General features: G+C 58.1%; 48 protein-coding genes (1 of these 48 running past the window's edge). 22 read left to right on the top strand and 26 right to left on the bottom strand.

Annotated features, from left to right (window positions below; genetic code table 11):
* Nucleotides 1–24 carry the 3' portion of a TetR/AcrR family transcriptional regulator gene (locus DWA01_RS02590; protein WP_114284088.1) on the top strand. Its footprint begins 570 nt before the window's first position, so the window shows 24 of its 594 coding nt (coding positions 571–594); the start codon falls outside the window, past its left edge; its stop codon occupies nucleotides 22–24.
* A 112-nt stretch (nucleotides 25–136) separates the two neighbouring features.
* Here the strand turns inward: DWA01_RS02590 and DWA01_RS02585 are convergent, their stop codons facing one another.
* From DWA01_RS02585 to DWA01_RS02550, 8 genes are all read right to left on the bottom strand, one after another.
* Nucleotides 137–1,213 carry a 2Fe-2S iron-sulfur cluster-binding protein gene (locus DWA01_RS02585; protein ID WP_114284087.1) on the bottom strand — a complete coding sequence of 359 codons (1,077 nt, stop codon included), beginning with the start codon at nucleotides 1,211–1,213 and terminating at the stop codon, nucleotides 137–139.
* Between the two features lie 11 nt (nucleotides 1,214–1,224).
* A complete protein-coding gene (gene paaD, locus DWA01_RS02580) occupies nucleotides 1,225–1,725 on the bottom strand; it encodes a 1,2-phenylacetyl-CoA epoxidase subunit PaaD (RefSeq protein ID WP_114284119.1) in 501 nt (166 codons plus the stop codon).
* A 311-nt stretch (nucleotides 1,726–2,036) separates the two neighbouring features.
* Nucleotides 2,037–2,795 (bottom strand): 1,2-phenylacetyl-CoA epoxidase subunit PaaC, encoded by a 759-nt coding sequence (gene paaC, locus DWA01_RS02575; protein ID WP_114284086.1) that lies wholly within the window; start codon nucleotides 2,793–2,795, stop codon nucleotides 2,037–2,039.
* Nucleotides 2,795–3,079 (bottom strand): 1,2-phenylacetyl-CoA epoxidase subunit PaaB, encoded by a 285-nt coding sequence (gene paaB / locus DWA01_RS02570; protein WP_114284085.1) that lies wholly within the window; start codon nucleotides 3,077–3,079, stop codon nucleotides 2,795–2,797. The genes paaC and paaB overlap by 1 nt, the downstream gene beginning before the upstream one ends.
* Complete coding sequence (gene paaA / locus DWA01_RS02565; RefSeq protein WP_114284084.1) at nucleotides 3,069–4,085, bottom strand: 1,2-phenylacetyl-CoA epoxidase subunit PaaA; 1,017 nt, start codon at nucleotides 4,083–4,085, stop codon at nucleotides 3,069–3,071. Before paaA ends, paaB begins: the two co-directional genes overlap by 11 nt.
* Nucleotides 4,086–4,098: 13 nt before the next feature.
* Nucleotides 4,099–5,301 (bottom strand): 3-oxoadipyl-CoA thiolase, encoded by a 1,203-nt coding sequence (gene pcaF / locus DWA01_RS02560; RefSeq protein ID WP_114284118.1) that lies wholly within the window; start codon nucleotides 5,299–5,301, stop codon nucleotides 4,099–4,101.
* A gap of 591 nt (nucleotides 5,302–5,892) precedes the next feature.
* Complete coding sequence (locus DWA01_RS02555) at nucleotides 5,893–7,947, bottom strand: oxidoreductase (RefSeq protein ID WP_114284083.1); 2,055 nt, start codon at nucleotides 7,945–7,947, stop codon at nucleotides 5,893–5,895.
* A complete protein-coding gene (locus DWA01_RS02550) occupies nucleotides 7,944–8,588 on the bottom strand; it encodes a TetR/AcrR family transcriptional regulator (RefSeq protein WP_114284082.1) in 645 nt (214 codons plus the stop codon). The genes DWA01_RS02555 and DWA01_RS02550 overlap by 4 nt, the downstream gene beginning before the upstream one ends.
* 100 nt (nucleotides 8,589–8,688) lie before the next feature.
* Between DWA01_RS02550 and DWA01_RS02545 the strand changes: the two genes are divergently transcribed.
* On the top strand, nucleotides 8,689–11,148 hold the full coding sequence (locus tag DWA01_RS02545; RefSeq protein ID WP_114284081.1) for a GcvT family protein: 2,460 nt from the start codon (nucleotides 8,689–8,691) through the stop codon (nucleotides 11,146–11,148).
* 110 nt (nucleotides 11,149–11,258) lie between these two features.
* Here the strand turns inward: DWA01_RS02545 and DWA01_RS02540 are convergent, their stop codons facing one another.
* The 5 genes from DWA01_RS02540 to DWA01_RS02520 form a co-directional block, all read right to left on the bottom strand.
* The gene (locus tag DWA01_RS02540; protein WP_114284080.1) at nucleotides 11,259–12,689 is read right to left on the bottom strand and encodes an aldehyde dehydrogenase family protein; all 1,431 of its coding nucleotides are present in this window, start codon (nucleotides 12,687–12,689) and stop codon (nucleotides 11,259–11,261) included.
* Nucleotides 12,690–12,729: 40 nt separating this feature from the next.
* Entirely contained in the window at nucleotides 12,730–14,031 is a 1,302-nt protein-coding gene (locus tag DWA01_RS02535) for an NAD(P)/FAD-dependent oxidoreductase (RefSeq protein ID WP_114284079.1), read from the bottom strand.
* 16 nt (nucleotides 14,032–14,047) lie between these two features.
* On the bottom strand, nucleotides 14,048–15,445 hold the full coding sequence (locus DWA01_RS02530; protein WP_114284078.1) for an aspartate aminotransferase family protein: 1,398 nt from the start codon (nucleotides 15,443–15,445) through the stop codon (nucleotides 14,048–14,050).
* 28 nt (nucleotides 15,446–15,473) lie between these two features.
* A complete protein-coding gene (locus tag DWA01_RS02525) occupies nucleotides 15,474–16,850 on the bottom strand; it encodes a glutamine synthetase family protein (RefSeq protein ID WP_114284077.1) in 1,377 nt (458 codons plus the stop codon).
* A 109-nt stretch (nucleotides 16,851–16,959) separates the two neighbouring features.
* A complete protein-coding gene (locus DWA01_RS02520) occupies nucleotides 16,960–17,553 on the bottom strand; it encodes a GntR family transcriptional regulator (RefSeq protein WP_235008401.1) in 594 nt (197 codons plus the stop codon).
* 237 nt (nucleotides 17,554–17,790) lie between these two features.
* Between DWA01_RS02520 and DWA01_RS02515 the strand changes: the two genes are divergently transcribed.
* From DWA01_RS02515 to speB, 8 genes are all read left to right on the top strand, one after another.
* Entirely contained in the window at nucleotides 17,791–18,876 is a 1,086-nt protein-coding gene (locus tag DWA01_RS02515) for a polyamine ABC transporter substrate-binding protein (RefSeq protein ID WP_114284075.1), read from the top strand.
* 78 nt (nucleotides 18,877–18,954) lie between these two features.
* A complete protein-coding gene (locus DWA01_RS02510) occupies nucleotides 18,955–20,094 on the top strand; it encodes an ABC transporter ATP-binding protein (protein ID WP_114284074.1) in 1,140 nt (379 codons plus the stop codon).
* A 14-nt stretch (nucleotides 20,095–20,108) separates the two neighbouring features.
* Complete coding sequence (locus DWA01_RS02505) at nucleotides 20,109–21,005, top strand: ABC transporter permease subunit (protein WP_114284073.1); 897 nt, start codon at nucleotides 20,109–20,111, stop codon at nucleotides 21,003–21,005.
* Nucleotides 21,002–21,820 (top strand): ABC transporter permease, encoded by an 819-nt coding sequence (locus DWA01_RS02500; protein ID WP_114284072.1) that lies wholly within the window; start codon nucleotides 21,002–21,004, stop codon nucleotides 21,818–21,820. The genes DWA01_RS02505 and DWA01_RS02500 overlap by 4 nt, the downstream gene beginning before the upstream one ends.
* Nucleotides 21,817–23,157 (top strand): glutamine synthetase family protein, encoded by a 1,341-nt coding sequence (locus tag DWA01_RS02495; protein WP_114284071.1) that lies wholly within the window; start codon nucleotides 21,817–21,819, stop codon nucleotides 23,155–23,157. The genes DWA01_RS02500 and DWA01_RS02495 overlap by 4 nt, the downstream gene beginning before the upstream one ends.
* Nucleotides 23,158–23,165: 8 nt before the next feature.
* Nucleotides 23,166–24,506, top strand: coding sequence for an NAD(P)/FAD-dependent oxidoreductase (locus DWA01_RS02490; protein WP_114284070.1), 1,341 nt, complete (start codon nucleotides 23,166–23,168; stop codon nucleotides 24,504–24,506).
* A gap of 4 nt (nucleotides 24,507–24,510) precedes the next feature.
* Nucleotides 24,511–25,227, top strand: a complete 717-nt coding sequence (locus DWA01_RS02485; RefSeq protein ID WP_114284069.1) for a type 1 glutamine amidotransferase — start codon at nucleotides 24,511–24,513, stop codon at nucleotides 25,225–25,227.
* A gap of 15 nt (nucleotides 25,228–25,242) precedes the next feature.
* Nucleotides 25,243–26,214, top strand: a complete 972-nt coding sequence (gene speB / locus DWA01_RS02480; protein WP_114284068.1) for an agmatinase — start codon at nucleotides 25,243–25,245, stop codon at nucleotides 26,212–26,214.
* Nucleotides 26,215–26,625: 411 nt separating this feature from the next.
* On the opposite strand, the gene DWA01_RS02475 is transcribed toward speB, so the two are convergent.
* The 6 genes from DWA01_RS02475 to DWA01_RS02450 form a co-directional block, all read right to left on the bottom strand.
* Entirely contained in the window at nucleotides 26,626–28,266 is a 1,641-nt protein-coding gene (locus tag DWA01_RS02475) for an ABC transporter substrate-binding protein (protein WP_114284067.1), read from the bottom strand.
* A 49-nt stretch (nucleotides 28,267–28,315) separates the two neighbouring features.
* Nucleotides 28,316–29,857, bottom strand: a complete 1,542-nt coding sequence (locus DWA01_RS02470) for a trimethylamine methyltransferase family protein (RefSeq protein ID WP_114284066.1) — start codon at nucleotides 29,855–29,857, stop codon at nucleotides 28,316–28,318.
* A gap of 552 nt (nucleotides 29,858–30,409) precedes the next feature.
* On the bottom strand, nucleotides 30,410–30,973 hold the full coding sequence (locus tag DWA01_RS02465) for a HutD/Ves family protein (protein WP_160115945.1): 564 nt from the start codon (nucleotides 30,971–30,973) through the stop codon (nucleotides 30,410–30,412).
* Nucleotides 30,974–31,157: 184 nt separating this feature from the next.
* Entirely contained in the window at nucleotides 31,158–33,575 is a 2,418-nt protein-coding gene (locus DWA01_RS02460) for a GcvT family protein (protein ID WP_114284117.1), read from the bottom strand.
* A 213-nt stretch (nucleotides 33,576–33,788) separates the two neighbouring features.
* On the bottom strand, nucleotides 33,789–34,181 hold the full coding sequence (locus DWA01_RS02455; RefSeq protein ID WP_136057648.1) for a hypothetical protein: 393 nt from the start codon (nucleotides 34,179–34,181) through the stop codon (nucleotides 33,789–33,791).
* Between the two features lie 288 nt (nucleotides 34,182–34,469).
* On the bottom strand, nucleotides 34,470–35,300 hold the full coding sequence (locus DWA01_RS02450; protein ID WP_114284063.1) for a DeoR/GlpR family DNA-binding transcription regulator: 831 nt from the start codon (nucleotides 35,298–35,300) through the stop codon (nucleotides 34,470–34,472).
* A 168-nt stretch (nucleotides 35,301–35,468) separates the two neighbouring features.
* On the opposite strand from DWA01_RS02450, the gene DWA01_RS02445 reads away from it, so the two are divergent.
* The 6 genes from DWA01_RS02445 to DWA01_RS02420 all read left to right on the top strand — a co-directional run bounded on the left by DWA01_RS02445 (nucleotide 35,469) and on the right by DWA01_RS02420 (nucleotide 43,804).
* Nucleotides 35,469–36,419 (top strand): ABC transporter substrate-binding protein, encoded by a 951-nt coding sequence (locus DWA01_RS02445; protein WP_114284062.1) that lies wholly within the window; start codon nucleotides 35,469–35,471, stop codon nucleotides 36,417–36,419.
* 170 nt (nucleotides 36,420–36,589) lie between these two features.
* Nucleotides 36,590–37,657 carry a quaternary amine ABC transporter ATP-binding protein gene (locus DWA01_RS02440; protein ID WP_114284061.1) on the top strand — a complete coding sequence of 356 codons (1,068 nt, stop codon included), beginning with the start codon at nucleotides 36,590–36,592 and terminating at the stop codon, nucleotides 37,655–37,657.
* Entirely contained in the window at nucleotides 37,654–39,669 is a 2,016-nt protein-coding gene (locus tag DWA01_RS02435) for an ABC transporter permease (protein WP_114284060.1), read from the top strand. The genes DWA01_RS02440 and DWA01_RS02435 overlap by 4 nt, the downstream gene beginning before the upstream one ends.
* A complete protein-coding gene (locus DWA01_RS02430) occupies nucleotides 39,662–40,543 on the top strand; it encodes a choline/ethanolamine kinase family protein (protein WP_114284059.1) in 882 nt (293 codons plus the stop codon). Before DWA01_RS02435 ends, DWA01_RS02430 begins: the two co-directional genes overlap by 8 nt.
* Nucleotides 40,544–40,550: 7 nt before the next feature.
* Nucleotides 40,551–42,998 carry a GcvT family protein gene (locus DWA01_RS02425; protein WP_114284058.1) on the top strand — a complete coding sequence of 816 codons (2,448 nt, stop codon included), beginning with the start codon at nucleotides 40,551–40,553 and terminating at the stop codon, nucleotides 42,996–42,998.
* Nucleotides 42,998–43,804 (top strand): inositol monophosphatase family protein, encoded by an 807-nt coding sequence (locus DWA01_RS02420; RefSeq protein WP_114284057.1) that lies wholly within the window; start codon nucleotides 42,998–43,000, stop codon nucleotides 43,802–43,804. Before DWA01_RS02425 ends, DWA01_RS02420 begins: the two co-directional genes overlap by 1 nt.
* Nucleotides 43,805–43,934: 130 nt before the next feature.
* Here DWA01_RS02420 and aroB read toward each other — a convergent pair whose 3' ends face one another.
* On the bottom strand, nucleotides 43,935–45,047 hold the full coding sequence (aroB, locus tag DWA01_RS02415; RefSeq protein WP_114284056.1) for a 3-dehydroquinate synthase: 1,113 nt from the start codon (nucleotides 45,045–45,047) through the stop codon (nucleotides 43,935–43,937).
* Entirely contained in the window at nucleotides 45,044–45,592 is a 549-nt protein-coding gene (locus tag DWA01_RS02410) for a shikimate kinase (RefSeq protein WP_114284055.1), read from the bottom strand. The genes aroB and DWA01_RS02410 overlap by 4 nt, the downstream gene beginning before the upstream one ends.
* A gap of 282 nt (nucleotides 45,593–45,874) precedes the next feature.
* Here DWA01_RS02410 and DWA01_RS02405 point away from each other — a divergent pair, with 282 nt between their 5' ends.
* From DWA01_RS02405 to DWA01_RS02385, 5 genes are all read left to right on the top strand, one after another.
* Nucleotides 45,875–47,443 (top strand): hypothetical protein, encoded by a 1,569-nt coding sequence (locus DWA01_RS02405; RefSeq protein WP_114284054.1) that lies wholly within the window; start codon nucleotides 45,875–45,877, stop codon nucleotides 47,441–47,443.
* Nucleotides 47,440–48,375, top strand: coding sequence for a tyrosine recombinase (locus DWA01_RS02400; protein ID WP_114284053.1), 936 nt, complete (start codon nucleotides 47,440–47,442; stop codon nucleotides 48,373–48,375). Before DWA01_RS02405 ends, DWA01_RS02400 begins: the two co-directional genes overlap by 4 nt.
* A 51-nt stretch (nucleotides 48,376–48,426) precedes the next feature.
* The gene (locus DWA01_RS02395; RefSeq protein WP_114284052.1) at nucleotides 48,427–49,725 is read left to right on the top strand and encodes an HlyC/CorC family transporter; all 1,299 of its coding nucleotides are present in this window, start codon (nucleotides 48,427–48,429) and stop codon (nucleotides 49,723–49,725) included.
* 220 nt (nucleotides 49,726–49,945) lie between these two features.
* The gene (locus DWA01_RS23045) at nucleotides 49,946–50,134 is read left to right on the top strand and encodes a hypothetical protein (protein WP_114284051.1); all 189 of its coding nucleotides are present in this window, start codon (nucleotides 49,946–49,948) and stop codon (nucleotides 50,132–50,134) included.
* Between the two features lie 478 nt (nucleotides 50,135–50,612).
* On the top strand, nucleotides 50,613–51,230 hold the full coding sequence (locus DWA01_RS02385) for an invasion associated locus B family protein (protein ID WP_114284050.1): 618 nt from the start codon (nucleotides 50,613–50,615) through the stop codon (nucleotides 51,228–51,230).
* Between the two features lie 63 nt (nucleotides 51,231–51,293).
* Here DWA01_RS02385 and DWA01_RS02380 read toward each other — a convergent pair whose 3' ends face one another.
* The 4 genes from DWA01_RS02380 to DWA01_RS02365 form a co-directional block, all read right to left on the bottom strand.
* Nucleotides 51,294–52,502, bottom strand: coding sequence for a beta-ketoacyl-[acyl-carrier-protein] synthase family protein (locus DWA01_RS02380; RefSeq protein ID WP_114284049.1), 1,209 nt, complete (start codon nucleotides 52,500–52,502; stop codon nucleotides 51,294–51,296).
* Complete coding sequence (locus DWA01_RS02375) at nucleotides 52,499–52,765, bottom strand: acyl carrier protein (RefSeq protein WP_114284048.1); 267 nt, start codon at nucleotides 52,763–52,765, stop codon at nucleotides 52,499–52,501. Before DWA01_RS02375 ends, DWA01_RS02380 begins: the two co-directional genes overlap by 4 nt.
* Before the next feature lie 31 nt (nucleotides 52,766–52,796).
* The gene (lpxD, locus tag DWA01_RS02370) at nucleotides 52,797–53,891 is read right to left on the bottom strand and encodes a UDP-3-O-(3-hydroxymyristoyl)glucosamine N-acyltransferase (RefSeq protein WP_114284047.1); all 1,095 of its coding nucleotides are present in this window, start codon (nucleotides 53,889–53,891) and stop codon (nucleotides 52,797–52,799) included.
* Between the two features lie 152 nt (nucleotides 53,892–54,043).
* A complete protein-coding gene (locus tag DWA01_RS02365; protein WP_235008400.1) occupies nucleotides 54,044–55,681 on the bottom strand; it encodes a L,D-transpeptidase family protein in 1,638 nt (545 codons plus the stop codon).
* Nucleotides 55,682–56,003: 322 nt separating this feature from the next.
* Here DWA01_RS02365 and mepK point away from each other — a divergent pair, with 322 nt between their 5' ends.
* On the top strand, nucleotides 56,004–56,570 hold the full coding sequence (gene mepK / locus DWA01_RS02360; protein WP_419186977.1) for a peptidoglycan L,D-endopeptidase MepK: 567 nt from the start codon (nucleotides 56,004–56,006) through the stop codon (nucleotides 56,568–56,570).
* A 244-nt stretch (nucleotides 56,571–56,814) separates the two neighbouring features.
* On the opposite strand, the gene DWA01_RS22885 is transcribed toward mepK, so the two are convergent.
* Nucleotides 56,815–57,366 (bottom strand): hypothetical protein, encoded by a 552-nt coding sequence (locus DWA01_RS22885; RefSeq protein WP_136057647.1) that lies wholly within the window; start codon nucleotides 57,364–57,366, stop codon nucleotides 56,815–56,817.
* Nucleotides 57,367–57,671: the final 305 nt, after the last annotated feature.

The following is a 57,671-nucleotide window of genomic DNA, read 5'->3' as shown; positions in this document are numbered from 1 at the left end:
GTGCTGCACGGCATCACCGCCTGAGCGCCCGACCAGACCTTCAAAAATGCAAAAAAAACCGGCCCTGACGGTCGGGATTTTTTTGTGTCAGACGGCGCTGGCGACACTTGCGCCGCGCGCCGCAAATGACCCGGTGCTACCGATCGTAATCCAGCACCAGCGTATCGGACAGCGGGTAACACTGACAGGTCAGTACATAGCCCTGCGCCACCTCATAATCCTCCAGCGCGTGGTTGCTGACCATTTCCACCTCGCCCTCCAGCACTTTGGCGCGACAGGTCGCACAAACGCCGGCCTTGCAGGCGTGCGGCGCATCCATGTTGTTCTCAATCGCCGCCTCCAGCAGGGTCACCCCGTCTTTGGGCATGGTGAACGCGCGCCGCGCCCCGTCCATGGTGACACTGACCTGCGCTGTGCCCGCACGATCTGCCGCACCGACGGCAACTGCCTTGCGTTTGACCCGGCCCGGCTGACCGGTGCCAAACAGCTCATATTTGATCTGATCTTCGCCCAGGCCGTGCTCCTTCAACGCCTGCGCAATGCCCAGCATCATCGGCTCCGGCCCACAGATAAACGCGGTATCCACCGACTTGATATCGATCCAGTATTTGAACAGCTGCGCGCATTTTTCCGCGTCCACCAGACCGGTGAACAGCTCAATATCCTGGGCATCAGTTTCCAGCACGTGCACAATGCTGAGACGACCGAGATAGAGGTTCTTCAGATCCTCCAACTCCTCGCGGAACATCACCGTATTCAGCCCCCTATTGGCATAGACCAGGGTGAATTGTGACTTCGGTTCACGTGTCAGAACCGTTTTCAGGATCGACAGCACCGGGGTGACACCCGAACCACCGGCAAAGCCCAGATAGTGTTTGCCGTCGCGCTCCCCAACCGGAATGTGGAAGGTGCCCATCGGCGGCATCGCCTCGACCCGGTCCCCAACCTGCAGCTCTTCATTGACCCAGGTCGAAAATGTACCGCCCTCAAGACGTTTGATGCCAACCTGCAAAATACCCTCATCCGCCCCGGCACAGATCGAATATGAGCGGCGCAGCTCCTCGCCGTCAAAGGTGCGGCGAAAGGTCAGATACTGGCCCTGGATAAATTCAAAATCACCGGTTGCACCGGCATCAGGGGCAAGCGTCAACACCACCGCGTCGCGGATGGTTTTGTGGATATTGGTCACAGTAAGCGCGTGAAAACGGGGCATAGATCTCTTCCCTAGATACACTTGAAATAATCGAACGGTTCCAGACAGCTGTCGCAGCGCCACAGCGCCTTGCACGGGGTGGAACCAAACTGGCTGACCCGGCTCAGCGCCGTTGCCTGGCAATTGGGACAACGCTCGGGGCCACCTGCGGGTTGCGGTGGGGCGATGCCGTAATCTTCCAATTTTGCGCGCCCGGCGTCTGACAGCCAGTCGGTGGTCCAGGCCGGTGACAACTGCCGCTTTATCTGCAGCGTCTCGATGCCATGACCGCGCAGCGCAGTCTCGATGTCCAGGTTGATAATGCTGGTCGCCGGGCATCCGCTATAGGTCGGGGTGACGGTGACAACCAGGGTGTCGCCCTGCCAGGCCACGTCGCGGATAATGCCCAGATCCACCAGCGAGATCACCGGGATCTCCGGATCGGGCACGGTGTCAAGCCAACTCCAGACCTGCTCCAGTGACGGGACGCTGTCCGCAACGGTAGCTTCAACCTGCCCCTTGCCCAGCCCCATGGCACCCGCGCTCATAGCTGCGCCCGGGTCGGTGGCTCCGGTTGGGGCTTTTGCTGTGCCCGCTCCCCTGGCACCAGCGCCCGTGGTTGCGTCCGCGATCATGGAGGCATCAGCAACGGTAGCTTCCTCCGCGACCGTATCAGCACTCGCGACCTTGGATGCGGTTGGGGCTTTTGCTGTGCCCGCTCCCCTGGCACCAGCGCCCGTGGTTGCGTCCGCGATCATGGAGGCATCAGCAACGGTAGCGTCGTCCGCGACCGTATCAGCACTCGCGACCATGGCTGTGGCTGGGAGTTTGGTTGCGCTGCTGGCTACCATGACGCCCCCGGATAGGCGCGCTGCAGGAACTGCATCTCCGCCAGCACAAATCCCAGGTGTTCGGTATGCACGCCGGATTTGCCGCCCTTCTGTACATATGCGGCCCCCGGCACACTCAAGGTCGCCTCTGCCAGCACGTTCCCGACCATCTGCTCCCATTCTTCTTTCAGGGAGCCCGCATCAGGCGCAATGCCCGCCTGCGCCAGCACCTCGTCGACCTCATCGCCGACAAACATCTCGCCGCTATAGGGCCAGAGATCCTCCAGCGCCGCCTGCATCCGCCGGTGGCTTTCCTCAGTGCCATCGCCAAGACCAATGACGGTGCCCGACGAACGCTCCAGGTGATAGGCCGCCTCTTTGCTGGCCTTCTCGGCAATCGCCGCGACGCGCGCATCACCGGACCCCATCAGACGTTCCAGCATCAACACCTGCCAGGCGTCAAACAGGAATTGCCGCATCATGGTCTGACCGAAATCCCCGTTGGGCCGCTCGACCAGCAACAGATTGCGGAAATCCCAGGCATCGCGCAGATAGGCCAGATCATCGGCGCTGCGCCCATTGCCCTCAATCTCTCCCGCCAGCCCCAGCCACAGCTGGGTCTGCCCGATCAGATCCAGCGCGGTATTGGCCAGCGCGATATCCTCTTCCAGCACCGGCCCATGGCCGCACCACTGAGACACCCGGTGGCTGAGGATCAGCGTATTGTCCCCCAGCCGCAACAAAAACTGAAACAGCGCGTCATTCCGGCCCACTACATCGACCCCACTTCATCAGGAATGTCGAAAAACGTCGGGTGGCGGTAGATCTTGCTGTCGGACGGGTCGTAATACGGTCCCTTGTCCCCGGGCGCAGAGGCGGCAATATGCGCCGATTCCACCGCCCAGATACTGACACCCTCATTGCGCCTTGTATAAACATCGCGCCCGTTCCTGATCGCTGTCTCCGCGTCCGGTGCGTGCAGGCTGCCCACATGCCGGTGCGACATGCCATGCTGCCCGCGGATAAAAATCTCCCAAAGCGGCCATTCATTCGACATTTCCGGATCCTTCCTGTGCGGCTGCATGTTTTGCAGCGGCTTTTTTCTGCGCATGGGCCATCAGCCCGTCCCGCACCCATTCCCCGTCGTCCCAGGCTTTCACCCGCGCACCAAGGCGTTCTTTGTTGCAAGGCCCGTTGCCCTTGATCACCTCATAAAACTCCGCCCAGTCCGGCTCAGAAAAGTCATACCCACCTTTCTCACCGTTCCAGCGAATATCCGCATCCGGGCATTTCAGCCCGAGATATTCGATCTGCGGAATGGTCTGATCGACATATTTCTGCCGCAGCTCATCGTTAGATTTGACCTTGATCTTCCAGGCCATCGACTGCTCCGAATGCACTGAATCCTTATCAGACGGGCCAAACATCATCAGCGACGGGTACCACAGCCGGTCCAGCGCATCCTGCGCCATCGCCCTTTGTGCAGGCGTGCCTGAGGCCATCTTCATCATGATGACAAAACCCTGACGCGCGTGGAAACTCTCTTCTTTACAGATCCGCACCATGGCGCGGGAATAAGGACCGTATGAGGTGCGTTGCAACGCCACCTGATTGACGATCGCCGCCCCGTCCACCAGCCAGCCCACCGCACCGATATCGGCCCAGTTCAGCGTCGGATAGTTGAAGATCGAGGAATATTTCATCCGCCCGGCGTGCAGTTCCGTCAGCAGCTCATCCCGGCTCACCCCCAGCGTTTCAGCAGCGCAATATAGATACAGCCCGTGACCGGCTTCATCCTGCACCTTGGCCAGCAGGATCGCCTTGCGCTCCAAAGTCGGCGCCCGGGTGATCCAGTTGCCCTCGGGCAATTGCCCCACAATCTCGGAATGGGCGTGCTGACCGATCTGGCGTATCAGGGTTTTGCGGTACTCGTCGGGCATCCAGTCGCGGGGTTCGATCTTGTCCCCCGCATCAATGCGCGCCTGAAACGCCTGCTCCTGGGCACCCATCTCGCTGCGGGATTTCACCCCGCTGCCGGAGGTTTTCACCATCTGTGCATACATCCGCGCTCTCCTCTCAAACCCGTTCCAGGATCAGGGCAACACCCTGTCCGACACCCACGCACATGGTGCAAAGCGCATAACGCCCGCCACTGCGCTGCAATTGATACGCCGCCGTCAACACCAGCCGCGCACCCGACATGCCCAGCGGATGCCCCATCGCGATGGCACCGCCATTGGCGTTCACATGCTCTGCGTCATCGGCCAACCCCAGTTCACGCAGCACCGCCAGCCCCTGGCTGGCAAAGGCCTCATTCAGCTCGATCACATCCATCTGGCCAATCGTCAGCCCGGTTTTTGCCAGCACTTTACGCACCGCCGGCACCGGTCCGATGCCCATGACACGCGGCGCCACACCGGCAGCCGACATCGCCACCACCCGCGCCATCGGCGTCAGGGAATCTTGCGCGGCGGCGGCATCACTGGCCAGCAACATGGCCGCAGCACCGTCATTCACCCCCGATGAATTGCCCGCCGTCACCGTCAGATCTGCTCCATTGATTGCGCGCAGCCCGGACAGGCTTTCGACCGTGGTGCCTGGCCGCGGATGCTCATCGGTGTCCACCACCACAGCATCGCCCCGGCGTTGCGGCACCGATACCGGCACGATCTCGTCCCGGAAAAAACCGTCTGCCTGCGCCCGGGCCCAACGGGCCTGGCTGCGGGCGGCAAAAGCGTCCTGATCGGCGCGGCTGATACCATAATCAGCGGCCACATTGTCCGCAGTCTGCGGCATCGAGTCCGCCCCGACCGCCTCTTTCATCTTCGGATTGGTAAAGCGCCAGCCGATGGTGGTGTCATAAACTGCGTTGGCGCGGGAAAACCCGGCCTCCGCCTTGGGCATCACAAAGGGCGCCCGGCTCATGCTTTCCACACCGCCGGCAATCGCCAGATCATAATCGCCAGCGCGGATCCCGCGCGCCGCCATGCCCACCGCATCCATGCCCGACGCACAAAGCCGGTTGATGGTGGTGCCTGGCACTTCCAGCGGCAAGCCTGCTAGTAATGCTGCCATACGCGCCACATTGCGGTTGTCCTCGCCGGCCTGATTGGCGGCACCAAGGATAACATCGTCCAGGCTGGCCCAGTCAACATCCGGGTTGCGCGCCTTCAGCGCTGCGATTGGCACTGCCGCCAGATCATCCGGCCGCACGGATGACAAAGCCCCACCATAACGTCCGATGGCGGTGCGCACCGCATCACAAATAAAAGCATCCATACCGATATCGCTCCCTGCACCGCCGAAATAACTGACCGTACGGTCGGTGATATACCGGCGGGTGAGAAGATGCAACAATTACGTTACTCAATCCTCACGTCATTCAAAATATCGTAACATATCAGAGCGCAGATCACAACTTACCGACGGGTCTGAACAGAGCTGCTGCAACAGATCGGCCCATGTGGCGGCCGAGCGATCTGGCCCACGCCGTCGCCTTCAGGATTTAACGATATTTTCGCGCGCTCCAACGCAGGTCCCGGGTCTAAGCCGTTCAGGACAAACTCCCGGTGCTCAGCGCAGCTCAGCGCTCCCAGGCCGCGCCGTCGTCTCATTCGTGGTCCCTGGCCTGACCCGCTTTCGCCCTCCCGGAACTGCCAAAAGGACTCACCGCCGCAGCGGCAGACAAAACATGTTCTCGGTTTGGCTCCGGTTTTGCATAACCCGCGCGCTGAAATGTGCAATTTTCACATAAGTTCGCAGCCCCTGACAAAGCTTGAAGCTACCGCGCTTTGGGTCCGGGCCTCCCAGCCACAAAACTGCCAAAAAATTGGGAATACGCCACCCCGATGTGCTCAGTTGACACCGCCTCTAGCGGCGCTCTGACAGGTCCCGTTTTGCCACCTGATCCGGCTCCGCAGGCGCATCAAGTTCTCGCGCATACCGGTGCCCGGCATAGGTCGCAGCCGCTATAATCGCTGGCGCCTGGCAATCGCCAATCCGCTTAAGGGTGAAGGGTAGGTCTTTGAAATCACCACCAACTTTGCGGGCGAGGCTTTGATACAACCCGTCTTCCGGCCGGCGCTGACAGACCATTACAACGGAGGTAACCGCCAGCTCCTTCACAGCACCCGAATATTCACAGACAAGACGCGCGGCGCTGCCGTCAAAGCTCTCAAGACTCTGCGACAGCTCCAACGCCACACCCAGTTTCATCAGATGTTTGCGCACCCGCCAGCGCTCCGACGTCATCCCAGCCCAGGCCGACACACTGTCAGACGGAGTTGCCAGTGTTACAGGCACATTTCCCCGCAAAACACGTTCCGCAATTACCCCACCCATATAGTAGTTGTCTTCGTCATAAATCAGTGTTGGACCCGCAGGCATTTTGCCCGCCATGATATCGTCTGGCGTCAGGATTTCGACACCGGTTTGTGTAATGGAAACATAGGCTTCACCGTCAAACCGATCCCGTCGCCAGCTGGAACCCGTGGCAATCGCAACGTGGTCCACTCCGAGCTCAAAAATGTCTTCTGCCGTCATGAGGCTCTCGCGGAAAACGGCGACATTTGGCATATTCAGCAGTTGTTGTTCACGATAATCCCGCACCCGGGCATATTCACTCATGCCCGGAAGTGTGCTTTCCAGACTGACACGCCCCCCCAAATTCCGACGGGCCTCAGCCAGCATAACCTCATACCCCCGCGCCCCCAATGCCCGCGCCGCTTCCAGCCCGGCAGGCCCGGCCCCAACGATCAACACCCTTGTGTCTGAGCCCTTTGCAGCGATCTTTTCCGGGTGCCAACCTTTGCGCCATTCTTCGCCCATAGTCGGGTTCTGAGTGCAGCGGATCGGCACCCCAAGACTGTCACCCGAGTAACAGACATTGCAGCCAATACACTCGCGAATTTCCTCGAGTTTTCCGGCCTTTATCTTGGCGGGCAGAAACGGATCAGCAATGGACGGACGCGCCGCACCGATCAGGTCGGTGATCCCCCGTTTTACCTGGCTGACCATCGTGTCAGGCGAGGTAAACCGGCCCACAGTCACCACCGGTTTTGAGGTCACCGATTTCACAAAATCCATATAGGGTTCCAGCGGCGCTTCTTTCACAAAACGCGAGACACCCATCTCCAGAGAATAGTCGGCAATATTGATATCCCAGAGATCCGGAAGCTCTGCCAGCATCTCAAACATCTCGCGCCGCTCGCCATGAACCGGCACCCCGTCTTCACCAATCGTTTCATCTGCCGCAAACCGCACCGCGACGGCACAAGTGTCACCGACGGCATCTTTTGTTTCCTCAATCAACTCCCGCACCAGTCGTGTGCGGTTTTCCAGCGATCCACCATATTCATCGCCACGGGTATTCATGTGCGGATTCAAAAAGTTAGAGATAAGATACCCGTGGGTGGCATAGACATAGACGATATCAAAACCGGCCTCTTTCGCGCGTAATGCGGCGTTGCGATGCCAGTGGCGAAAGTTGCGGATGTCGGATTTGTCCATGGCCTGGGTCTGATACGGGTGACCTGCCAGGTTCGGAAAACTGGCCAGATCCAGCGGCACCTCGCGGGTCATCAGGTTCGCCGTGCGCGCGCCACCGTACCACAGCTCCGCCCCCGCCAACGCGCTGTGCTCATGAACTTTGTCCGTCATCAACCGATGGGTGCGGATGTCATTGTCCGTCCACAGAGCGGCAGATGGATGGGGCAAATCGTCCGAACTGGCATGGATCGAATTATACTCGGTACAGACGACGCCCCAGCCACCCTCGGCTTTCACGCCGCGCATTTCCGCAAGCATTTGCGGACGCAACGCCCCCATGCCGGTGCAATGGGGCACCTGATAGAAACGGTTCTTTGCCACCACCGGCCCGATCCGGACCGGCTCAAACAGGATATCGTAACGCGGGTCCCGGCTCATACCGCCCTAACCCGTTGAAAATGGGACGGGAAAGTCGTGGCCAGGTAAGTGCGGATCTGTTTCACCGCATCTGCGCGCGTAAACTTGACCGGATACATCAGCATATTCAGCCAGAACCCGTCGAAAAGACCTTCTAAGGTGCTGGCGACGCCCCTGGCATCAATCCCCTTACTATCGCCATCCGATATGATCTGCTGAAACAGATCTTCAAGAACCCCCAACCGTTCGGCGTCTATCCGCGTGGTGATGCTGCGGTAGGACTTGCGATACGCCGCCTCGCCAAAAAATGCGAACCACACCGTTAACTTTTTACGACTGCAAATATGCGGGTGGAACTGCGCATCGATGATGGCATTTACCTTCTGTGCCGCGCTCAGGCCGGGCCTGGAGATCTTATTCGCCCACCGGTCCCGATGTTCTTCGGCCAGAAACCTCAGAGTTTCCTCGAGCAGGTTGTCTTTGTTCTTAAAGTGGAAATTCACCAGTCCAAGGGAGAGCCCCGCCTGGCGAGTAACCGTCGTCATGGTGGTTCCCGGGATACCGTTCTGGCTAATTGAGGTGATTGTTGCTTCGATCAACTGCTTGCGTCGTATTTCCGGCGGCGCGGTGCGTTGTGGTTTTTTGGTTTTTGCGTCAACCATCTGGCAACTCCACTGAATGTTCATTCAATCAGTGGGTTGATTTTCGTGGCAAGTCAAACCCATAATTTATCAGATGCCGAATCCCTGCAGGAGCCGCACGATGAATAATCCACTTCCAACACACGCCCAGACCGTGATTATCGGTGGCGGCTCCATAGGTTGTAATACGGCTTACCATCTGACCAAACTGGGCATGACGGATGTGGTGGTGTTGGAGCGTGACCGGCTGACAAGCGGCACAACGTGGCACGCGGCAGGGCTGATTGTAGCAGGTCTTCTGAAGACGGAGGCCGAATGTGAGATCTACACCCATGGCCGTGATCTTTATGCCAGTCTTGAGGCGGAGACCGGGCTCCCCACCGGATTTCGCGACGTCGGCTATTTGCAGATCGCCAATAACGAAGAACGCGTGCATGAAATGCGCCGGCTAGCCCCCTTCATGCGGCGTCACGGCATCAACATTCACGAAGTCTCGCCCGGGGAAGCGCAGCAGCTGTTTCCCATTGGTGATCTCAGTGATGTGTTGGCGGGGTTCTACATACCAGAAGACGGCCGGGCGAACCCGGTTGACCTGACCATGTCACTTGCCAAAGGCGCACGCATGGGTGGGGCGCGGATCTTTGAAGGTGTCAACGTCGCTGAAATCATTGCTAAAAATGGCACCGCAACCGGCGTGCGCACGGCAGACGGTCAGACCATCACTGCGGAAAATGTCGTTATTTGCGGCGGGATGTGGTCGCGGCAACTGGGTGCCAAAGCTGGCATCAATCTGCCCCTGCAGGCCGCCGAGCACTATTACCTGATCACCGAGAACATCGAAGGGCTTCCACGTGACCTGCCGGTTCTCGAAGACCCTTCAACCTACACCTATTACCGCGAAGAGGTGGGCGGGCTAATGCTGGGGCTGTTTGAACCTGGCGCGGCCCCGTGGAAGCTTGACGGTATTCCTGAGGACTTTTCGTTTGGTGAAATCGAACCCGACTGGGACCGGGTCGGCCCCCATCTCGAACGCGCCTATTCCCGGGTGCCGTCAACACTCAACACCGGTGTGCGCAAACTGTTCTGCGGGCCGGAAAGCTTTACTCCGGATCTTGCCCCACTGGTGGGTGAAACGCCCGAATTGCGCAATTGTTTTGTGGCCTGCGGCATGAATTCGCTGGGCATTCTGAACGGGGCTGGGACCGGCAAAGTTCTGGCGCACTGGATCGTCGACGGCATTCCCAAGATTGACGTCACCGGCATGAATGTGAACCGGTTTTCCAGAAACGAAGCCACCCGCGCCTTCCGCCGCGACCGGGGTCCTGAACTGTTGGGGAAAATGTTCGGCCAACATTACCACAACGAGGCCTTTGAAACCGCGCGCGACTTGAAACGCTCCGTCATCCATGACCGGCTGGCCGCTGCCGGCGCCTGTTTTACCGAAGGCCTTGGCTGGGAAATGCCGGACTGGTTCGCACCAATACCCGCGCAGGCCAGCGTTGAACGCTACAGTTGGTTCCGCCAGAACTGGTTCGAGTGGCACGCCGAAGAACACCGTGCTGCACGTGAAGATGTGATCCTGATGGACATGTCCAGCATGTCAAAATTCATCGTCCAGGGCCGCGATTCCTGTGCACTTCTCAACCGTCTCAGTTGCAACGACGTGGATGTGGCGCCCGGCCGTATTGTCTATACCGCATGGGTGAATGAGGCTGGCGGTTTTGAGGCGGATCTGACAGTGACCCGGCTGGAAGTCGAGAAATTTATGATTGTGGTCGGTGAAAATTCACACGGTCACACAGAAATGCGCATGCGTCGCCATATCGGCGAGGGCGAATTCGTGGCAATCTTTGACGCCACGCCTGGCGTCACTCAGATCAACATCCATGGCCCAAAGGCGCGCGAGTTGATGCAGAAAGTCAGCTCAACCGACCTGAGCAATGACGCGTTCCCCTTCATGAGCGCGCAGAATATCGATGTGGGCTATTTCAACATCCTCGCACTGCGGGTGACATTTGTCGGAGAGCTTGGCTGGGAATTACATGTGCCCGCGATCCACGCGGTGCAGGTTTTTGACCTGCTGGTCGAGGCGGGTGGCGAATTTGGTCTGCGGCAGGCCGGCATGCAAACACTGAACTCTCTGCGGCTGGAAAAAGCCTACCGCGATTTTGGGCTAGATGTGGACAACACCGACAACCCGATCGAGGCGGGTCTTGGTTTTGCAGTAAAACTGGACAAACCAGGCGGCTTCATTGGCCGCGACGCGCTGGCTGCGATCAAATCGAAGGGCGTGCCGAACAACCGGATGCTGCAATTCCTGCTGCAAGATCCCGAGCCGCTGCTCTATGGCAATGAGCTGATCTTGCTGAACGGCGTTGAGGTGGGTTATTTGCAAGTTGGCGGCTATGGCCACACTTTGGGCGGCGCTGTCGGTATTGGGTTTGCCACTCTGGATGAACCGTTGACCGCCGATATCGTCAATCAGGGCGCCTGGGAGATTGACGTGGCGGGAGAGCGGATCAAGGCCACGGCCTCTTTAAAACCACTGCTGGATCCCTCAATGCAGCGCATCAGGTGCTGAACTTGACCGCACCACCTGCCCCTGCAACGTCAACTTAAGAAATCAGGCGGAACCCACAGAATAAGTGGATTCCGGAATTCATTTGCATACCGGACCGGGTACCGGCAGCTTTACGGTCGCGAAATGGCTTTCACCTCAAGAAAATCTTCCAGACCAAACGCCCCGCCTTCACGGCCAATCCCGGACATTTTGTAGCCCCCAAACGGGCTGCCCCAACTGATATCCGAGCCGTTGATATGCACCATGCCTGCCCGCAGCTGCCTTGAGACGCGGGTGGCGCGCGCCTCATCGCCGGTTTGCAGATAGGCCGCAAGCCCGTAAGGCGTTGCATTGGCGATCGCAATCGCATCGGCCTCATCCTCAAAGGGAATGATGGTCAAAACCGGACCGAACACCTCATCCTGAGCAATGCGCATGTAATTGGAAACATCGGCGAATACAGTCGGGCGAACGTAGTATCCTGTTTCAAACCCTTCAGGTTTTCCGGGGCCTCCGACAAGCAATCGCGCGCCCTCGTCAACGCCGGCCGCGATCAGTTCCTGAACACGGTCATATTGCATCTGGCTGACCAGAGGGCCGATATGGTCGCCTGGGTCCTGTGGATCACCAATCTCCTGCGCCGCGGCTGTCTTCTGCGCCACCTCCAGTGCTTTGTCATAGACGCTGCGCTCCACCAGCATCCTGGTCGGGGCATTGCAGGACTGGCCTGTGTTCTGAAAGCAGTGCTGCACGCCGCGTACGACGGCTTGTTCCACATCCGCATCCGCAAATATAATGTTTGGGGATTTTCCGCCCAGCTCAAGCGTGACACGTTTCACCGTCGCCGCCGCATCCCGTGTCACCGCCACACCACCGCGGGTGGATCCGGTAAAGGACATCAGATCAATTCCGGGATGAGCAGACATCGCCGCCCCCACAACGGGCCCATCACCGTTGACCAGGTTAAATACGCCCGCAGGCACGCCGGCCTCATGCAATACTTCGGCATAAAGCAGCGCATCAAGCGGTGTCAGCTCAGAAGGTTTCAGCACCATCGTGCAGCCGGCGGCAAGGGCGGGCAGCACCTTCAGCACGATCTGGTTGATCGGCCAGTTCCATGGGGTAACCAACCCACACACACCGATTGCCTCGCGCCGGATCAGGTCCCCATTGGCACTGGTCTCCTCAAACTTCTGCGCTTTAAGCGCGGCGAGTACCCCATCAAGATGTCCGAGTCCCACCGCCGCCTGAGCGTTTTTGGACAGGCTTGCCGGCGCACCTAGTTCGGCAATGATCACCGCAACAAAGTCGTCATACCGGGCCTCGTAGACCGCCCGGATCCGTTCGAGCAAGGCAATCCTTTCATCCCGCGTGGTCTGAGAATAACTTTCAAACGCCCGGCGCGCCGCGACAACCGCCCGGTCGACATCCGCTTTGGAGCCGAGCGAGATCTGTGTGATCTCTTCCTCAGTCGCCGGGTTCAGCACCGGAAAAGCAAACGGTTCCGCCGGATCAACCCATTGGCCATCAATATAGAATTGCTTCACATGTGATACGATCATCGTGTCATCCTCTCTTACAAACAGTATCCCCGCGCCGGTGTCAGATCTTGTCGCGTAGCGAAAACCAGGTCATTGCCAGAACCAGCAGTGGCCAGCGCAGCGCCACTCCGCCCGGGAAACGTGGTGTCGGAACAGAGGCCATCAGGTCAAACCGTTCAGCCTGGCCCGCGATGGCTTCTGCCGCCAGCCGCCCGCCCAGGGTGGCCATTGCCACTCCGTGTCCGGAATAACCGCTGGCGCTGAGGATATTGCCGGTGATTCTGGCGAAATGTGGCATCCGGTTCAGCGTGATCCCAAGCGTTCCGCCCCAGGCATAGTCGATGTGCGTTTCCGCCAGTTGCGGATAGATTTTCAACATCGGTTTGCGCACCAGCGCGGCGATATCTGCCGGGAATCGATAGCCATAGGACTCGCTGCCGCCAAACAACAATCTACGGTCCTGAGACAGGCGGAAATAATTGATGACAAATTTGGAATCCGCCACAGCGTGATTGTTGCGGATCAACGCGTCTGCGGCTTTTTCAGAAAGGGGTTCGGTGGCAACAATAAAATTGTTGATCGGCATCACCCGGGCGGCGACTTGTTTTTGCAGCCGCCCCAGATAGCCATTGCAGGCCATAACCACATGCGCTGCGGTGATTTCTGCCTCAGACGTGCGCAGTATTGCTGGGCTAGTCTCCTCCACACTCAGCACTTTTGAGCGCTCAAAGATTCGCACCCCGGCCGCCCGGGCGAGCCGGGCCAGGCCGAATGCGTAACGCAGCGGATGCAGGTGGCCGCCGCCCATATCAAGTGAACCACCATGATAGGCGGGGGAGCCGACCAGATGGCGGATTTCCTCACGGTCCAGAGGACGGATCAGATCGTAATTGTAGTCCCGGCGCATCTTTTCCGCATGTGCGTGGCTGTCCCGCACAAACCGGGCCCGGTGGTCAGCATGGATGATGCCATCAGCAAACCCGCAATCCATATCATTGTCGCGGACCAGATCGCGGACCTTCTGTACAGATTCACAGGCCAGATCCCACAGCGCCCGGGCATGATCCATACCCAGCATCTGCTCCAGTTCTTCCTGTTCCAGACGCTGGCCCATCCCGACCTGACCGCCATTGCGACCCGAGGCACCAAAGCCAACGCGATGGGCATCCAACAGCACCACATCATACCCGCGCTGTGCCAGATGAAGCGCGGCAGACAGACCGGTAAATCCGGCGCCGACCACACAGACGTCGCACTTCAGCGCGCCTTTGGCGGAGGGAAATTCCGCAAGTGGCTGCGCTGAGTCCGCGTAATAGGAGGGCGGGTAGACGCCCACCTGGTCATTTGAGGTCAGAATATCCACGCTGCGTCCTTTGGCTTCAGGCCGCGTTGAGCAAGCCGTCGGCCTTAACGGACGCATAGGTCTGATCCAGCGATTTCACCACCAACCGCATCATTGTATCGATGTCAGACTTTGTCACGATCAGCGGCGGCGAGATGATCATCCGGTCCCCGACATGACGCATGATCAGACCATTGGCGAAACAATTTTCCCGGCAGATCGTCCCAACGACACCGGGATCGGACGAAAACGGCGCCCGGGCGGATTTATCCGGGGTCATCGCGACCGACCCCATCATCCCGACGATCTTTGCCTCGCCGATCAGCGGGTGATCCGCTAGTTGCGCCCATTTTTCCGCCAGATAGGGGCCGGTCACGTCACGCACATTAGTGACGATATTTTCTTCGTCCAGGATGCGCAGATTTTCCAACGCGACGGCTGCTGCAACCGGATGGCCGGAATAGGTATAGCCATGGTTGAAATCGCCGGCGTTGTTGACGACATCGGCGACCTCGTCACAGATCAGCGAGCCTCCAATCGGCTGGTATCCGGAAGACAGCCCTTTGGCGATGGTCATGATATCGGGGCGAATACCATAGGTTTCTGAGCCGAACCAGTTGCCGGTGCGGCCAAAACCACAGATGACCTCGTCAACGATCAGCAGAATTTCATGCGCGTCACAAATACGTTGCAGCTCTGGCCAGTAGGTTGAGGGCGGAATAATCACCCCGCCCGCCCCCTGCACCGGCTCGGCGATAAAGGCTGCGACATTATCTTCACCCAGCTCGGCGATTTTGGCCTCCAGCTGGCGTGCCCGCTCCAGGCCGAAGTCTTCAGGGCTGGAATCGCCACCTTCGGCATACCAGTTGGGCTGATCAATATAGGCGATATCGGGGATCGGCAGCCCGCCCTGCGCATGCATCGCCTGCATGCCGCCGAGACTGGCGCCGCCCAGGGTCGAGCCGTGATAGGCGTTTCTACGGCTGATGATCACTTTCTTGTCGGGCTTGCCTTTGGCCGCCCAATAGTGGCGCACCAGACGGATATTGGTGTCGTTGGCCTCAGAGCCAGACCCGGCGTAAAATACATGGTTCAGATCGCCGGGCGCAAGATCTGCAAGGCGTTTTGACAGCGCGATCACCGGCACATGTGTGGTCTGAAAAAACGTGTTGTAATAGGGCAGCTGGTTCATCTGCCGCGCCGCCACCTGTGCCAGCTCTTCGCGGCCATAGCCGATGTTCACGCACCACAGCCCGGCCATGGCGTCGAAAATCTCTTTTCCATCCGAGTCGGTCAAAGTCACGCCTTTGGCCTGGGTAATCACCCGGACCCCCCTGGCATTCAGCTCGGCGCCCGCCGTAAACGGGTGCATGTGATGCGCCGCGTCAAGACGTTGCAGTTCTTCAGTCGGCATGTGGTTGCTGATCAAGGTCATCAGATGGCTCCTCGTAGGGTCTTCGTTGTCAGACGTTCAACAAAAGATGTTCGCGCTCCCAGGGGGAGACTTCGGCGTGAAATTCTTCCAGTTCTGCTTTCTTGATCGCCTCAAAAAGCGTGCAGAATTCTTCACCCAGAACGGCGCGGATTTCAGTGGCTTCTGCAAAAAGATCCAGCGCATCATCCAGGTGGAATGGCAGGCTGTTACCGTCGTGGTAGATCTCACCCTGGACCGGATCCCGCGGGCTGAGCTTGTTTTTCAGGCCCAGATAACCGCAGGCAAGACTGGTTGCGATCGCCAGGTATGGATTGCTGTCGATGCCGGTCACCCGGTTTTCGACCCGACGCGCTTCGGGCGAAGAATGAGGGATGCGCAATCCGGTGGTGCGGTTGTCATGGGCCCACTCAATATTGGTCGGCGCCGCCTCCCGGTGCCGGTAGCGCCGGTAGGAATTCACATAGGGCGCCAGGATCGGCATCACATGGCGCAGATGGGCCTGCGAGCCCCCCAGGAAATGATAGAATTCCTCGGTCGCATTGCCCTCGTCATCAGTGAATATATTCTTGCCGGTTTCGGCGTTCAGGACGCTTTGATGGATGTGCATTGCCGAGCCGGGTTCATCGCGCATCGGTTTGGCCATAAAGGTGGCGAAAATCCCGTTTTTCAAGGCCGCTTCACGGATCGCACGTTTGAAATAGAACACCTGATCCGCCAGTTTCAGCGGATCACCATGCATCATATTGATTTCAATCTGACCGGCACCGCCCTCCTGAATAACCGTGTCAATCGGCAGCCCCTGGGCTTCGGCAAAATCATAGATCGTATCGATCACCGGACCATACTCATCCACTGCGACCATGGAATAAGACTGCCGCGACGCTCCGCGGCGACCGGTACGCCCGACCGGCGGTTCAATCGGCTCATTCGGATCGATATTGGGCTTGGTCAGGTAGAATTCCAGCTCAGGCGCCACCACCGGCGCCCAGCCCGCGGCGGCATAAAGATCGAGAACACGGCGCAAAACATTGCGCGGCGCGATATCAACCCGGTCACCGTCGCGCGTTTCCAGATCACAGATCACCTGCAGCGTCACATCATCATCAGCCCAGGGTGCCGCCGAAGCAGAGGCCATATCCGGACGCAGAACCAGATCGATTTCCATCCACTGGTTTTCAATTTCCATATCGACATATTCACCGGTGACCGTCTGATAAAACAGTGAAACCGGCAGGAAAAACGTGCTGTCCGGCGTGAACTTGTACGCTGGCATTGCTTTGCCGCGCGACATGCCCACGAGATCCGGGATGATACATTCGACTTCGTCGATGCGCCGTCCTGCCTGGTACTGCCTGAAGGCGTCAGGCAATGCGTCGGGCCATTTGCTTTGTGTCTCGGATCTCACGGTATCACCACATTTGATTATTGACCTGAGCCGCCCGGCTCATCTCCGGACGCCATTATCGATTTTAGAATATGATCATATTATTTACTGTCAATCTTTTTTGATCATATTATTCGTCAGAGAGTGACAGCCGGACCTGTTTCACCCCTTGCTGAATGTCAGCTTTTATCGCGCGCGCAACAGCTTCCGCATCACCTGAGCGCATGGCAAGAAGCGCTTCTTCATGCATGTCCGGCAGGTTGGACGTGCCGAACCGCCCGCAAACAACACGCAGAGAGGGCCCGATCCGCAACCAGAGCATATTGGCAATCGACAGCAGGATTTTCGCCTCTGAGATCTCATAAAGGGCTGCGTGAAAACGATAATTATGCTCAAGATAGCCGCGCACATCACCCTTGGAGATCGCTGTGTTCAAGGCGTTGTCGATCTCAGTCAGCTTTACGATCTCGGCGGACGACATGCGTTTTGCAGCGAGATACGCCAGATGCGGCTCGACAGACAGGCGGGCGAATGCCAACTCCTCCAGCTGCGATAAAGTCAGCTCCGGCACGCAGACCCGCCGGTTGCCCTGAAACTCCAACGCCCCTTCTGCAGTCAGCCTGCGGATCGCCTCGCGCACCGGTGTCATGCCGGCCCCCAACAGTTCAATCAAACCCTGAATCGTCACCGCCTGCCCGGGAGTAAGCTCTCCGAACAGGATCATTTCCCTGATTTGGCGGTATATAACTTCGTGAGTGGGTAGCTTTTTTCGGATCACGTCCACGTCTGTCTTTTCCTTCATTGTACCATTCACAACCAGAACACCACTGCTACCATGGTGTCGCCCCACAGACAAATATTCACGCTCAAAAATTGTTTTGTTGCTTTTTGGAACTACATTTGATCAAATAATTTCAGAAGAAAGCAGAAACCTTTCCAACACCCAACGGGAGTAAGCAATATGAAGAAGACCTGGTTACCGCTCGCTGCGGCCCTGACCGTCTGTGTCAGCGCCGCTTCCGCCCAGGAAGTCCGTGTTTACAATTGGTCAGATTACATTGACGATGAACTTCTGGAAAAATTTGAGTCTGAGACCGGGATCAAACTGATCTACGATGTCTTTGATTCCAATGAACTTCTTGAAACCAAACTGTTGGCTGGCGGCTCCGGATACGACGTTGTTGTACCGTCCGGAACCTTTCTTCAGCGCCAGATAACGGCCGGCGTATTTCAGCCGCTGGATCTGGCACAATTGCCCAATGCCGGCAACCTCTGGGACGTGATCAAAGATCGCACAGAGACTTATGACCCGGGCAACGCCTATTCCATTAACTACATGTGGGGCACCACTGGCCTGGGCGTCAATGTTGGCAAAGTGCGCGAAGTACTGGGCGAAGACGCACCGATTGGCTCCCTTGATCTTATCTTCAATCCGGAAAACATGAAAAAGCTGCAGGCCTGTGGCGTACATTTTCTGGATGCACCCGGTGAGATTTTCCCGGCCGCGCTTCAATACCTGGGAGAAGATCCCGACAGCAAAGACAAGGATGTGCTGGCGAAAGCGGGCGAACTGTTAAGCGCGGTCGCGCCTTATGTTCAGAAATACCACAGCTCGGAATATATCAATGCGCTTGCCAATGGCGAGATCTGTGTGGCTTTAGGCTGGTCGGGTGATGTGTTGCAGGCGCGCGACCGCGCCGCTGAAGCCGATAATAATGTCGAGATCGTGTACAACGCCCCCAGTGAGGGCGCGTTGATGTGGTTTGACCAGATGGCCATTCCTGTCGATGCACCGAACCCGGAGGCCGCACATGCGTTCCTCAATTTCATCCTCGACGCCCAAAACATTGCTGCCGCGTCGAACTATGTTTATTACGCCAACGGCAACCTGGCATCGCAGGAGTTCCTGGTGGCAGATGTGATTGAGGATACGGCAATTTACCCGGACGAAACAACGCTTCAGAATCTGTATATCACCACACCTTACGCGCCAAAAATCCAGCGTGTCGTAACCCGGATGTGGACAAAAGTTAAATCGGGCATCTGAACCTGAGCCCTCTCCCGCAGGTATGCCGGCAACCGGCGCATCCTGCGGGAGAGATCTGTGATTACATACGAGGATGACATGGCATTTGATTCCGGCTCGGCTGCATTCGCTCCCTGGGAAGATCCCGGGCAAAAACCCCTGATCAGTTTTAAATCCGTTACAAAGCGTTTCGGGAATTTCACAGCCATCGACAATCTGACGCTGGATATCTTTGAGAAAGAATTTTTTGCCCTGCTCGGCCCGTCAGGTTGTGGCAAAACCACTCTGATGCGCATGCTTGCCGGTTTTGAAGCGCCATCGGAGGGCACAATCATGCTGGACGGCCAGGATATCGGCCCCATCCCGCCCAACAAGCGCGCTGTGAACATGATGTTTCAGTCATATGCGCTGTTCCCGCATCTCAGTGTTGCCGACAATATCGCCTTCGGGCTGAAACGCTCAGATATGCCCAAATCTGAAATTGCCGGCCGGGTGGAAGAGATGCTCAGCCTGGTGCAGCTCTCGCAGTTCGCCTCACGCAGGCCACATCAGATATCGGGAGGCCAGCGCCAGCGCGTGGCACTCGCGCGTTCGCTTGCCAAGGCCCCGAAACTGCTGCTGCTGGATGAACCGCTTGGCGCACTTGACAAAAAACTGCGGCAGGAAACGCAGTTTGAACTGATGGATATTCAGGAAAAAACCGGCACCACCTTTGTCATTGTCACCCATGATCAGGAAGAGGCGATGACGGTCGCAAGCCGGATTGCAGTGGTGAACCATGGGAAACTGGTGCAAGTGGCGCCACCCGACCGGATCTACGAGGCCCCGAATTCCATATACGTCGCTGATTTCATTGGCGATGTGAATATCATTAAAGGGCTGGCAAAACCGGAGAGCGACAACCGCTATGCCATTCAGTGGTGTGAAAATCACGCACCTATCATTGGCACCAGCCAGCACGCCTTTGCCAGTGATGACATCTGTCATTTTGCGATCCGGCCGGAGAAAGTGTCGATCACCCGGGACAGGCCGACGGACCGGACCAATACAATGCAGGGCAAAGTGCTGGAAATAGCCTATCTCGGAAATATCTCAACCTATCATGTTGAATTGCCGACAGGCCAGGTGATCAAAGCCCAACAGGCCAACAACCGCCGGATTTCACGGCGCAGTTTCACCTGGCATGACTCTGTGTGGCTGTCCTTTACCGACACCGCCGGTGTCCTTCTGAGCCAGTAGCAGGTGCGCATGTGATGGATTTACGCAAACTGTTCCTGATACTTGTGCCCTACTCATGGTTGCTGGCGCTGTTTCTGATCCCGTTCGCCATTGTACTGAAAATCGCGCTGTCCGATTACGCTATCGCCATCCCGCCCTACGTGCCGACCCTTGATGGCATCGGCAACTGGAGCGATTTCAAGACCTTCCTGTCAGAGCTCGATTTCGAAAACTTCATCTTCCTCACCGAGGATGAGCTGTACTGGCGGGCCTATCTGTCCAGTGCAAAGATCGCATTTCTGTCAACACTTATGACGCTTCTTGTCGGCTTCCCGCTGGCCTATGCGATGGCGCGCGCCGCTTCTGAGTGGCGGCCGACACTGATGATGCTGGCGATCCTGCCATTCTGGACCAGCTTTCTGATCCGGGTCTACGCGTGGAAAAGCATTCTCAGCCAGGAGGGGTATCTGAACCAGGTTCTGCTCTGGGTCGGGGTAATCGACAGCCCTTTGATGATCCTCAACACCAACACTGCGGTCTACATCGGCATCGTCTACACCTACCTGCCCTTTATGGTTCTGCCAGTTTATGCGGCACTGGAAAAACTCGACGATACGCTGCTGGAAGCGGCTGAAGATCTTGGCTGTTCGCGGTTTCAGGCCTTTTGGCTGGTGACGGTGCCGCTGTCAAAACCGGGCATTATTGCGGGGTGTTTTCTGGTCTTCATTCCCGCCTTGGGTGAATTTGTCATCCCCTCGGTTCTCGGTGGATCGGATACGCTGATGATCGGCAAAGTTCTGTGGGAGGAGTTCTTCTCCAACCGCGACTGGCCGGTCGCCTCAGCCGTCGCGGTGATCCTGCTGCTGTTGCTGATCCTTCCCATCGTCCTGTTCCAGCGCAACGAGCAAAAACAGCGGGAGGCTGAAAAATGAACCGCCGATACTCCTGGTTTAACATCACCTCTCTGACCCTTGGTTTCGCCTTCCTTTACATTCCGATGATCATTCTGGTGATCTACAGTTTCAACGCTTCAAAGCTGGTCACGGTCTGGGCCGGATTTTCCACCAGGTGGTACGGCGAATTGTTTCAGAACGAAGCGTTTCTCGACGCCGCCTGGGTCACGTTAAAGGTCGGTTTGGCCTCTTCGACCCTGGCCACCGTTCTGGGCACGATGGCGGCCTATGTAATGGTACGAAGCGGGCGTTTCATGGGACGGACGCTGTTTTCGGGGATGATATACGCGCCACTGGTTATGCCCGAAGTCATCACCGGTCTGTCGCTGCTGCTGCTGTTCATTTCAATCGGGCTGGACCGAGGCGTGCTGACGATCATTCTGGCCCATACTACTTTCTCCATGTGTTATGTATCCGTCGTGGTGTCGTCACGGCTGGCCTCCTTTGACCAGTCTTTAGAAGAAGCGGCGCTGGATCTGGGTTGCACGCCGTTTGACGCGTTTCGCAGCGTTACCCTGCCGATCATCACCCCGGCGGTGTTGTCGGGCTGGCTGCTGGCGTTTACCCTGTCGCTCGACGACCTGGTGATCGCGTCTTTCACCTCCGGCCCGTCCGCGACTACTTTGCCGATCAAAATTTTTAGCGCGGTCCGGCTCGGTGTCAGCCCGGAGATCAACGCATTGTCTACGATCCTGATCAGCATCGTCACCTTCGGTGTCATCTCGGCATCGCTGATTTCAAAACGTGCGATTGCACGGCAAAGACGTGAAGAACAGGAGGCCCTGCAGGTATGAGCCGGTTTATCGAAGAATTTGAGGCCTATTGCGCGACATACGGGCCCCCTGAGCGGCTTGAACTGATGCTGTGCGACCTGAACGCTGTGCTGCGCGGAAAATGGCTGCCCGGCAATGAGGCGGAAAAACTCGCCAAAGGCGCGGTGCGTCTGCCGCTGTCCACCTATGCGCCCAACATCCTTGGCGAAGAGGTCGAAGCCACCGGGCTTGGCATCGTGGTCGGGGACCCGGACGGCAAGATCGTGCCGGTGCCCGGCAGTCTGCGCAATGTGCCCTGGGCCAGGGGGCACGTGGCTCAGGTGCAGGTCGAGATGCAGGATGAAAGTGGCGGCATTTCGCCCCTGTCGCCGCGACAAAAGCTGCAGGATGTCGTCGACCGGTTTAAGGCAAATGGGCTGCGGCCCGTGGTCGCGACGGAGCTGGAATTCTATATCCTGAGGCCACGCAAGACGGCGGAGGAAGCACCACAACCGCCTGAGGGTGTTCCCAATGCGCAGAATTATGATCTGAAAGTGCTGGAAAACAGCGAAGAAATCCTGACCGAAATTCTGGCCGCGTCCAAAACCCAGGGGTTGGCAACAGACACGTTGATCGCCGAATACGGCCCGGGTCAGTTTGAGGTCAATTTCCTGCATACTGACGACCCGGTGCTGGCCGCCGACACCGCGCTTTTGTTTCGCCGGCTGGTGAAGGGCGTGGTGCGCAAACACGGGATGGAAGCCACCTTTATGGCCAAACCCTATGCCGCCTGCCCGGGAAATGGCATGCATGTTCACGCCAGTGTTCTGGACCAGGATGGTCTGAATATCTTTTCTGCTGAACACGGTGTATCGGAGACCTTGAGGGCCGCAGTCGGCGGTGTTTTGGCCACCATGCGCGAGATGCAGGCGATATTTGCCCCGCATATGAATTCCTACCGCCGGTTTCAGCCGAACAGTTTTGCGCCGACAGCGCCGGATTGGGGGCTTGATAACCGCAGCGCTTCGGTCCGTCTGCCAGAAACGCGCGGGCCAGGAGCGCGGCTGGAACACCGGATCGCCGGCGCCGATGTGAACCCATACCTGGCGCTGACCGCTGTGCTTGGTGGTATGCTTCACGGCATCGAAACCAGGCCTGACGTCCCGTTACCGCTTGAAGACCCCGCGATGATCGCCGCCGCGCCACTGGGGCATGACTGGCGACAGGCCGTCGATCTGTTCGCCGCTTCTGAGTTTGCTGCAGAGCTGTTTGGCGAAGACTACCGCCGGATATATTCCACGGTGCGCTACGATGAAATAGACCAGCTGACGCGGATCATCTCGCCGACAGAATACCGCTATTACCTCGGACGGCTTTGAGAGAAACCATGCAACGCATTTACGAGACAGAGGCCTACAGCCCGGCTTCCGACCAGGGTAATTACTGGCTGAGCACCGTCACTGACAGCCGGGCCCCCTACCCGCAATTGTCGGGCAGCCGCCGGGTTGAAGTGGCCATTGTCGGTGGCGGGTACACCGGCCTGTCGGCGGCGTTGCATCTGACTGAGGCCGGGACAGAGGCGCTGGTGCTTGAGGCGCAGACCATCGGGTACGGCGCCTCCGGCCGCAACGGTGGGTTTGCTATGATCGGCGGCGCCAAGGCTTCCGACAGCAGCCTGATACGCAGTTACGGGCTTGAGGGGTTGCGCGATTTCCACCGGGGTCAGCGCGCCTCAGTTGATCTGGTCGCCGACCTGCTCGCGCGCCTGAACATCGACGCCGACACCCACTCAAAAGGGGAGCTGTGTCTGGCCCACCGGCCCAAAGACATGGCCACGTTGCGGGCGGAATCCCAGCATCAGGAAGCATTGTTCGGCCTTGATGCAGAGATCATTGAACCTGGCGATCTGGCGGCGCGCGGCATGGCAAGTCCCGGGTTTCACGGCGGTATGATCTATCCGCTGGGATTTGCCCTGAACCCTCGCAAATATGTCCTGGGCCTGGCCCATGCCGCTCTGGATGCCGGCGCTGAGATCTGCGCCAATTCGGCGGTGCAGTCGATCTCCCGAAATCCGGACGGCAGCTATCTGCTGCGCTGCGAAACCGGTGAGGTTGTGGCCAGAAAGCTGATCCTGGCCACCAATGGCTACAGCAGCGATGATCTGCCCGGCTGGATGAAAGCCCGCTATCTGCCGGTGCAGTCCAACGTGCTGGTCAGTCGCGAGCTGACCGATGGCGAAATATCGGCGCAGGGCTGGTCTACCGATCTTATGGCCTTTGATACCCGCAACCTGCTGCATTATTTCCGGCTGATGCCCAACCGGCGTTTTCTGTTTGGCATGCGCGGTGGCATCAAGGCCACGCCCGGTGCCAAGGCTGAAATGCACCGGCGCATCCGCCGGGATTTTGAGACAATGTTTCCGGCTTGGTCCGAAGTTGAGACACCATACTTCTGGTCCGGCCTGGCTTGCCTTTCGCGCAATCTGACCCCCTATGTCGGTCCGCTCAAAAGCTGGCCCGGCGCTTATACCGGCATAGCCTATCACGGCAACGGCGTCGCTATGGCCAGCTATGCCGGCGCGCTGCTTGCCGATCTCGTTTTAAACCGCAACGCCCGCCCTTATCCGGAGATCATGAAAGCGCCGCTGAAGCGCTTTCCATTCGGAGCCTGGCGGCGCAACCTGCTGAGACCAGCCTATCGCTGGTACGGTCTCGTGGACGGAGCATAACAACATGAGCAAGCCCCCCCTGCGCATAGGCGTATTGGAAACCGGCCGGCCGCCGGAAGATCTCGCGGCTGAATTTGGCGACTATCCTTCGATGGTCGGCGACTGGCTGTCGCCGCTGGAAGCAGAATTCACCAGCTACGCCGCCCTTGACGGTAAGCTGCCCACAGATCCGGCAGAATGCGATCTCTGGGTTATCACCGGATCGAAATTTGGCGTCTATGAGGCACATGACTGGATCGCGCCACTTGAACAATTCATCCGCGATATCCGGAGCGCAGGCCGCAAGATGGTGGGCATTTGTTTTGGCCATCAGCTGATCGCACAGGCGCTTGGCGGTGTGGTCAGCAAGTCCGCCAGGGGCTGGGCGCTTGGGGTGCACCAATACGATACGGTGAACTGGCCTGCCCCGCTTGGAACTGACCCGGGAACGATCGCCATTCAGGCCTACCATCAGGATCAGGTTGACGTGATCCCGGACGGGGCCATCCGGATCGCCCAATCAGATTTCTGCCCCAATGCCGCGCTCTGGTACCCGGGGTTTGCGGTGACGGTCCAGGGCCATCCTGAATTTGCCAAACCCTATACCAGCGCCCTGCTTGAAAGCCGGCGTGGCACCATTCTGAGCGATGACGATGTTGATCAGGGCCAGCGCAATATGGCGCTCACGACCAACCGGGACCACCTCGCGGTTCTGATCGGTGACGGGCTGAAGAGCTTCTGAAGCAGGAGAGAGAACATGAGCGACAGATCCGGTGACTACGCCTTTCGCGGTACTGAAAATTGCGACCGCTGGCCTGAAATGACCTATGGCGGGGCGCTGAGTTTTCTGCGCCGGCGCTATTCCCGCGATCTGGAAGGCGTCGATGTGGTCGTCAGCGGCGTGCCCTATGACTGTGCCGTAACCAACCGTTCAGGCTGCCGTCTTGGTCCCAGGGCAATCCGCGCCGGGTCAACGCTTTTGGCCGAGCTTGATGCATTTCCGTTTGGCTTCAACCCGTTTGAGACATTGTCCGTGGTGGATTATGGCGATTGCATGCTGAACCCGCATCACCCGGATACGATTGAGGCGGCGATCGAGGCCCATGCACACAAAATCCTTAACGCGGGTGCCAGGATGCTTACGCTGGGCGGCGACCACTTCATTTCCTACCCGATCCTCAAGGCCCATGCGAAAAAACATGGCCCCATCGCTCTGATCCAGTTCGATGCCCATTGCGACACCTGGGATGACGATGGCGCGAAGCTTGACCACGGCACGATGTTTGCGCGTGCGGCGGCTGAAGGGGTGGTGGATGTTAGCAAATCCACTCAGATCGGATTGCGCACTTTTAATAAAACTGACGCAGGGTTTGAAGTGCTCACGGCGCCCTGGCTTCACCGCAACGGCGTTGATGCGGCGCTGGAGATCATCAGAGCGCGCGCCGGCGATGCCCCGGTCTATGTGTCCTTTGATGTGGATGGGATGGATCCGGCCTATGCTCCGGGAACCGGCACCCCGGTCGCCGGCGGGCTGGCCTCCTGGCAGGCGCTTGAGCTAATCCGCGGGCTGGGCGCTCTCAACCTGGTGGGCATGGATGTGGTCGAAGTTGCCCCGGCCTATGATCACTCAGAGATCACTGCGATTGCCGCCGCAACTGTGGCGCATGACTGGCTGTGTTTGCTGGCGGAAAAGAAAGGTGCAAAACGCAGATCCACCGGCCGGCTCTGAAACCGGGCCAGGCAACGCACCATCCGGAGAATGTGACGCTGGCTGGAGCGATATGTTCTGATGGACACACAAATGGCTGGCTTTGGCTCGCGTTTGGTTAAACCACTTCATGCGCGTCAGAACGTGCCGGAGATACGCACGTTTGGCGCCGATAGCGGAGTTGCCAGCGATCTGGTGACACAGGGCGCTGCTCTGCGTGTCGCAACAGGACAGCCGGCGCCAGGATCTTTGCGGTGAGCGTCATATTCCTCACTTTAGGCGGACAACTGGCCTTGCCAACAAGTCGGCGTGCTGCAGGCGGTTTGCGGCGCTGCAGACAGCGAAGCCCTGGCTGAGTTAGCAGAGACTGCGCCCCGCCCGGCATCGGGACGGGCCCGGTGGTGAGCACCACCAGGCCCGAAGTCTTTGTAATCAGGCGCTCAGCCAGACCCGTTCCAGGTGCATCTCGCGGAACTGGTGGCGCTCATAATTGTTCACCTTATCCGTATGATGCAGGGCCTGGGTCATCCAGAAAGGCTGAATAATTGCGCCACTGTCCTGCAGGATAGTTTGCAGCTTCACCATCAGCGCCCGGCGTTTGTCAGGATCAAACACACCCACCGCTTCTTCCAGAAGCGTGTCAAACTCAGGGTTGGAATGGCCGGATTCGTTCCATGACCCACCCGTTTTATAGGCCAGAACCAGCACCTGAACCCCCAGAGGTCGCGGCCCCCAGTTGGTTGTGCTGAACGGGTATTTGGTCCAGTCGTTCCAGAAGGTCGCCCCGGGAATGACTGTGCGTTTGACCTTAAAGCCCGCATCCCGGATCTGCGCCCCGATTGCATCGGTGGTATCTTTGCGCCAGTCGCCATCGATCGAGATAAGTTCGAGTTCAGTATCACCATGTCCCGAAGTTGCGGCCAGTGCCCGCGCTTTGTCCACATCCCGCCCGATTTTTGGCAGTTCGGCATATTCTTCATGGAATGGAGCAACATGATGGTTCTCGGCCGGAATGCCGGCGCCGTCGACGCCCAGTTCCAGTGCCACGGAGTTGTCCACCGCCAGCTGAATCGCGTTGCGCAATTCTTTGCTGTCATAAGGCGGAGTGTCCGCCCGCATACGCGCCACAATGGTCGTCGCGGTAGCTTTGTCTTTTTTCACGAGGCCAAGACTGTCGAGCGCGGCAACAAAACTCGCCTGGGTTAAATCATTCACATCGATCTCTTCGGCCTCAAAAGCCGCCACAACAGCCGAGTCATCGGTGCCGTAATCGATGAATTTAACGCCATCAAGCAGCGCTTCACCGCCCCACCAATCGCCATTTTCACGGCGTTTGACTTCAGCTTCGGTACCAACCCCAAAGGAGACCAGTTCAAACGGACCGGTGCCGATTGGCGCGTTTTGCAACCCGACAGAACTCTCAAAGCTGGGATGCACGATCAGCGCCGGGTAATCAGCCATGCCAGCGATCAGCGTAATATCGGCAATTGGCAGGTTCAGGCGGACCGTATAGTCGTCAAGCCGCTCGATAACACCTTCGCCGGCGCCGCCGGTCTCCGCGTCAATCAGCGAACTCATCCGCGAGGCCATAGAGTTGCCTTCGGCTCCCTTGTCACACCAGCGATTGAGATTAAAGATCACATCGTCAGCATTGAAGTCATCGCCATTGTTCCAGGTCACGCCTTTGCGCACGTTCAGCGTATAGGTTTTTGCGTCATCACTGACGTCCCAGCTTTCCAGCAGCATTGGTGTAAAGCTAAAATCCATATCCCAACGCACAAGAGGTTCACAGAATTGACGGGCAATATTACCCATGTCAGTCCAGTCATAGATCCGCGGATCACTGATATCGAGAACCCGCATGGCAACACGCAGGACTCCGCCTTTCATGCCCTGAGCCTGCGCCGCTGTTGGCACCGCCAGGCCCAGCAGCCCATAGGCAGTGGCCGCGCTGGCACCAAAAGTGCTGGCAGTGGAGATAAACTCGCGGCGCGTCATGCCGCCTTTGCCGACCTCTTTGGCCATTCTCCGCACAATCTTACGTACGGGCTTTTCTCTGTGATCCTGTCTCATACTCTTCTCCCTGGTCGTTTAAAATCTCTTGGTCTGCTTCTTATTCAAATTACTCCAGTGGCGAAGCGCCACCAGCTGCCTTCCGGCTCTCGATAAAACTGGCCACCCGCTCTGCGATCAAAGCGCTGTCGTCAGGTGGTTCGTAATCTCTCAGCACCTGTTTCCAGACGCCCGTTGCCCGTTCAGCAGAGGTCTGTGACCCAGCGTCAACCCATGCCCCATAGTTTCTGAGGTCCGCAACAAGCGGCCTGTAAAACGCATCCTGATAGCGTTCCATCGTATGCTGAGTGGAGAAAAAATGTCCACCGGGTTCAACGTCACGCAGCGCGTCAAGGCCGATTTCAGCGGCTGAGGCCTGTGTCGGTTGGCAAAGTTCCGCAAGGATTTGAAGGGCTTCGACGTCATTAATGAACTTCTCATACCCAAAGCTCAGCCCGCCTTCCAGCCAGCCGGCAGAATGGATAACAAGCGTGGCGTTCGCCATCATTGCCCCCCAAAGCGCCATATCGGTCTCGGTGGCAGCCTGCATATCCGGGATATTTGAGGCCGATCCGGTGGCCGAACGCCAGGGAAGCCCTGTCAGACGCGCAAGCTGCCCCGAGCCGAGCTGCAGTTTCACATGTTCCGGGGTGCCAAAGGCAGGCGACCCCGATTTCATATCCACGTTTGAGCTGAAGCCGCCGTAGCTGACCGGCGCTCCGGCCCGCGTCATCTGGGCCAGGGTGATCCCCGCCAGCGATTCAGCATGTTGCAACGTCAATGCGCCCGCAACCGTAACCGGGGCCATCGCGCCGGCCAGACAAAAGGGCGTGATTATGGTCATCTGTCCGGCACGGGCGAAATCAATAATCCCCTGAGCCATCGGCAGGTCAAGCATTCTCGGCGAATTGGTATTGATGACGGTGCTGACCCAGACACCGTTTTCAAACTCCTGATCGCTCAGGTTTAATCCCAGGCGGATGATTTCAAAACTGTCTTGCACCTGGCCCCGGCCGCGCGCAAAAACATAGGTGGGCTTGTCCCCCAAAACCAGCTGAGCGCGTGTTGTTGCATAGTGGCGCAGATTGACCGGGATGTCCTGAGGCTCGACGCTGGGGCCAAATTGATGAATAACATCAAAGCTCTGGCAGAGCTTCAGTGTTTCTTCAAACGCTTCCATATTTCCGGGGCGGCGGCCGCGCTCCAAATCGGTCACATTCGGACAGCCTGACCCGGCCACAAAAATCAATGCGCCGTTTTCATAGATCTGTTCGCGCGCCGGATTGGCGGCACGGAGCCGGATGGAGACCGGCGCCGTAGCCAGGGCACTTTCAACCATATCCCGGCCGATATAAACCATGTCCTCTTTGACGATGGCGCCGGCGGCTGCAAGAATTTCACGCGCTTCCGGCAACAGGACCTTCAAACCCAGTTCTTCCAGAACCTGCAGCGCGGTCTGGTGTATCGCGACAATTTCGTCGTCGGAAAACACCTTTTGGGGCTGAAACGGGTGTTTTAACTGACGATAGTGAGCGGTCCTGGCCGCTGCCGTTTTAATTGCCGCGCCCTGTCGGCGCCGGCGGGATCTGCGTCTGGATTTTTCAATATTCATGTTCTCATTCCTTCACCAGGTTAATTGCAGGTGACATCGGGAGGACCCAGGCCTTTTACGGTTATACCACATTGATGAAAGTCATCCAGGGTCTGGGTTTGCTGAATTTCCCCATTCGTACCGGCTGTACAAAATTATAGTGCAAGCTGTGATCACAGTGCGCCGGAAATATCCTCCGCGCGGCGGATGGTGCCGGATTCCCCGAGCCGGCTGGGATTTGTAAATCCAAGGTTCATGTCAAAATCCGGCTCTGCTATTCCAGCACGCGCGACAGATTTTCACCAGATCGGATTTGCGCGTCTCACCCGTTTTTTGCGCGCTCTTATCGCTCAATGCAAATGCTGGCCAGCCAGGTTTTCATCGAATGGCACGTCAGATCCGAGCGGACCAGCGCCCCACTGCAATCCCGCAATACGCCGCAATACGCCGCAAGAGTAAGATCCGGACAGTCCGCCTTTTCTGCAGAGGTCAGATCGGGCAGCGCGGAACAAGGCCTGGCGCGGTACACAGCGTCAGTTCGCTCGCGAAAGGCGGCCTGGCTTTCGCCAGGACCTAAACATCGTTTGTCAGAACCACCAATACCGCACAGCCGCCCTGCGGTATTTCGATCAGGCCGGCATCTGCGCTGAACAGGGCAGCAGCCCCGGGCGCAACCGGCACGCCGCCAATCTGCGCCGCGTCGAAGATACTGTAGATCACATGGCGGCTGGTAATATCTGCACCTGCGGTCCACGTGTCGCCGCCTCGCAGAACACTCACGTCAGCCTTGATCCGTTGCCCATCAAAGATCAGGTTGAAATTGCGCACATTTCCCGAAATCAGCCGCCCTTCAACTTGCAGACCTCCGGAAAATCTCAGCGGTTTCAACGCTCCGGCGTGCAATTCACCGGCCGGGAGAAGCAGGTCAAGCCCCGCACCTTCGATCACAGTCAGGATGCGCGTGAAGCCGTCAAATAGCGAGAACGTCGCGTCCCGGTCCATTTCTGCAATGCTTATGCGCCATAAAAGCTGGTCTGCTGCCTGTTCCTTCACGATTTCATGGGTAATCCCGCCGCCATTCTTCCACCGCGAGGTCTGAAACGTGCTGGCGGGGATGATACGCAGATGCTCTGCCATTGTCGCGGGCCTCTCCTGATGTGCATGATTTCGTTGAATATGACAGTCCGTGTGGCCCAGCGCCATGCCGGATGTACCATGCAGCAGGTTCAGCATGCCAGTCACGTCTCTGTCCCCAGAAATCGGTCCGGAGAGGGGGCAAATCAGCCCAGTGGCGGGTCAAACCCGTTCAGATCGGGTCAGTTCAGCTGCGCATCCGTGTGCCTCGGGGATCATACAATGCGGTCAGGCGCACGCGTGCCGGGCGCTCGTCCCCCAGGATACAGACGGTAACGGGCTGATCCTCATTGCAATACGCCGTTTCAACATAGCCAAGCGCCACGCTTTTCCGCGTGTAGTGACCGTAACCGCCCGAAGTCACATGGCCGATGCAGCGCCCCTGATACAGGATCGGCTCATTGCCCAGCGCGTCCGCATCAAGCGCGTCGATTTCCAACAGCACCAACTTGCGTTTCGCCCCGTCTTCACATTGCTGCAAACAGGCAGAACGTCCGATATAGGAGGTTTTATTGGCACTGACAAAACGCGACATGCCGGATTCCACGGCGGTGTAATCGGGTGAGAAATCCAGACTGGTCCAGGCCCCAAAGCCTTTTTCCAGCCGCAGACTGTCAAATGCCCGGCCGCCAAAATGTGTAAGCCCAAACGGCGCGCCCGCCTTTTCCAGCAGCAACATCAGCGCCCGGTGGTCTTCAGACCTGCCATAAATCTCGTACCCCAGTTCGCCGGTGAAAGAGATGCGACAGACCCGCGCCCGAATTGGCCCCAGATCGAGTTCTCTGACGCTCATAAAAGGAAACGCGTCATTGCTGACATCAGTTTTAGTGATTGTCTCCAGCAGAGCGCGCGCTTTGGGTCCGGCTATTGAGAAGCCAGGCCTCTCATCGGTGATCACACGCAGGCTCACCCCCTCGTGTGGCATGTGACTGAGGAACCAGCGCGTATGAAATTGCTGCGCCACACCGGAGCCAATGATCATGAACCGGTCCTCTGCCAGACGCGAGACGGTGAAATCTCCGGCCAGACGGCCTTTGGGCGACAGCATCGGCAGCAGCTTCATCCTGCCTTGCCCAGGCAACGTGCCTGCCAACAAACCGTCCAGCCAGCGTTCGGCCCCTGTCCCCTCAACCTCATATTTCGCAAAAGTCGCAATTTCAGAAATACCCACGTCTTCACGCACGGCGCGGCATTCTTCCGCCACATGGGCAAACGCGTCAGAGCGGCGGAATGTCGGTGCCTCATACGGCTCCACCCCATCAGGTGCGAACCACAGCGCGTATTCCTTGCCATAAGAGGCGCCAAACACCGCGTTGCGCTCTTTCATCAGATCATAGACCGGGCTGGTCAGCAGCGGACGTGCCGCCGGCAGCTCTTCATTGGGGAAAGTGATTTTAAAACGACGCCCGTAGTTCTCATGGGTTTTATCAAGCACATAGGCTTTGCCCGCCCAATCCCCGAACCGCGCGACATCCATGGCGAACACGTCGCGGCCAGGTTCGCCCTCTATGATCCATTCCGCAATCGCCAGACCTATGCCTCCACCCTGAGAACAGCCCGCCATCACGCCGCAGGCAACAAAATAATCCGGCAGCCCCGGCATCGGACCAATCACCGGATTGCCGTCAGGGGCAAATACGATCGGGCCGTTGACGACTTGTTTGATACCTGCGAAGCGCAGCGCCGGGACCCGCTTAAACGCCACCGAGAGGCGGTCCATCAGCCGGTCCAGATCAGCTTCCAGCAATTCATGGCCAAAGTCCGCGCTGGTGCCCCCCACCGCCCAGTGTTTGCATTGCTGCTCATAGGTGCCGATAAGAAAGCCCTGCCCCTCCTGGCGCATATAGCTCTCCGCATCAAAATCGATGGTATAGGGCAGTTCGCGGGTCAGGGCCTGGATTTCCGGAACGCTGTCGGTGACCAGATACATATGTTCCATCGGCACAATCGGCAGCGTCACCCCTGCCATCGCAGCCACTTCCCTGCCCCAGAGCCCACCGGCATTGATCACCACTTCACAGCGGATCTCGCCCCGGGGTGTTTTCACCAGCCAACCGCCATCCGGCAGGCGCTGTGTTTCGGTGACCGGCGTGTGGCGATGCACCTCAGCCCCCGCCAGACGCGCCGCTTTAGCATAGGCGTTGGTGACACCTGTCGGATCCATATGCCCGTCGCTGGCATCATACATCGCGCCAAGTATGCCATCCGGGTTTAACAGCGGGTTCAGCTCCAACACCTCATCCACCGTCAGCATGCGCGAGTCGATGTTCAGGTATACTGACTTGGCCTGTTCAGCCTTCAGAAAGTCCATCCGGTCCTGGTTGGTTGCCAGATAAAGTTCGCCCACCTGATGCAGACCACAGGACTGACCGGATATCTTTTCAATCTCTTTGTACTGGTCGATGGTGTATTTCTGCAGCGCCGCCATGATCGGGTCGCCGTTCAGCGTGTGCATGCCCCCCGCCGCGTGCCAGGTCGAACCGGAGGTCAGCTCAGAGCGTTCAAGCAACATGGCATCGCGCCAGCCCAGTTTGGTGAGGTGATAGAGGATTGAGCAGCCGACAATGCCGCCGCCGATCACAACGGCTCTGGTTTCCGTCTTCACTCTCTGACCTCCCAAGTTCAGTTGATCTGCGTGGACTTCCAATCTTGTGTCGTGCCGGTGAGGGTTCGGGCCAGCCGTCAAATCGCGGGGTTTGGCAATGCGAACCTGGATCATACCAATATGAAGCGGTTTTCAGTGGCGGCTCAATAAGAACATGGATCACCTCTGACCAGATGTTTCATGTCAATCGCGGATTCCCTGAGTGTTTCGCACTTATTCACCATCACCAGAGACATAGATCGTTCTAAGAGGCCGGCCTAAATAAGACTCTATGAAATACAGGGAGTCTTCGGTTTTATTGAAAAGCAGCGACGCTGCTACGGGTCCGTGATACCTATATTCAAAAGAGGGGCGGAGTCCGAGCACAGGCCCATACGACCGGAAAAAACACGTCTGATATGCGTAAATTACATAGATACGGCCAATCATGCAGCCCTGCCGTCTTGGGCCGTCAAAATCAAGCTCAGCACTTGCGACACGTTCGTCAATATTTGCCAGCAGGGTCGCGTACATTTCTTTGTCGACTTTATCAGCTACATAAAAATCAAGCTTGATCAGAGCGATAAACGCTATGAGAAAAATGAAAATTTTCTTTTTCTTCGTCATCTTCGCCCCGCTGTGGGTGTCATTGTGATGAAACAACGGCATCAAATTTAAAAACTGCAAATAAATCAGTGAATTAATCCGGTCAGCTTATCGCGCTCCGGGTAAAAAACCACCCTGAAAATCCGGGAAAATTGGCCGCTGTTGGTGGCAGCAAAAAACCGCGGGATCTGTGCGTATAGCTCCACAGCCCGGGCCGCGACGACCGGTCAATTCACCAGCAGGCCTTGGAGTTCAGATCAACGAGGCTGCGACCCGGGGAAGATCACGCGGCGTGTCTGCGCAGCCATGTCACCTTATGGCACGCGTAGCCCCTGCCCTTGCGACTGTGGGCGGGCTGTCAGGCAGAACGGTGGCAATGGCATTGCGCTCCAGCATATCGGCAATGTCGCCCGCCGGTTTGATATCGGTGACCAGAATGTCAAATGAAGCCGGGTCTTCGATGGCGATTGGCGCACGCAGGCCGAACTTTTCATTGTCGGCCACCACGATCCGTGTCTGCGCACGCGCGGCGGCTTCGCGCGACAGGTCCGCTTCCTGGATGTCGTGCAACATGAAGCCCACGTCGGCATTCACTGCGCCCACCGAAAACACCGCAAACCGGACGTTAAAGCGACGGATGAAATTGATCGCTTCCAGACCAAAAGCCCCGCCGTCGTGGCGGCGCAATTCGCCCCCGGCCATAAACACCCGGTTGTTGTTGCGCGTTGCCAGGCTATGGGCCACCGCCAGCGAATTGGTGACCACATAGAGATTGTGGTGATTGCTCAGGGCTTCAGCCACATAGGCGGTGGTGGAGCCGATATCCAGAAACAGGGAATCCCCGTCGGAAATCATTTCGGCCACACGTTGTGCCAGCCTCTGTTTGGTGCCGGCATTCTGATCCATGCGCGACTGAAACGTCGGCTCGGTCACCGTCAGGTTTTCAACCAGCAACACGCCGCCATGTACTTTGCGCACCAGGGCTCGGGCTTCTAGCGCCTTGATATTGCGCCGGATGGTTTCGTCTGAAACCCCCAACCGGTTGGCCAGAAACCCGACCCGGCTGCCACCGCCTGCAAGTCGCAATTCGCGCAGGATTTCCTGCTCCCGATGGTTTGAGTGTTCTGGTTTTTCTTGCATCTGCCTGTCCAAATCTTGCCGCTCACATCGCATTTTACCCCATTTACCCACGCATAACCACATCTAAACGACTATTGGTGTGGTTTTTGTTGACAGATGAGTGGTTTTGCGAGGACCTTAGCCCTGCGGGGCGATTCCCGTGCAAAAGAAGCCGGGGAGAATGTTTTGATGACGCATATTTTGAAAAAGACAGCGATTGGCGCTGTAACCTCAGTAATTCTGGCGGGCACGGCCCTTGCGGGTGTGGAGTCTGCTGATCCGATAAAACTGACCCTGCATGACTGGTCCGGACAGTTGATCAATACGCAGATCATGGGATCGATCCTTGAGGAGGCGGGCTATAATGTTGAATATGTTCAGGCCGACTATATTGCCCAGTTCGCGGGGCTGAAAACCGGCGACCTGACCCTGGCGATGGAAATCTGGGCCACCACCGGTCAGGAGGCGCTTGATGAAGCCACCGCCAGTGGCAAAGTTGTCAATGCCGGGGAAACCGGGCTGCAGGCGATCGAAGAATGGTGGTATCCGCTTTATATGAAAGAGCGTTGTCCCGGCCTGCCCGACTGGAACGCGCTGAAAGACTGCGCCGAGGTGTTTTCAACCGCCGAAACGGCCCCTTTGGGGCGTTATGTTGGCGGTCCGGTGACCTGGGGCGGCTTTGATGAAGAGCGTGTCGAAGCTCTGGCCCTGGATTTTGAAGTGGTGCATGCGGGCACAGACGCGGCGCTGTTCGCGGAACTTGAATCCGCCTATCAGCGCCAGGCTCCGGTGATGCTCTGGGTCTATGTGCCCCATTGGGCCCCGGCAAAATATGACGGCGAATTTGTGGAATTCCCACCCTATTCTGTTGAGTGTTATTCGGATGCCGCCGCTGGCATCAACCCGGACGCCGCTTATGACTGCGGCAAACCCCGCGGCCCGATCTGGAAAGCCGCATGGGCCGGAATGGAAGATAAATGGCCCGGCGCCTATGCTGCGGTTCAGGCCTATACTCTGAACAATACCGAGATGAGCGCCATGGTGGGTGCCGTAGATCTTGAAGGTCAGGACATCGACACCGTTGTGGCCAACTGGATGGCGGACAACAAAGACCGCTGGAGCGCCTGGATCGCTGAATAGGTCCTGTCGCCACGACTGCCCCGGGACAGCATAAGTTACCGGGGCATATTCACGATTTTCCGGTCGTGGATGGCGCCGGATCCAAGCAACCCTGACTGACTTTCTGCGACGCTGAATTACCGTCCCGGTCCCAAAATAACTGCAAAGTCTCAAATACAGGTTTTCGATAAATGAACGGCCAGCCGAAACTCTCCTGTCACAATGTCTGGAAACTCTATGGTCCGGGCGCTGAAGACTATTTGCACAAAAACCCGGAAGCGACGCTTGAGCAGATCACGGCTGCGGACCTGATCCCAGCGGTGCGTGGCGCGAATATTGACATCCACGACGGTGAAATTTTTGTGATTATGGGCCTCTCCGGCTCTGGCAAGTCCACCCTGGTGCGCTGTCTGTCACGGCTGATCGAACCGACGGCCGGTGAACTACATTTCAATGGCCAGGATCTGCGCCGGGTATCAGAGCGCGAAATGATCGACATCCGCCGCCACAAGCTTGGCATGGTGTTTCAGCATTTCGCCCTGCTGCCACATTTGACGGTGTTGCAGAATGTCGCGTTTCCGCTGAGCATCCAGGGCCAGAGCAAAACCAGGGCCGAAGCCCGTGCCCGTGAGGTGATCCGGCTTGTTGGCCTTGAAGGGCGCGAGACCTATTTTCCACGGCAACTCTCCGGTGGCCAACAGCAGCGGGTGGGCATCGCGCGCTCGCTGGCGGTGGAACCGGAACTGTGGTTTCTGGACGAACCTTTTTCCGCGCTCGACCCGCTGATCCGTCGCGAGATGCAGGATGAATTCCTGCGGCTGCAGGCGCTGCTGAAAAAGACCATCGTCTTCATCACCCATGATTTTGACGAGGCCATCCGCCTGGCCGACCGTATTGCGATTATGAAGGACGGCGCAGTGATTCAGGTGGCAACTCCGGAAGAGTTGGTGCTCAATCCCGCCTCTCATTATGTCGAAGAATTCACCCGCCACATACCGCGCGCCAAAGTAATGTCGGTCGGCTCTGTCATGACCCGGTGCGAGGTGGGTCAAAGTGACAGCGCCCCGGGAGATGGTGGCCCGGGGAACGGTGACCAAGTGGCAACTATTCCTGAAAACGCGCGTATTGCTGATGTGGCCCACGCGGTGGTAAGCGCCGCCGCGCCGCTGACCGTTGTGGATGAGACCGGAAACACCACCGGCACAATTTCCAGGGAGGCGGTGATTTCGGTTCTGATCGGCCCGGGGCCGGCCCCATGAGCCCGCGTCAGATGGCCCTCCCGCGCACTGCCCTGCTGTGGAGCGGGCTTTTCATCCTGACCTGGCTGCTGAGCGCCTGGAGTAAATCACTGGCAGAGGCGATGGATCTCAGCTGGATGGTGAAGTACCCGACGGCCTGGGTCTTTCCGCTAAAAGACTACATCTCAGGCGCGATGCGCTGGCTGGTAGAAGACGCCACCTTTGGCCTGTTCACCTTTACCGACGCCACCAGAGCGCTGGCCTGGCTGATCGAAAAACCTTATGAGCTTGTCCGCGCCTTGCTGTCGTCGGGCTTTGAGCGCGGCTTCGGGCGGGATGCGGTGCAGATTGTGCCACCGCTGAGCTGGCTTGCGGTACTGGCCGGCGTGATGGCGCTGGGTCATTACGCCCGGGACTGGATCCTGGCGGCGATTGTCGGCACATCCTTTGCTTATCTGGCGACGTTCGGCCAGTGGGACTCGGCGATGATCACCCTCGCATCCGTGGTGATTGCAGTGCCAATCGGCGTTGCCGGCGGCTTGTTCCTTGGCATTCAGGCCTACCGCCATCCACTTTTCGACCGGCTGCTGAAACCTCTTCTGGACTTAATGCAGACCATTCCGATTTTCGCCTATCTGGTGCCGATCCTGTTCATGTTTGGTTTTGGCCCGGTGTCCGCACTGGTCGCCACGGTCATTTACGCCATGCCACCCATGGTGCGCGTCACCACCATGGCGTTGAAGGCGGTGGACCCTGAAATCAAAGACTTTGGCATCATGTCCGGCTGTACCAGGCACCAGATCACCTGGCGCATTCTGGTGCCCTCGGCGCGTGGCAGCCTGATGCTCGGCGTCAATCAGGTGATTATGCTGTCGCTGAATATGGTGATTATCGCCTCAATGATCGGTGCGGGAGGACTTGGTTTTGACGTGCTGTCCTCGCTGCGCCGGCTGGACATCGGCGGCGGGTTTGAAGCCGGCATTGCCATAGTTATCCTGGCCATTGCGATTGACCGGCTCAGCCAGGCGTTTGCTGAACGCGACGGGAACACGGCCCCTGTGAGCACAGAAATCAGTGTGTTGCGCCGCCATCCGCGCAGTTTCATTGTGCTCGCCGTCTTAATCCTGTCGATGAGCATCGGTCAGTTTGCGCCGATGTTTCAGACCTATCCGGAGGCGCAGACTCTCACCACCGGCGCGTTCTGGAGCGAGACGGTCAAGTTTCTCAACATCAGCTATTTTGATCAGTTTGAGGCGGTAAAGATTTTTTTCCTCAAAGGCTTCATGCTGCCGATTAAACGCTTTTTCCTCGGCATCCCCTGGCCCTGGATGATCGGGATTGTGGTGCTACTGGGCTGGAAGTTCGGCGACTGGAAACTGGCGCTGATCAACGGGTTGATGGCCCTTTTTATTGTCACAACCGGAATGTGGAGCAAAGCCATGATTACGGTCTACCTTTGCGGCGCATCGGTTCTGATTGCCTCTGTCATCGGTATCCCACTGGGGGTGCTGGCGGCAGTGAACAAGCGTGCAGGTGCCATCATTGGTGTGGTGATTGATACGCTGCAGACGCTGCCGAGCTTTGTCTATCTGATCCCGGTTGTGATGCTGTTTCGCATCGGTGATTTCACCGCGATGATCGCGATTGTGCTGTATTCGCTGACCCCTGCGGTTCGGTATACCGCCCATGGCGTCGCATCGGTCAGCTCAGAACTGATCGAAGCCGGGGTGGTGTCGGGCTGTACACGCTGGCAGATCCTGACCCGGATCCGGCTGCCGCTGGCGCTGCCAGACATTCTGCTGGGCATCAATCAGACCATTATGCTGGCGCTGTCGATGCTGGTCATCACTGCGCTGGTTGGCACAAGGGATCTGGGCCAGGAGGTCTATATCGCCCTGACCAAAGCCGACACAGGCCGCGGCATTGTGGCCGGTCTCGCCATCGCCTTTATCGCCATCATCGCCGACCGGATCATTTCGGCCAGCGCACGCAACGCCCGTATCCGCTTCGGGCTGGAGGCCGCACATGACTGAACAGGATGTAATGAAACGGATCCGGCACCTGCCTTGCTGGCAGGGCGAGATTGACGCCACACCTCTGGGCGGCGGCATCACCAACGTGAACTTTCTCGTCACGGATGCGGTGGCAAAATACGTGGTACGGCTTGGGGAGGACATCCCGGAGCATCATGTCATGCGGTTCAATGAACTGGCCGCAAGCCGCGCCGCCCATGCCGCCGGCCTGTCCCCTGCGGTTGTTTTTGCCGAAAAAGGCATCACTGTGCTGGATTATATCGAAAGCCGTACCTTCACGCCTGAAGACGTGCGCGACCCGGCAACGCTGGCGCGGATCCTGCCCCTGATCCGCAAGTGCCATCTGGAGATCCCGCAACATCTGCGTGGCCCGGTAATGATATTCTGGGTGTTCCATGTGATCCGGGATTATGCCGCCACGCTGCGGGATGCCAACAGCCCGCATCTGAGACAGCTGCCAGAACTGATGGTCTCCAACGCCAGGCTGGAACAGGAGGCTGGACCTTTTGACGTGGTCTTTGGCCATAATGATCTTCTGGCGGGCAATTTTCTCGATGACGGCAGCCGTCTCTGGCTGATCGACTGGGATTACGCCGGATTTAGTTCGCCGCTGTTTGACCTGGGCGGGCTGGCCTCAAACAATGGTCTTTCCGCGGCTCAGGAGGTCTGGTTGCTTGAAAACTATTTTGAACGCCCGGCGGAGGCGCAGCTGCTGCACCGCTACCACGCGATGAAATGCGCGTCGCTCTTGCGCGAAACCCTGTGGAGCATGGTGTCTGAGATCCGCTCTGCCATCGATTTTGATTACGCGGCTTACACGGCCGAAAATCTTGCGCGGTTCCATGCCGCGTATTCCGACTTCCAACACAGCTGAGGCCCACATGAAAAATCTCCCCGCATCGTCCAAAACAGTCATCATCGGCGGTGGCATCATCGGCTGTTCCACGGCCTATCATCTGGCAAAAATGGGCGTGGAAACAGTACTGCTGGAGCGCAAGAAACTGACCTCGGGCACCACGTTTCATGCCGCCGGTCTGGTCGGGCAGCTGCGCTCCAACGCCAATATCACCCAGCTGCTGGGCTATTCGGTCGACCTGTACAATACCATCGAAGAAGAGACCGGTCTGGGCACCGGCTGGAAAATGAACGGCGGCTTGCGGCTGGCGTGCAATGAGGAACGCTGGACCGAGGTGAAACGCCAGGCCACTACCGCCCATTCTTTTGGTCTGCAGATGGATCTGCTGACCCCAGAAGAGGCGCAGGATTTGTGGCCGCTGATGAACATCGACGATGTGGTCGGCGCCGCTTTTATGCCCACCGACGGTCAGGCCAACCCGTCTGACATCACCCAGGCGCTGGCCAAAGGCGCCCGCATGGCCGGGGCGCAGATCTTTGAAGATTGCAAGGTGCTGGATCTGGAGATCGACAAGGGTAAAATCCGGGCGGTGCTTACTGAGCACGGGCGCATTGAATGCGAAAAAGTCGTGGTCTGCGCCGGTCAGTGGAGCCGGGATTTTGCCCGCCGCTTTGGCGTCAACGTGCCGCTGGTGGCGATGGAACACCAGTATATGGTCACCGAGGCGATCAAAGACATGCCCAAAAACCTGCCGACCCTGCGCGACCCGGACCGGCTGACCTATTACAAAGAAGAGGTCGGCGGCCTGGTGATGGGCGGCTATGAGCCCAATCCGATCCCCTGGGCGACAGAGGGCATTCCCAAAGGTTTTCATTACACGCTGCTGGACAGCAATTTTGATCATTTTGAACAGCTGATGGAACTGTCGCTTGGCCGGGTGCCGGCACTGGAAACCGTCGGCATCAAAACGCTGACCAACGGGCCGGAAAGTTTTACCCCGGATGGCAATTTCATCATTGGTGAGGCCCCCGAGCTGAGCAACTTCTTTGTCGGCGCCGGCTTTAACGCCTTTGGCATCGCCGCGGGCGGAGGCGCCGGCATGGCGCTGGCGGAATGGGTGAAAAACGGCGAGCCGCCCTATGATCTCTGGTCCGCCGACATCCGCCGCTTTGGCCGGCCACATTTTGACACTGACTGGGTGCGCACCCGCACGGTGGAGGCCTACGGCAAACATTACACCATGGGCTGGCCGCATGAAGAAAACACCTCTGCTCGTCCCTGCCGCAAATCGCCGCTCTATGAGATTCTGAAAGACCAGGGCGCCTGTTTCGGGGAAAAACTGGGCTGGGAGCGGCCCAACTGGTTTGCCGATGCCGCACTTGGGGAAAGCCCCGAAGACGTCTACAGCTTTGGCCGCCAGAACTGGTTTGAAGCGGTGGGGCGCGAACATAAAGCGGTGCGCGAGGCAGCGGTGCTGTTTGACCAGAGCTCATTTGCCAAGTTTTCCCTGAAGGGCCCTGACGCGGCGGCGGCGATGAGCTGGATCGCGGCCAACAACACCGACCGGCCGGTGGGGGTGCTGATCTACACCCAGATGCTGAACGAACGTGGCGGCATTGAATGCGACCTGACCGTGGCCCGGGTGGCCGAGGACGAATATTACATCGTCACCGGCACTGGGTTTGCCACCCATGATTTTGACTGGATCCGGCGCAATATTCCGGCGGGCATGAATTGTCAGCTGTTTGACATCACCTCGTCCAATGCGGTGCTCTCGCTGATGGGGCCGCGGGCGCGTGATATTCTGAGTGCAGTCACCCGCGATGATGTATCGAATGATGGTTTTGCCTTTGGCACGGTGAAAACCATCGGCATCGCCGGCTGCCCGGTGCAGGCGCTGCGGGTGACCTATGTCGGCGAGTTGGGCTGGGAGCTGCATCTGCCGGTCGAATATGCCAGCACCGTCTATGCGGCGCTGATGGCGGCGGGCGCCGGCCACGGATTGATCAACGCCGGCTACCGGGCGATCGAAAGCTGCCGGCTGGAAAAAGGCTATCGGGCGTGGGGCTCTGACATCGGTGCCGACCACACACCGCTGGAATCCGGGCTGGGCTGGGCGGTGAAACTGAAATCAGCCACGCCGTTCAAAGGCCGCGCGGCGATGGAAGCGCAGAAACAACAAGGCGTGAAAAAAATGATGGCCGGGTTCACTGTTGAAGATCCTGAAGTCATCCTGCTGGGCCGGGAAACGATTTACCGCAACGGCGAACGTGTTGGTTGGCTGAGTTCTGGTGGATTTGGCTATACCGTGGGGAAATCAATTGGTTATGGCTATGTGCGCCACAGTGAAAGTGTTGATCGCGCTTATGTCAGCTCTGGTGAATATGAGCTGGAGGTCGCCAATACACGGGTGCCCTGCACCGTGCATATGGCGCCGCTGATTGACCCGAAAATGCTGAAGGTGAAGTCGTGATGTCGCAAGATGATCTGATACTGGCCACCGCTCAGGAGATCGCAGCGGCGGCTGCTAAAACCGCGATGGGGTATTTCCGTCACAACCCGAAGATTGAGCTGAAAGCCGACGAAAGCCCGGTGACGGTCGCGGATCTTCACATTGAAAAAGACGCGCGCGCGGTGTTGGCCCGGGTGTTTCCCGAGCACAGTATTCTGGGCGAGGAATTTGGCGCCGGCGATCTCAGCAACAGTGATCTCTGGGTGATTGATCCGATCGACGGCACCCGCTCGTTTCTGGCCGGGCATCCGTTGTTCGGCTTCCTGCTGGCGTATCTGAAAGACGGTGAAAACAGTCTGTCCGTGGTTGGCATGCCCGCATTAAATGAGGTGTTTCTGAGCCGGCGCGGCCAGGGCGCCAGCCTCAACGGCGAGCCGATAAAGGTCTCCGCCAGGACGGAGCTGTCCAAAGCGATCCTCTTTATCAACGAGGGTGAAAAGATTTTTGCGGCGGAGCCGGAGGTGCATAAAAGGCTGGTGGTCAGCGGCCAGACCCGTCGTTTTGCTTATGATTGTTACCCGCATGCGCTGCTGGCCGCGGGGCTGGTGGATGTGGTGGTGGATTACGACTTAAAACCGTTTGATTACCTGCCCTTGACCGGGCTGGTGGAAGAGGCCGGCGGTCTGATGACTGACTGGGCCGGCCAGCCGCTTGGTTTTGCATCAGACGGCCGCGTCGTCTCGGCGGCAACACCGGAGCTGCACCAGCAGATGCTGCACCTGTTGTCTGCCCGAACGACCCCGCAAGGCAGACAACAGCCCGCTTAAACACTCCGCCAACAGACCTCGGCAGGCAGTCGCTTTGCCCGCCGCAATGCCGGGAACTTTCCAACGTCAGGAAAAAAGCCGGCGCGCGGCCTGACCTGCGCAGGACAAACCAGACTGCGCTGCCCGCAAATCAGCGCGCGTCCAGCGCGTCCTGCAACACCGCGCGCACCACTTTGTAGTCCACATCTGAGGTGATAAACGCATCGCCGATCGCGCGCGCCATTATGAAACGCAGCTTGCCGTCCAGAACTTTTTTATCCTGCGACATCAACGCAAGAAGTGCATCGGCATCCGGCAGTTCACTCTCGATATCCGCCAGATCAACCTTCATGCCCATATCGCGCAGATGCGCGCGTACGCGGCTGGGGCTTTCCTGGGAACAGAGCCCGAGCCGGGCGGAGGTTTCAAACGCCAGCGCGCAACCGATCGCCACGCCTTCGCCATGCAGCAGACGCGAGGAATAACCCGTCGACGCTTCCAGCGCATGGCAGAAGGTGTGGCCCAGATTAAGCAGCGCACGATCGCCCTGCTCGGTCTCATCCCGCACCACAATATCCGCCTTCATTTCGACGGAACGACGCACTGCGTACTGGCGCGCAGCAATGTCGCCATCCGCCATCGCCGGGCCATTCTGCTCAAGCCAGTCAAAGAACTCCGCGTCCCCCAACATGCCGTACTTCACCACTTCGCCATACCCAGCGAGAAAATCACGCCGGGTGAGTGTCTCCAGCACTGTCGTATCCGCCAACACCAGAGAGGGCTGGTGAAACGCCCCGATCAAATTCTTGCCATGCGGGCTGTTGATGCCGGTTTTGCCGCCGACGGAACTGTCCACCTGGGCCAGTAGCGTGGTCGGGATCTGCACAAATCGGACGCCGCGACGCAGCACCGCAGCGGCGAAACCACCCAGGTCGCCGATCACACCGCCACCAAAGGCGACAACAACATCCCGGCGTTCAATTTTCTGCTCCAGCAGCCATTCCACCGCACGGGAAAACTGCGGCCAGCCCTTGGTCGACTCGCCCGCCGGCAGCGCCAGTGACACCATGGAAATGCCCTGATCGGCCAAACCAGCCCGCAGGGTTTCAAGATGCAGCGGCGCTACGGTTTCATCGGTCAGAACCGCAACCCGCGGCTGATGCAGGAACGGCGCGATTTCCAGCCCCGCCTGTGCGACCAGCCCTTCGCCGATCCGCACATCATAGGCGCGGTCCCCAAGCGGAACGTGGACGGTAATACTCATGATGTTTTCTCCAGTACATCCGGGTGCTCAAGCAGAGCGTCGATGACTTTTTGGGCCATCTGCTCAATGCTCAGTTCAGGTTTGGCATCGACAACAATCCGCGCATTTGCATAGGACGGCTCGCGGATATCGCAAAGCTGGCGCAGCGTTTCATGGGGATCGTCTGTCATCAGCAGAGGGCGGGTGGTTTTGTGCCGCACCCGCATCCACAGGATATCAAGATCAGCCTTAAGCCAGACCGCCACCCCCGTCTGTCCGATGAATTCCCGGTTGCGCGGCGCCAGAAACGCGCCACCACCGGTCGAAAGAATGCAGCGTTTCTCTTGCAGCAGACGGGCAATCACCTGGGATTCCTTTTCCCGGAAAAACGCTTCCCCGTCGCGCTCAAAGATCTCAGCAATGGTCCGGTCTGCAGCCAGTTCAATCTCAGCATCCGAATCCAGAAAGGGCACATCAAGCTGGCGCGCCAGCGCGGTTCCCACCGCAGTTTTACCGGCGCCCATCATACCAACCAGTGCGACAGTTTTTTTCAGTTTAAAGTCCAACCGGCACCATCCCGCGCAAAAAAATCCTTATCCCTTCAATGGCGTGATCTTATGAAAAATGCCATATATAAAATCGAATAACGGCTGACGATATAAATGAGCAGCCAACACAGGCAGGCGAAAGGCCCTCGAAAATGCGAACTCTTATTAAATGGCTCTTCAAATTAGTACTGATACTGGTGGTGCTGGGCGCAATCGCGCTGGTTGGTTACGCTTATCTGGGCGATCTGAGCCCACTGTCAAGCGACCAGCGAATCCCGGTCTCCTTAGAGGTTGACTGACATGCGCCACCTGCTGCTGGGCCTGGCTCTCGCAACCCTGCCGCTTGGGGCCGCAGCACAACAGGGCAGCACCCCCTTGTCCGCAATTGACTGGCTGTCGGACAGCCTGGCGCGGCCGGTTGTCCGGCCGCCGGTCCGGGATCCGGGTGTGTACCTCGGCGTGGACGTTGACAAAGTGGTGGCAACAGCACTGCCTGGCCCGGTTTCCGTCGCACCGCTGGATGGCCCGCTTTCGGATGCGGTCGGCTTGTTGCCACCGTCAGTAACAGGCCTGCCGGCCGGATTGTGGGGCCAGTCCGACTCTGCGACCATTGCCCGGCTGATTGCCGACCCCGGTGCCAGCGCCAGCGGGTTTTTACCGGCCACACGGGATCTGTACCGGATGTTGTTGCTGGCAGAATTAAACCCGCCAGCCGACAGCAGCCGTCAGATGACGCTGTTTCTCGCCCGGATTGATGCGTTGCTCGCAATGGGGGCTCTGGAAGAAGCCAAAGCCCTGATGGAACGGCAGGGGGCGCAACAGCCGCGGGTGTTCCGGCGCCTGTTTGACACCGGCCTGTTGCTTGGCACCGAAAACCAGGTCTGTGACCAGCTGCGCGACGGGTCCGGCCTGGCGCCGACCTATCCGGCGCGCATTTTCTGCCTGGCGCGCGGCGGTGACTGGGACGCGGCGGCTCTGACCCTTGGCACGGCCAGGGCGCTTGGATTTCTGGATCCGGATGAAGAAGCTCTGATGACCCGCTTCCTCGACCCGATCCTGTTTGAGGGCGATTTCCTGCTGCCTCCGCCCGGCAAACCCAGCCCGCTTGAATTCCGCATCTATGAAGCCGTGGGGTATTCCCTGCCCTCAGCGCCGCTGCCGCTGGCCTATTCTCAGGCAGATTTGCGCTCAAACACCGGCTGGAAAGCCCGGCTCGAAGCCTCAGAACGACTGGCGCGCGCCGGCGCTATCAGCCCAAATCAGCTTTACGGTATCTATACGGCCTATGTTCCTGCCGCCTCGGGCGGCGTCTGGGACCGTGTGGCGGCGGTGCAGGAATTTGACGCAGCACTGATATCCGGCGATGCCCAAGCCGTTTCAGACACGTTGCGCCCGGCCTGGCAAGCGATGATCAGCGTGAATCTCGAGCGCCCCTTTGCAGACATTTACGGCGCCCGGCTTTCCTTGTTTACGCTGGAAGATACCAGCGCCGCACTTGCCTTTGAGATTGGCCTGCTGTCCGCGTCTTATGAAAGCGTCGCCGCCCGCTATACTGCCAGCACAAACCGCGAGGATTTTCTGGCCGGTCTCGCCTCTGGTCAACCTGTCGCGCCTCTGCGGCTGGATCCGGTGTCCCAGGCCATCGCGGACGGGTTTTCGCGCAGTGAAGTGCCCGCCAGGTTGCAAGGCCTGGTGGACAACGACCAGTTGGGAGAAGCGATCTTGCGGGCCATTAAGCTGCTCAATACCGGTGCGGCCGGTGATTTCAACAAAATCGCCGACAGCCTGTCGTTTTTCCGCGCGGTCGGGCTTGAAGACACCGCCAGACGCGCGGCGCTTGAGCTTATGATCCTGGATCTGCGCGGATGAGCGACCACGACTGGATTTCCGCGTTTCTGGCGGCCATTGCGGCGGAACTTGGCGCCGCGAAAAACACACTCGAGGCTTACGGCCGGGATCTGCGCCATTTCTGTGACTGGATGGCACCTCGTCAGCTTCATTTTGAAAGCGCGGCCCGGGGGGACATTGAGGCCTATCTTATCGCCTGTGAGGCCGAAGGTCTGGGTCGCGCCACCCGGGCGCGCCGGCTGTCCTCAGTGCGGCAATTGTATCGTTTTGCTTTTGAAGAGGGGCTGCGCGACGACAATCCGGCGATTCAGATCAAAGGTCCTGGCCGCAGCAAAAGCCTGCCCCAAACTCTGAGCGAAGACGAAGTGGACCTTCTGCTCGCAGCGGCGCGCACCGCCGCCGGCACTGAAGTAAAACGACTGCGGGAGATCTGCCTGATGGAACTGCTCTACGCGACGGGCATGCGGGTCAGTGAGCTGGTTTCTCTGCCGGTCGCTGCGGTGCGCGGCGATCCGGAAATGCTATTGATCCGGGGCAAAGGCGATAAAGAACGTATGGTACCGCTTTCCACGCCAGCCCGCGCAGCCTGCTATGCCTGGCTGCAGGTGCGGGACCGGGACGAAGAGCTGGCGCGGCAGGAAAATCAGACACCTTTGTCGCGTTTTTTGTTCCCGGCACGCGGCAAAGCCGGCCATGTCAGCCGGGTCTGGTTTCACGCCCGGTTGAAAGCGCTGGCCGGTGTGGCCGGCGTGCCTGCCGACAGTGTAACGCCACATAAGTTGCGCCACGCTTTTGCAACCCATCTGCTGGCCCGCGGCGCCGATCTGCGCTCGATCCAGGCCATGCTGGGCCACGCGGACCTTTCTACAACAGAAATCTACACCCATGTGCTGGAAAACCGCCTTAAGGATCTGGTGTTGAGCCATCATCCTCTGGCCAGCGAAGGCAGTTGAAATCTGCGGCACGCACCCCCATAACCTATGGGATGCAACAGGATTTTTCACATGACCGAGACCAGCACTATGTTTGATACCGCCTTCTGGGTCACCGCAGGTGCCATTGTCGTATTGCTGATCCTGTCAGCATTTTTCTCCGGGTCTGAGACCGCGTTGACCGCCGCATCTCGCGGCAAGTTGCGCGCCCAGGCCGACAAGGGCTCCCGCGGGGCGAAACGCGCGCTTGGCATAACTGAGGACAATGAACGGCTGATCGGCTCGGTTCTGCTGGGCAACAACCTTGTCAATATCCTGGCGACCTCGCTGGCCACCGCCCTGTTCACCCGCGCCTTTGGAGAGAGCGGCGTTGCACTTGCCACCCTGGTGATGACGCTGCTGGTGCTGATCTTTGCCGAAGTGCTTCCCAAAACCTATGCGATCACCAATCCGGAAACCGCCGCGTCCCGGGTCGCAAGTACCATTGGCGTGGTGGTCCTGGTGTTTTCGCCCGTTGTCGCTTCGGTGCGCACGCTGGTGCGCGGCATTTTGTGGCTGTTTGGCGTGCGCACTGATCCTACCAGTCAGATCCTGGCTGTGCGCGAAGAAATTGCCGGCGCGATTTCACTTGGACATGCTGAGGGTGCGGTGGAGAAAGAAGACCGCGACCGGCTACTTGGCGCGCTGGACCTTGGGGAACGCACAGTTGAAGAAATCATGCTTCACCGCAGTCAGATCGAAATGGTTGACGCGGACCTGCCGGCCCGCAGAATCCTGCAGCAATGCCTGAATTCGCCCCATACCAGACTGCCGATCTATCGCGAGAATGTGGAAAACATCATTGGCGTTATCCATGCCAAAGACCTGTCCCGCGCAATGTACGAGGCCCAGTCCAGCGGCCCGGACGGCATTGACAGTTTTAATCTGCTGGACGTGGCGATGTCGCCTTATTTTGTCCCCGAAACCACCACGCTTGACGACCAGATGCGCCAGTTTCTGCGCCGCCACACCCATTTTGCCCTGGTTGTCGATGAATATGGCGCTTTGCAGGGGTTGATCACTCTGGAGGACATTCTGGAAGAGATCGTCGGAGAAATCACCGATGAAATGGATCAGGAGCCGGAGGCGCAATTGCGCCGCGACGAGGCGGGCGACTGGATCGTCGAGGGTGGCATGACGATCCGGGATCTGAACCGGTCCATGGACTGGTCGTTGCCCGATGAGGAGGCAAACACCGTTGCCGGTCTGGTGATCCACGAAGCCCAGATGATACCGACTTCGGGTCAGGTGTTTTCCTTCCATGGCTTTCGTTTTGAAGTCTCGGGGCGCATCGACAACCGGATCACCCTGCTTAAAATCCGGCCACTGTAACGGTATTTTCCGGTGCCGGCGCGGCGCGGGGGCGTTCTGCTCCCGGCCAGCCAGGCACAGAACGCCCGCAGAAACGCGCCATAAACAGTCGTCGACGGGTATATATTCCGGAGTCGCTGACCTGAGTTCCGCCGAAGTCTCCGGTTTTGCGGCCACAAAGTTGACGCAGGGGCAAATAAAATCCAGGACAGATTCAGCACTGGATACGCGCACGACAATCATGAATGCCGCTGCAAACATGCAAAACAATGCAGACAGTCACCGTCGCAGGCCTGTGCAGCAAGAAGTTGATATCCCGGCATATTTCCTGCCGTATGTGGTCAGCAGCCTGCTCCGGAAATTCTGTTTTCGCGCGGATCTTCAAGCGCACACGGGTCGCAATCATGCCGCCGCCGGTGTGCAGCAATGAGCCGGGATCGGACTGGACACCCTTAATTTACTGGGCCAAATCGCCACAACAACACAATATTAACGCGCATATGTAAGGATGAGACTAATCCGCCCCGGGATTTCCCGGGCTGGATTGACTTCCTCCCTGTCAGACTGGCCGCGCCCCTGGCGCGGTCTTTTTTGCTCTGCGCTCAGGCAGTGCATGCGCCGCGTCCCGCCGGGGATTTCAGATGACATCACATTAATTTCATTGAGACTGTTGACGGATCCATATTGGTGACTTAGCCTCCTCGACAATAATAAGTCGGCCCGTCCGACGGGGAGAAACGAATGGAAAAGGGTTCTGGTTTCAGGACCCTTTTTCTATTTTCTGCGCCCGCTTTGCGCGCGGTGAAGCATCGGCAGAAGCCCGCTTTGCTTTCACTTTCCAACTGACAGTTCCGGGACAGCGTGATAAAGCTGAGCCAATTGATTTCATGGCAACAAATGGACCCAGCATGACCAATATCCGGACTTCCCTGACCGCCGCAGTATTTGCATTTGGCTTCGCTGCCGCGGCATCTGCGCAGGTTTCTTCCGTAGACACCCAGTTGTCACCTGGTACAGAGGTCGCCAGCGCAGGTGCAGTTGGGCAGCCTTATATTGCCTCTCTGCAAGGCGATTGGGCGGTACGTTGTATCAAGACCGACAATGGCACCGATCCTTGCAACCTGTATCAGACACTGCAGGACGGGGACGGGAATAATGTCGCCGAAATTTCGCTGTATAAACTGCCCCAGGGTGGCCAGGCCGAAGCCGGCGCCACGGTGGTGACACCGCTCGAGACCCTGTTGAATCAGCAGATCACTATTTCGTTCGATCAGGGTACAGCCAAACGCTACCCGTTCACCTATTGTGATCCGAACAGCTGTTACGCCCGTATCGCGCTGAGCGGTGCGGATATTGCGTCAATGAAAGCCGGCGCCAGCGGCGAGTTGACCCTGGTGCCATTGCGGGCCCCCGACAAGCGCATTGGCCTGAACATTTCGCTCAAAGGTTTCACTGCCGGATATGACGCCGTGACCGAGGCCAACCATGCGCGGGACGCCAGACTGAAAGAACTCGCGGCGCAATAATCAGCGCGGTCTTGTCTTTGAAACGCCGCCTTCACCGGGCGGCGTTTTTATTTGCAAATCAAACTACACCCGGCGCAGTGCAATCACCGCATTCAATCCGCCAAAGGCAAACGCATTGGACAGGCACACCTCGACATCTGCTTCGCGTGCCTCGTTGGGCACAACGTCCAGCGCGCATTCGGGGTCGGGTTCCCGATAACCGATTGTGGGCGCGATCACCCCGTCTTTCAGCGCCATAATACAGGCCAGAAGCTCAACCGCCCCGGTGCCGCCGATCAGGTGTCCGTGCATTGATTTGGTCGAGGAGATCAACAGCTGATCGGCGCCAGCGCCAAACACATCCGAAATCGCCGCACATTCTGTTTTGTCGTTTGCGGCCGTGCCGGTGCCATGCGCGTTGATATAGGCCACATTATCCGGACCCAGCCCGGCGTCTTGTATCGCGCCGGCAATCGCCCGCGCAGCGCCCTGTTTGGACGGCATCACAATATCAGAGGCGTCAGAGGTCATCGCAAATCCGACCACTTCGGCGAGAATTTCAGCCCCACGTGCCCTGGCATGCTCATATTCTTCAAAGACAAACACCGCCGCGCCCTCGCCCTGCACCATACCATTGCGGTCGGCGCTAAACGGACGGCAGGCGTCTTTTGACATCACCCGCAGACCTTCCCAGGCTTTCACTCCGCCAAAACACAGCATCGCTTCAGAGCCACCGCTCAGCATGCAGGTCGCCATGCCGGAGCGGATCATATAGAACGCCTGCCCCATCGCGTGATTGGACGAGGCACAGGCGGTGGAAACGGTAAAACTCGGGCCTTTGAGATTATAGGTCATCGAGACATGGCTGGCTGCGGCATTGTTCATCAGCTTGGGCACCACGAAAGGGTGCACCCGGTTTTTGCCGTCCTCATAGACCGAGCGGTAATTATCATCGAGCGTGTTCATACCGCCGCCGGAATTGCCCAGGATCACGCCGGATCTCGCCGCAAGTTCACCGGTGAAGACCAGCCCGGATTGCGCCACGGCCTGTTTGGCCGCCACCAGGGCGAACTGGGTAAACCGGTCATAGAGGGCGATCTGCTGGCGGTTGAACGTTGTTTCCGCGTCCCAGCCATGCACCTGACCACCGATACTGATCGACAGCCGGTCGACATCGCGAAACTCGAGCTGAGAAATACCGCAGCGGCCTTCGGCCATCGCTTCAAAAGTCGAAGAAACATCGCCTCCGAGCGCGTTGATGGTACCAGCCCCGGTGATGACAACCCGTTTCATTGCGCCTGCCCGGCCACCAGCTTGCTGACGGCCTCAACGATGGTGGCAACAGTGGAGATATCAAAGCCCCCCTGCCTGGGATCATTGGCGTTAAACGGGATTTGGATGTCAAAGGCCTCTTCGATGGCAAAAATGCTTTCAACCAGCCCCATAGAGTCGATGCCCAGATCCTCCAAAGTCTGCTCCGGCGAAATGTCAGAAACATCCAGAACAGCCTGCTCCGCGATGATTTCAAAAACTTTTATTCTTATTGCTTCCGACATGATACGCCCCTCGCCTCATCTTAAAGCAGATTTACTCTGTGTCGCTGTGCTTTGAAACTGATTTCTGCAACCGCTCCACTTCGCGGAACAAACGCGGCAGCCGGCGCAGCGCTTTGTAACTCTCAATGTGGCTGTTCATTTTCACCGCGGGATACCCCATCAGCACCCGCCCTGCCGGCGCGTTGGACAGGATCATGGTGCCCGCGCCCGCGATCACACCACTGCCAACAGAGATATTGTCAACAACACCGACCTGACCGCCCAGAACCACACTGTCTCCGATCCGGGTCGAACCGGCGATGCCGACCTGACCACAAAGCAGGCAATCCCGTCCGATCTGCACGTTGTGCGCAACCTGAACCAGGTTGTCGAGCTTGGTGCCGGAGCCGATCCGGGTGGCTTTGACCGTGCCCCGGTCGATGGTGCTGTTGGCGCCGATCTCAACGTCATCGCCGATCTCAACACTGCCGATGGAATGAATGCGGATCCAGGACTGCGCACTGGCGTCTTTGGTATCGCCCAGCGTTTCGCGTGCGGTTTCAACTGTCGACTTTTCCGCTGTCACAAAAGAAAACCCGTCGGCGCCAATGACACAGCCAGGCTGCGCGATAATGCGGTCGCCAATACGGACAGACGCACCGATGCGAACCCCGGACAGGATCAGCGCATCATCGCCGATCACCGTATCTGCCGCAATGGAGACATGGCTGTCGATCCTGGCATTGCGCCCGATGCGCACATTGCGGCCAATGGTGACAAAGGCGGCAATCGCGGCGCCCTCCGCAATTTTGGCGCTGGCATCAACGACGGCCATCGCATGCACACCAGTTGCGATTTCGGGGCCCGCGTCCAGCATCATTGTCAGCCCGGACATGGCGAAACGGGCGCGTGGCACCAGGATTGCAGCCTCCAGCCCGAAGTCGCTATATTCGGCATCGGCCCATAGCATCGCAGCGCGCGCTTTTCCCTCAGCGAGGCCCGCGGCATATTTCGGGTCCATTGCCAGTGCCAGTTGGGTTTCTGTCGCGTCCGCAGGTTCCGCCGCGCCGCTGACCCGGAGGCTGGTATCACCGACAGCTACAGCGCCAAGGGCCTGTGATATCTCGCCAATTGAAAACTGTGCCATATTGCCCTCGGGCCTGAAGAATTTGCTGGCTCACTGATAGGTGGTTTTGCTGCGGCTGAAAAGACCGCACCGTCAGGCGTTCCAGTAACAACACAGGCATAAATGAGTCCGGGGGCCTGAGCCCCCGGGATATGTCGTAAATATTGGCCGGTTCAGCTGTTGATCGCCCGGATGCGCACACCCGCGTTTTGCAGCGCGTTAAAGATTTTGGCGTCGCGCCCATACACGTCACGGCGGTATTCCATGCCACCACGGGGTTTGCTGATCGCGGTGCGGTAGATGATATGTACCGGCACATGCTGTTTCAGTGGCACCACGGCTTCACGACCGGTGCGCAGGAGAGCCTGGAATTCGCCCTCCGGATCCTGGCTTTGCGGCGCCAGCAGCGCATAGGCAAACCCAAACGGATCAGCCAGCCGGATACAGCCATGGCTGAAGTCACGTCTTTCCCGCCCGAACAGGCTTTTGGCAGGCGTATCATGCAGATAGATATTGAATCTGTTAGGCAGCATGAACTTCACCAGCCCAAGCGCATTGCGCCCGGACGGCGCTTGTTTCAGGCTGAACGGAAAGTCAGCGCGGGTGTATTGGTTGAAATCCACTTCAGAGCGGCTTACCACCCGGCCCTGCCGGTCGTACATGTCCAGGAACGAGACCGCACCGGGATCCTGCTGCAATTGCGGCAGGTATTCTTTCACCGTGATCGAACGAGGCACATTCCAGGTCGGGTTGATGACCATATGTTCCATCTCGTCGGAGAATTCAGGGCTGCGACGGTCCGGGACATTTTTGCCCACAACCGAGCGGGTGCGGAAGGTTACCACGCCATCGTCGATGATTTTGGTGGTGAAATCCGCAAGATTGACCCAGATGTAGCGTTTGCCAAGATCCATATTGATCCAGCGTTCGCGCTCCATCGCGACCAGAACAGAGGCGAGACGCTGTTCAACACTGACGTTTAATTCACCCAGGGTGCCCTTGCCTGCGACACCATCAACCGCCAGCCCGTGGTCCCGCTGAAAGGTCTGTACCGCCGTCTGAATACTGCCATCATAGCTCGCCACCGCAGAGCGTCTCATATAGCCCATCGCGATCAGACGGTTGCGCAGGATCAGAACCGCATTGCCCGTCGCCCCCGGTTTCAGCGCCCCGGCCGGAATCAATTGCCCCCAGCCACCAGATGCCAGCAGCTTTTCAAGCTTCATCTTTTCTTTCATCAAGCGCGCATATTCGGGCGAAGACGGCGCCAGCCGGCGCATAAAATTTGCCGGCGAAGATTTGACAAACGCAGCCAGAACCGATTTGCGGCCCCGCAGCGGCACTTTGCGGGCGATGCCGGCGTCAACGCGGGCCGGCGTCAATATTCCGGTCTGAATATCCCGGGCGTAGCGCAGGAACAATTTGCTCAGCTCAACTTCAATACGTCCCAGGTCCCGGTCCGATTTCACCGCCCGTAAGTTAGCTTTCAGCAGGTTGACGTCATATCCGGGCAGGCCGTGATCCCGCGACGCATTCAACGCTTTCAGCAACGCCTTGCGTCGTGAGCGGAATTTGCCGCCACGTCCGGTCCAGACCGGCTGATAGCCGGCTTCCTTATAATAGACGGACAGCGCCTTGTCGCCTGCGGCCGCTTCAGCGACAGCTTGCATGAAGCCGGTTACTTCGCTCTGGCTCTGGCTCTGGCTCTGGCTCTGGGCCATGCCCGGCTGAGCATTCAGAGAGAGGACCGCGACACCGATCAACGCGGCCATCAGAGAGATCATCTTCAGACGCAGAAACAATATACGCATTTCGTCCTCACACTGCTTGTACAACACACCTGGGCCTGGCCCATTCCAGCATATATTAAACGGGGAAAGTTTACACTTCTTCGACATAAATCAGTTTTTCGGCACTATTCCGGCGGATTTGCCACAGTGCGTTAAGCATAATGCGAAGCAGATTGCGCAAAATTTTGCCTATTTTGGCCGATATCCGCACAGCCAGGGAATCGCATCTTTGTTTGATTAACAAACCATGTCATAAGACGGACACACCTTCGGGATGAGGTGGCAGGTAAAGCCGCATCAATAGTGGCACACAGGTAGCGACGGGACTCGCGAAAAGAAGATGATGAGCAATAAAACTATGGGTTTCACACGGCGCGGCCTGCTGGGCGCTTTCGCGGCAACAGCGGTTGTTTCGGCGCCAACATTCTCCTCTGCAGCAGGGTTCCTGCGCGGCGGCGGAGACATTCGCCGCATCTCCATGTATTCCGGGCGGACCGGCGAAAGCCTTAACACTGTGTATTGGATCGACGGAAAATACATCAAAGAAGCGCTGAAAGAAGTTAACTACTTTATGCGCGACTGGCGCACCGGGACCTCCATCGATATCGACACCCGCACGCTCGATATTATGGCAGCTTCTCTGTCCCTGATGGACACCAGCGAACCCTATCTGATGCTGTCGGGTTACCGCTCCCCCAAAACCAACGCCATGTTGCGGCGCAACTCGCGCGGCGTCGCCAAGAACTCGCTGCACATGAAGGGCCAGGCCGCTGATCTGCGTCTGAAATCGCGTTCCGTCACGCAGATGGCCCAAGCAGCCCGGGCGGTTTCCGCCGGTGGTGTCGGCAAATATCGCGGCTCCAACTTCGTCCATATGGACAGTGGCCCGGTCCGCACCTGGAACGGTTAAATCCGACTTACAACAATGCTATTGCGTCGCACGCGCGACCGGCTGGCCTGACTGGTTTCCGGCCGCCTGATATTGCCGGACTAAGTTAAATCCAAAAATTGCGATCTGTCCGGGCTGGCCCCGCGTTGAGCAGGCAAGCCGGCAAAACGCCGGACAGAGGTATAACTGGACACCGCCTCACGGCAGCCGGATGCGGTGTTCCCTGGCGGCACCGCAAGACTATGATGAATTCACTGATTGCCCGTCAGGGTTTGCATTGAGTTGAACACTTGCAATGAAACTGAAACGCCTCCAGTGCATCTTGAGCATTGTCCTTCTGCACATCAGTAACGCCCTTTCTGGCTGGTTTACATATGATCCCATACCCCCCGCCCCTGTACGTCATGAATGCCGGTCCGCAGGTGCTTCTTGCCTCGCCTCCTGGTGGGAGCACCTTCCAGGCATCCCCTGACCGGAAACTGGTGCACACTGCATTCACATCCGTTTGCGCGAGAATGATTTGTTCGCCCGGAGCAAAAAGAGTATTTGCTGAAAAGCCGCCCGAATTACCAAGACGTCCCAAGACATCTTGAATCCAGCTCTCAGACGCTTCAGCGGAGACTGTGTCGCTCTGTGCAGAGGTGACAGGAGTGTCCGCAAATGCACGATCAACGGGCGAAATCAACAACACAGCAAACAGCACGGCCGCGGAAAGTTTAGCAAGCTGGCGCGCCCCTGGTGGCCTTTCAGACTGGACACCTGTGGCCCGGCTCGACGCGCTGACGCCCTCACCAAAATCAAATTTTCCATTCAGCATTTTATGTCCTTTCTTCGGTAATTCCTTTCTGCTCCCTCAATTTGCGCTGTTTGATTGCCCGGCTCTCAGTTCTCTGGCGGCGCAGCTGTTCGCATTTCAGAAATTTTCATTTCCCTGGCAAACAATGGCGTCACCACTGATTATTGCATAAATCGCCATATTTTTCGACTACCGGACCGCTATGCAAAAAAACTCGTGAGGCGTGCGGTCCAGACATGCAGCGTCATGTTGAACTGGCGCGTCGCTGAAATGCACGAAGGTCGCGGTTCAGGATTTCCGTCAGCACGGGCCCCTTGCAAGGGCAA

Origin of the sequence: Candidatus Halocynthiibacter alkanivorans, from assembly GCF_003333265.1 — a bacterium.
GTDB classification, from domain to species: Bacteria; Pseudomonadota; Alphaproteobacteria; order Rhodobacterales; family Rhodobacteraceae; genus Halocyntiibacter_A; species Halocyntiibacter_A alkanivorans.
This window is presented reverse-complemented; position numbering and strand designations above follow the sequence as displayed.

Excerpts from the sequence above, each read along its gene's own strand:
- DWA01_RS02585 (WP_114284087.1), bottom strand. The coding sequence starts at position 1,213 with ATGCCCCGTTTTCACGCGCTTACTGTGACCAATATCCACAAAACCATC.
- paaD (WP_114284119.1), bottom strand. The coding sequence starts at position 1,725 with ATGGGGCTGGGCAAGGGGCAGGTTGAAGCTACCGTTGCGGACAGCGTC.
- paaB (WP_114284085.1), bottom strand. The coding sequence starts at position 3,079 with ATGTCGAATGAATGGCCGCTTTGGGAGATTTTTATCCGCGGGCAGCAT.
- paaA (WP_114284084.1), bottom strand. The coding sequence starts at position 4,085 with ATGTATGCACAGATGGTGAAAACCTCCGGCAGCGGGGTGAAATCCCGC.
- pcaF (WP_114284118.1), bottom strand. The coding sequence starts at position 5,301 with ATGGATGCTTTTATTTGTGATGCGGTGCGCACCGCCATCGGACGTTAT.
- DWA01_RS02555 (WP_114284083.1), bottom strand. The coding sequence starts at position 7,947 with ATGAGCCGGGACCCGCGTTACGATATCCTGTTTGAGCCGGTCCGGATC.
- DWA01_RS02550 (WP_114284082.1), bottom strand. The coding sequence starts at position 8,588 with ATGGTTGACGCAAAAACCAAAAAACCACAACGCACCGCGCCGCCGGAA.
- DWA01_RS02545 (WP_114284081.1), top strand. The coding sequence starts at position 8,689 with ATGAATAATCCACTTCCAACACACGCCCAGACCGTGATTATCGGTGGC.
- DWA01_RS02540 (WP_114284080.1), bottom strand. The coding sequence starts at position 12,689 with ATGATCGTATCACATGTGAAGCAATTCTATATTGATGGCCAATGGGTT.
- DWA01_RS02530 (WP_114284078.1), bottom strand. The coding sequence starts at position 15,445 with ATGACCTTGATCAGCAACCACATGCCGACTGAAGAACTGCAACGTCTT.
- DWA01_RS02520 (WP_235008401.1), bottom strand. The coding sequence starts at position 17,553 with ATGATCCTGTTCGGAGAGCTTACTCCCGGGCAGGCGGTGACGATTCAG.
- DWA01_RS02515 (WP_114284075.1), top strand. The coding sequence starts at position 17,791 with ATGAAGAAGACCTGGTTACCGCTCGCTGCGGCCCTGACCGTCTGTGTC.
- DWA01_RS02510 (WP_114284074.1), top strand. The coding sequence starts at position 18,955 with ATGGCATTTGATTCCGGCTCGGCTGCATTCGCTCCCTGGGAAGATCCC.
- DWA01_RS02505 (WP_114284073.1), top strand. The coding sequence starts at position 20,109 with ATGGATTTACGCAAACTGTTCCTGATACTTGTGCCCTACTCATGGTTG.
- DWA01_RS02500 (WP_114284072.1), top strand. The coding sequence starts at position 21,002 with ATGAACCGCCGATACTCCTGGTTTAACATCACCTCTCTGACCCTTGGT.
- DWA01_RS02495 (WP_114284071.1), top strand. The coding sequence starts at position 21,817 with ATGAGCCGGTTTATCGAAGAATTTGAGGCCTATTGCGCGACATACGGG.
- DWA01_RS02490 (WP_114284070.1), top strand. The coding sequence starts at position 23,166 with ATGCAACGCATTTACGAGACAGAGGCCTACAGCCCGGCTTCCGACCAG.
- DWA01_RS02485 (WP_114284069.1), top strand. The coding sequence starts at position 24,511 with ATGAGCAAGCCCCCCCTGCGCATAGGCGTATTGGAAACCGGCCGGCCG.
- speB (WP_114284068.1), top strand. The coding sequence starts at position 25,243 with ATGAGCGACAGATCCGGTGACTACGCCTTTCGCGGTACTGAAAATTGC.
- DWA01_RS02475 (WP_114284067.1), bottom strand. The coding sequence starts at position 28,266 with ATGAGACAGGATCACAGAGAAAAGCCCGTACGTAAGATTGTGCGGAGA.
- DWA01_RS02470 (WP_114284066.1), bottom strand. The coding sequence starts at position 29,857 with ATGAATATTGAAAAATCCAGACGCAGATCCCGCCGGCGCCGACAGGGC.
- DWA01_RS02465 (WP_160115945.1), bottom strand. The coding sequence starts at position 30,973 with ATGGCAGAGCATCTGCGTATCATCCCCGCCAGCACGTTTCAGACCTCG.
- DWA01_RS02455 (WP_136057648.1), bottom strand. The coding sequence starts at position 34,181 with ATGACGAAGAAAAAGAAAATTTTCATTTTTCTCATAGCGTTTATCGCT.
- DWA01_RS02450 (WP_114284063.1), bottom strand. The coding sequence starts at position 35,300 with ATGCAAGAAAAACCAGAACACTCAAACCATCGGGAGCAGGAAATCCTG.
- DWA01_RS02445 (WP_114284062.1), top strand. The coding sequence starts at position 35,469 with ATGACGCATATTTTGAAAAAGACAGCGATTGGCGCTGTAACCTCAGTA.
- DWA01_RS02440 (WP_114284061.1), top strand. The coding sequence starts at position 36,590 with ATGAACGGCCAGCCGAAACTCTCCTGTCACAATGTCTGGAAACTCTAT.
- DWA01_RS02435 (WP_114284060.1), top strand. The coding sequence starts at position 37,654 with ATGAGCCCGCGTCAGATGGCCCTCCCGCGCACTGCCCTGCTGTGGAGC.
- DWA01_RS02430 (WP_114284059.1), top strand. The coding sequence starts at position 39,662 with ATGACTGAACAGGATGTAATGAAACGGATCCGGCACCTGCCTTGCTGG.
- DWA01_RS02425 (WP_114284058.1), top strand. The coding sequence starts at position 40,551 with ATGAAAAATCTCCCCGCATCGTCCAAAACAGTCATCATCGGCGGTGGC.
- DWA01_RS02420 (WP_114284057.1), top strand. The coding sequence starts at position 42,998 with ATGTCGCAAGATGATCTGATACTGGCCACCGCTCAGGAGATCGCAGCG.
- aroB (WP_114284056.1), bottom strand. The coding sequence starts at position 45,047 with ATGAGTATTACCGTCCACGTTCCGCTTGGGGACCGCGCCTATGATGTG.
- DWA01_RS02405 (WP_114284054.1), top strand. The coding sequence starts at position 45,875 with ATGCGCCACCTGCTGCTGGGCCTGGCTCTCGCAACCCTGCCGCTTGGG.
- DWA01_RS02400 (WP_114284053.1), top strand. The coding sequence starts at position 47,440 with ATGAGCGACCACGACTGGATTTCCGCGTTTCTGGCGGCCATTGCGGCG.
- DWA01_RS02395 (WP_114284052.1), top strand. The coding sequence starts at position 48,427 with ATGACCGAGACCAGCACTATGTTTGATACCGCCTTCTGGGTCACCGCA.
- DWA01_RS23045 (WP_114284051.1), top strand. The coding sequence starts at position 49,946 with ATGAATGCCGCTGCAAACATGCAAAACAATGCAGACAGTCACCGTCGC.
- DWA01_RS02385 (WP_114284050.1), top strand. The coding sequence starts at position 50,613 with ATGACCAATATCCGGACTTCCCTGACCGCCGCAGTATTTGCATTTGGC.
- DWA01_RS02380 (WP_114284049.1), bottom strand. The coding sequence starts at position 52,502 with ATGAAACGGGTTGTCATCACCGGGGCTGGTACCATCAACGCGCTCGGA.
- DWA01_RS02375 (WP_114284048.1), bottom strand. The coding sequence starts at position 52,765 with ATGTCGGAAGCAATAAGAATAAAAGTTTTTGAAATCATCGCGGAGCAG.
- lpxD (WP_114284047.1), bottom strand. The coding sequence starts at position 53,891 with ATGGCACAGTTTTCAATTGGCGAGATATCACAGGCCCTTGGCGCTGTA.
- DWA01_RS02365 (WP_235008400.1), bottom strand. The coding sequence starts at position 55,681 with ATGCGTATATTGTTTCTGCGTCTGAAGATGATCTCTCTGATGGCCGCG.
- mepK (WP_419186977.1), top strand. The coding sequence starts at position 56,004 with ATGAGCAATAAAACTATGGGTTTCACACGGCGCGGCCTGCTGGGCGCT.
- DWA01_RS22885 (WP_136057647.1), bottom strand. The coding sequence starts at position 57,366 with ATGCTGAATGGAAAATTTGATTTTGGTGAGGGCGTCAGCGCGTCGAGC.